This is a genomic window from Amycolatopsis sp. NPDC045836 (assembly GCF_056431745.1).
Genome location: NZ_JBWKKF010000007.1, coordinates 57,173 through 111,889, shown reverse-complemented (window position 1 = coordinate 111,889; position 54,717 = coordinate 57,173). Strand labels below are relative to the sequence as shown.

Genomic DNA, 54,717 nt, shown 5'->3' with positions numbered 1-54,717 from the left:
GCTGGAGCCCGGCGATTGGGCCGCGTCGTGGATCACCGGCCCCGAGTCCGCACCCGGCTCGGCGGACCGGCCGATGCCGATCTTCGCCAAGGGATTCACCGTGGCGGAATCCCACGACGTCCTGCGCGCCCGGCTGTACGTTTCCGGTCTCGGGCTCTACGAAGCGCGGCTGAACGGCGAGAAGGTGGGCGAGGACTTCCTGACTCCGACCGCGACGGCGTACGGCTCCCGTGCCCTCTACCGGACCTACGACGTCGCTCACCAGCTCCGGTACGGGGCCAACCGCATCGGCGTGATGCTCGGCAACGGCCTGTTCAACGTTCCCGAGAAGGACGGCCGGTACTGGGCTTCGGTGGCGTGGGAGTCCGCGATCGTCAACGGCGATCCCGTTCGCCTGACCGGCCGGCCGCAGCTGATCGCGCAGCTGGAGATCGAGTACTCCGACGGGAGCCGTCAGACGATCGCCAGCGATTCGTCCTGGTCGGTCCACGACGGGCCGATCTCCTTCTCCGGCTGGTACGGCGGTGAGGACTTCGATGCGCGGAACTGGCCGTCCGATTGGGACCGGCCCGAGGGGGACCTCACGGCCTGGCGGCCCGCGACCGCCGTTCCGTCGCCGGCGGCGGTGCTCAGCGCGCAGTTCGAACCGCCCATCAGGGCAGTCGAGCGGCTGAGCCCGCAGGAGATCCGTGAGCCGGCGCCCGGTGTCCACGTGTTCGACTTCGGCACGAACTTCGTCGGGTGGCCGGAAATCGCGGTGCGGGGTGCGGCGGGCACCACGATCTCCCTGCGTCCCGGCTGGTACCTGGCCGAGGACGGCAGCGTGAGCCAGGCCGGTATGGCGGGCTGGCAGGCCGGGGCGGACATCGTCGACAACTGCACGCTCGCCGGGCACGGCGGCACCGAGGTCTGGCACCCGCGGTTCAGCTACCACGGGTTCCGCTACCTCGAGGTGCGCGGCCTGCCCGCACCGCCGACGGCGGAGACGGTGACGGGCGTCGTGTTGCACGCGGTGAACCCGGTCGCCGGCCGGTTCCGGAGTTCCCACCGGCTGCTCGACGAGATCCACCGCATCTGCCGCCGCAGCGCCCGCGGCGCCATGCTCGGCCCGCTCCTGCCCGCCGACCCGAACCGGGAGAAAGCGGGGTGGGGCAATTCGAGCGCGTGCCAGTTCGAGTGGTACGCCCGCAGCTTCGACTTCGCCGCCTACACCAGGGCGCTGGCCAGGGACTGCGTCGACGGCCAGCGTGCGGACGGCGAGATACCCGGGGTGGTGCCCGACCCGACGGGGCGCTGGTACGTCGGCGACCCCAACTGGAGCGGCGCCCTGCTGGTGCAGGCGCACCAGAGCTACCTGGTCTACGGCGACGGCGCCACGCTCCGCCGCCACTACGACGCGATGCGGCGCTACTTCGCCCGCCTCGAGTCACGGGAGGCGGACGGCATCCTGCCGGGTGGTCCGATGTCGGCGGGGTTCTTCGGCGACTGGTTCTACCCGGGGCAGCACTGGGCGGATCCGTTCAACCCCGCGAACGCGCACTTCACCCCGCCGGAGGTAACGGCCACCTGGGGCTACTGGAGGTGTGCCCGCGCCATGGCGGCGGCCGCGGCCGTCAGCGGCCGCGAAGCGGAAGCCGCCGCGTATGAGCGCAAGGCGTCGGCGATCGTCGCGGCGTTCCGCCGTGCCTTCTTCAACTCCCGCGAGGGCACCTTCGCCACGGGTACCCAGACGGCGGCTGCCTTGGCGCTCGACCTGGGGGCACCCGGCCCGGCCGACCGGGAACGCGTCCTCGAGCGCTTGATCGAGGACATCAGGGCGGCGGGGAACCACTTCAACGTCGGCATCATCGGGCTGCCGGTGCTCATCCGCGTCCTGTCCGACGCCGGGCGCGACGACGTCGTCCACGATGCCGCGCTGCAGGAGTCGTACCCGAGCTACGGGTACTGGCTCAGCCGGGGAGCGACTTCCGTTCCGGAGCACTGGGACTGGACCTACGGCGACCTCGGCTCCGCGGACACCACCATCTTCGGCGGGCTCGACTCGTGGTTCACCCGGGGGGTGGCCGGTATCCGGGCCGAGGCTGACGCGGTCGCCTACGACCGGATCGTGATCGCTCCCGGTGTGTCGGACGCGTACAGCGAGGCGAGCGGCAGCCTGGAGACGGTGCGCGGGACCATCCGGAGCGCGTGGCGGCGCACCGGCGGCAAGCTGACCATCGACGTCGAAATCCCCGCCAACACCACGGCACGGGTCGTCGTGCCACGACCGGCGGAGGACGCCGAGGTGACCGCCCCCGCCGATGCCGGGCGGCTCACCTCCGGCGATACCCACGTGAGCTACAGGATCGGCAGCGGGGCGTGGACGTTCACGGTCGTTCCGGCGATCACAGAGTGATCCGGGCTTCGCTCATCAAGGTCGTGGTCCTTCAGGTGAATTCGGCGATCAAGCCGTCGATGACGCTGCGGGAGAAATCGCTGTCGTCGTCCGGGGTGACGATGGTGACCAGCGCCAGGCCCGCCCCCACGACGGTGATCGGGTGCGGGTCGAAGGCCATGCCCCTGGCGTAGGGGTCCTGCTGGACCAGCGCCTCGAACCGCGGGGCCGGGCAGGGCTGGTAGAACAGCGCGAACGGACCGGCGGCCGAGTCCGGTACCTCGTAGCCGTGCTCGTCCCAGTCCGTGAGCATCCGCTCGTCCCTGGCGACCAGCACCTCACCCCGCGCCTCGGGAATGCGGGTCTCGCGCCACGTCACGAACGGCGACCGCGCCGGATCACCGGCCGAGACCCGCAGGTCCGGCCACCGGGCTGCCCACTGCTCCAGGAACCGGCTGATGGCTGGCCCGGCGGGCCCCGCGGTGAGCACGACGGTGTCGAAACCAGTGATCACGGTGACTCCCTCCTCACGCGGCGAGGTTACGCCGCCGGAGCAGCCGACAGGCAAAGTTGCCTTGACAAAATCTTTTGTCAGTGAGACGGTGGCTCCATGGACGAAGTCGCCGTGATCGCGGACGTCGCAGCCGCCGAGGCCCTGCTCAGCCCGCTGCGCAGGCGGCTGCTCGCCGAGCTGGCCCGGCCGGGCTCGGCGGCTGGGCTCGCCCGGCTGGTCCCGCTGTCCCGGCAGAAGGTCAACCACCACCTGCACGTGCTCGAACGGCACGGGCTGCTCCACCTGGTGGCGGAGAACCGCCGGGGCAACGCCACCGAACGCCGGTTGCGGGCGACCGCCGCCGCGTACGTCATTTCGCCGAGCGTGCTCGGGTCGCTCGAACCGTGCCCCGAGCAACTGCACGGGGCCCCGCCGGCTCGGCGGCTGCTCGCCGTCGCGGCTCGGCTGGTGCGGGAGGTCGGGGAGCTGGCCGCCGATCCGCACGCCGGGGCGTTCGGGCGGGATCGGGTGCTTTCCTTCGCCACGCCGGCCGATGGCGCGGCGTTCACGGAGGAACTGACCGCGGCGGCGGACGCACTGGCCGTGAAGTACCACGGCGGGTCACGGGGCCGGGACCACCGGCTGGTCCTCGCCGTCCATCCGAAGGTCCGGGGAAACACCACTGCATTGGAGGAGAAATGAGCGGAATCGCCAACGAAGAAACCAGCTTGTTCCTGGTGGAACGAAGCCTGGTGGACCGCGAGATCCCGGCGGGCCCGGGGCGTGCCGCCGTGCTCGGGCGCCGATTCCAGGCGCCCGTGGAAAAGGTCTGGGCAGCATTCACCACCCCCGATCGGATCGACCGCTTCTTCCTGCCGCTCAGCGGTGATCTGCGCGAGGGCGGCGACTACGCCTTCGCGGGTCAGGCGAGCGGGAAGATCCTGGTCTGCGATGCACCGAACGTGCTGCGCGTGAGCTGGCACCCGCCGGACCGCGACACCGTCGACCAGGTGGAGGTGCGGCTCACCGCGGACGGGCCGGAGGCGACCTGGCTCGAATTGGAGCACGCTTCGGTCGCCGATGTCTTCCACACCGATCTCACGGCGGACAAGTACAGCCCGGCGCTCGGCTGGGAGGCCCCGCTGCACTACCTCGGGGAATACCTGCGCGGGGTGCTGCCGGACCGCCCGGCCATGGAATGGTTCGCCTTCGACGAGGCGGAGGAAATCCGGATGGCCAAGCTCCGGGCCCCGGAGTGGGTCAAGGCCGAAAACCGGTACCGCGATTCCGGACCGGCGAATGAATGAGTTGCCGGCCCCCGGGAAAACGGCGGACGGTGCCGCCCCGCCGAACGGTTTCCGCCTTTTCCTGCACGTACTGGTCAACACCGCCGTTGCCAACGTCACCACGAGCTTCCTGTGGTTCGGCCTGACCTTCTGGATCTACGCCGAAACGCGCAACGTGATCACCACCGGCGTGATCGGCGCCGCGTACATGCTCTTCGTGGCTTTGTTCAGCATGTTCTTCGGCACCCTGGTCGACCGCTTCCGCAAGAAGCCGGTGATGGTGTGGTCCACCGTCATCGCGCTGTCGGTGTTCGTCCTCGACGGGCTGTTCTTCCTCGTCGTCGGTGACCGGGCGATCGCCGATCTCGGGCGGCCCTGGTTCTGGGTGTTCGCCGTGGTCATGCTCGCCGGCGCGGTGGTGGCGCAACTGCGCAACATCGCGCTGTCGACCACGGTGACCCTGCTCGTGCCGGACGAGCGCCACGCCAACGCGAACGGGCTCGTCGGCGCCGTGCAGGGCCTGGCGATGCTGGTCACCAGTGTGTTCAGCGGCCTGGCGGTCGGCTTCCTCGGCATGGGGTGGACGCTGGTCATCGGCATCTCGGCGCTCGGGCTCACCCTGCTGCACCTGCTCGGCGTGCGCGTCCCCGAACGCGGAGTCGCCCGCAGCGGCCAGCCTGCCAAGTGGGTCGACGTCCGCGGCGGGTGGGCGGCCGTCACCGCCGCCCCCGGGTTGTTCGCGCTGGTGCTGTTCACCACGCTGAACAACATCGTCGGCGGGGTGTCCATGGCCCTGATGGACCCCTACGGCATCGAGTTGTTCGGGGTGCAGAACTGGGGCATCTGGTTCGCGGTCGCGTCGACGGGCCTGTTCGCCGGTGGGGCGCTGATCGGCGCGAAGGGACTCGGCACGCGGCCGATCCGCACCATGCTGCTCGTCGCCGCGCTCATCGGCGTGCTCGGTGCGGTCTTCGGCATCCGCGAGTGGGGCTGGCTGTTCGTCACCGGGCTGTGGCTGATCATGGCGCTGGTCCCGGCCATCGAAGCCGCGGAGCAGACCGTCATCCAGCGCGTCGTGCCCTACGAGAAGCAGGGCCGGGTGTTCGGTTTCGCCTCCACCTTCGAAGCCGCGGCGGCGCCGGTGACCTCGCTGCTGATCGCCCCCATCGCCGAACTGTGGGTGATCCCGCACCTGCGCACCGACGCCGGGCGGCAGCAGTGGGAATGGCTGCTGGGCACCGGGGACTCACGCGGGATCGCCCTGCTCTTCGTGGCCGCCGGTCTCGCCTGCACCGCTCTGGCCCTGGTGGCGTTGTGCACGCCGCAGTACCGCCTGCTCGCCGACCGCTACCGGACGACGGCTCCGGAGGACGTCCGGGACGACTCGGTGAGCGGGCACCAGCCGGCCCCGTGACCTTGCTGACCGGGGCTCAGCCGGTGGGTGCCGCCTGCCGCGGGGACGCCGGGGCTGCGGCCGGTTCGGTGCGGAAGCGGTCCCGGCGCAGTGCCGGGCTGGGGGTTTCGGCGTTCCTGGCCATTCCGGCGAGTTGCTCCCCGGCCGCGTCCTCGCTGTTGATCTTCGGTGACCAGCCGAGGGCGCGCCGGGCTCGGCTGGTGTCGACGAGTGGTGATTCGGTGCCGACGTCGTACCAGCCGGGTGACATGCGCAGCAGGCGCAGCCGCCACAGCGCCGCGACCGCCGCCCGGATGAGGCGGCTGGGGATGGGCAGGGCCTTGCTGCCGGCGACGCGGGCGAGGTCGTCGATGGTGATGGTGTCGGCGGCGATGTTGAACGGCCCACCGGCTTTGCGGCGCAGGATGCGGACGATCGCGTCGCCCACGTCGTCGGCGTGGACGAGCTGGACCGCGAAGTGCGCGGGCAGCGGCAGCAGGGGCACGCGGCCGGAGTGGAGCAGGCGGACGAGCCAGCTGGGGACGAGCGGGTCGAAGAAGAGCGCGAGCAGGCTGGCCGAGGCCGCGGTCTGCGCCACCAGGGTCGGCCGCACGCTGGTCACGGTGATCTCCGGGTGGTCGGCGGCGAAGCGTTCGAGCACGCGCTCGACCTCGGCCTTGCCGGTGCCGTAGCGCGAGCCGGTGATGCCGGTGCTCGGCCAGGTCTCGTCCACCGGTTCGGTGGCGCCGGGTGCGTAGACGGCGATGGAGGAGCCGTGGACCACGTGGCCGACCCCGGCGCCGGCGGCCGCGTCCAGCACGGCGCGGGTGCCCTTGAAGTTGGCGCGGTGCAGGCGTTCACCGTCGCGGACGGGCTGGAAGGCCCAAGCCAGGTGCACCACGGCGTCGACGTCGGCGAAGGCGGTGCGCAGCTGGTCGGGTGCGGCGTCCGCGCCGAGGTCGATGGCGTGCCAGCCGACCTGGTCGTAGGGCGGCAGGGACGGCGGGGGGCGACGGCAGATCCCCACGATCTCGTGGGATTCGTCGTCGTCGGCCAAGGCCCGGAGCAGGCCGGTGCCGATGTTGCCGGAGGCTCCGGTGATGGCGATGCGCACGCTGGTCACCCCTTTTCGCTCGCCGCCCGGCTACCCAGCCGTTCGCGGCTCAACCCGATGCGCCGTCGATCACGGTGGGGTTCCACCGATGGGGCAGGGCGAGGTGCCCCGGCACCTGCCTGATCCCGGGCGGTTGCCGCAGCAGGTGCCGCAGGCGCTCGCCGACCCGGCGGTAGAACCGCAGCTGGGTGCGCCTGCCGAAGACGGCCCAGCCCAGGCGCAGTACCGGGTGGACGGCCGGGTTGAGCTGCGAGTAGCTGGTGGCGAAGAACTCGACGACACCGCTGGTGTGGTCCTTGACCACCGCGTAGTCCACCCGGCCCCGTTCCAGGTGCCCGGTGAGCGTTTCGTAGCTCCAGCCCCAGCGGGTGCGGCCGGAATCGCTTTCGTCGAGCAGGTCGGTGATGCGCACGCCCATCAGGAACCGCAGGCCGAGGTAGTGCCCTTCGAGCAGCAGGTCGCGGCCGAGCAGGCCGGTGTCGGCGCGGTAGTAGGCGCTGATCAGTTCGGGCGGGGTGAACTCGTAGTCGCGGACCAGGGCGCGGGCGCGGGTCCACACCCCGCCGGGCACGGGCGGGCCGGGGGCTTCCACGCCCAGGTGGTGGCGGTGTTCGTCGAACACCCAGGCCGGGGCCGCCACCTCGGCCGGGTCGTAGTTGAGCGGCCGATCCGCCAGCCCGGCCAGCACCGCGAGCGGATCGGCCCGGCCACCGAGCACCAGGCGCATACTGCCTCCCTCGATGAACCTGGTACCCCCGGCGGCCCCGTTCATGCACCGCTCAGTCCTGGACCGCCTTCGGCTGTGCCGCGGGGGTGGCCAGGTCCTGGATGGTGAGCCGTTCCAGGACGGTCAGCGCGTCGGTGACCGAACCGCGCGCGGAGAAGGCGTCGCGCTGCTGGGTGGCGCCGTTGCCGTGGGCGAGCACCCGGTTGAGCAAGGTGGTGACCAGGCGCAGGTCGCCGAACCGCTCCAGTTCCGGGCGCACGTGCCGGACCAGTTCGGCGAGCAGGCTCGCCTGGGACGCGGGGCGTCCGGAGGGCAGGTGGATGCCCGAGCCGGTGAGCCCGTCCCTCGCCGCGCGCCAGGTGGCCGCGCGCAGCAGTTGCTCGGGCACCAGGGGAGCCGCCTTGCCCTCGGCGAGCAGCCGCTGCGCGGCGGCGACCAGCGCCCGGACGAGGGTCGCCAGCACCACGGTTTCGTCCGCGGTGGCGGGCACGTCCGCGACGCGGATCTCGACGGTGGGCAGGTGCGCGGACAGGCGGGCGTCCCAGTACACCGCGCTTTCGTCCAGCACCGCGCCGCTGCCGACCATCGTCGCGACGAGTTCGTCGTAGTGCGCGGCCGAGGTGAAGTAGGGCGGTGACCCGGCGCAGGCCCACCGGGACTGCAGCACCGCGCGCCAGCTGGCGTAGCCGGTGTCGCGGCCGTGGTGCACCGCGGAGTTGGCGGTGAGCGCGAGCAGGACCGGCAGCCACGGGCGGAGGTGGTTGAGCACCTGCACGCCGGTCTCGCGGTCGGGGATGCCGATGTGGACGTGGCAGCCGCAGACCAGCTGCTCGGTCAGCAGCGGCCCGGCGTGCGCGGCCAGGTCGTGGTACCGCTCGTGCTCGGTCAGCGCGGGGAACCGGGAGCCGCCGGGCTGCACCCCCGCGGCGATCAGGCGGGCATCGGCGGACAGGGCCACGGCCGCCGCGGTGGCCCGCGCGGTCAGCACGTGCCGCCGCAGCTCGCGGGCGTCGTCGCAGACCGGCGAGTTCAGTTCGAGCTGGGCCTGCCCCACCTCCCGCTGGGCCAGGAGGCCGACCTGGCCGGCGGTGCCCAGCACCGCGTCCCCGCACGAGAGGGTGTCCCCGGCGGGGTCGACCAGGAGGAATTCTTCCTCCACACCCATCGAAGGCGCGTCCAGGCTCGACATGGCATACCTCGGCAATCCACGGAGAACACCGTGAGGAAAGGGAATGGGAATTCGGCGCGGGGCTCGACCGACTGGCACCGGCTACCACTGGCCACCCCGGGTCAAACACCGTGTGAGACAAGAACTTCGGCGGTTCGCGGCCGGTATTCCGCGACAGTTCCACCGTGGAACAAAAGCAATGCGAGAAAATTCTGCCGACTGCGGGGTTGGGGGGCCGTGGCGCGGGTATCCGGGCGGTTCGTCAAGCAGGCGGCGACTCCCGGTTCTGGTGAGAGGCGGTCCTGCCGTGAACATCGAATCCGAATCCGCCGCGGCTCGCGGCCTGGCCCGGTACGTGCACGAGGTGGCGGCCGAACTCGGCTTGGACAGCGGTGGTTCCTTCGTCCAGCTGGATTCGCCCGCCCACGCCTACCTGGCCATCGACGAGCGGCTGCCCCGCTTCCCCGACCGCGATCTGGCGCTGCTCTGGGACGAGGAGCACGGCTGGGCGCTGGCCGTGGAGACCGCTTCGGCGGAGGACCTGATCGTGCTCGCCCACCTGGGTGGTGACGTGCTGCCACCGCCCGCGCTGGTCGCGCGGTTCGCCTGCCTGCCGCTGCACACGCTGCGGTTGCACTCCCCGGAACTGCCCCTGCTGCGCCGGGCCGGGGACGACGATGATCTGGTCCAGCGGCTGGGGCGGTTCACCGGCACCGGAATGCTGGCGTCGTGAGCCGGGCCGCGCCCGCCACCGCCGTGAAGGCGCGGCCGGGCCGGGGTGGCGGCCGCATCGCGGGCCTGGCCACCCTGGTCCACCGGCGGCGGGCACCGGTGCTGATCACCGGCGCCGCGCCGTCCCCGGCGGAGCAGTTCTCCCGGCGGCGGCGGAACTACGTGGTGCTGTCGGCCTGCCGTCTCCCGTGTCTGCTCCTGGCCGGGATCCTGCACGGAATTCCCTGGCTGGCGCTGCTGCTGCTGGCCATCTCGCTGCCGCTGCCGTGGATCGCCGTGCTGACCGCCAACGACCGCCCCCCGCGCCGGGGGAAGCGAGCACGACGGCCCATCCCCTTGATCGCGAGGTGCCATGAACTCCCGTCCCGCGCCGGAACCCACCCGGGGTACGCCCCGCGCCCAGCGGATCGCCGCACGCGCCGCCGGAGCCGCTGACGACCGGCTGCACCTGGCGGGTGGGCTGCGGCGCCAGCTCAACAAGGTCTTCCCCACCCACTGGTCCTTCCTGCTCGGCGAGATCGCGCTCTACAGCTTCCTCATCCTGATCCTGTCCGGGGTCTACCTCACCCTGTTCTTCGACCCGTCGATGCAGGAGGTCGTCTACGACGGGTCGTACGAGAACCTGCGCGGCACCGAGATGTCCCGGGCTTTCGCGACCACCCTCGACATCTCCTTCGAAGTCCGCGGTGGGCTGCTGGTGCGCCAGCTGCACCACTGGGCGGCGCTGATCTTCGTGGCGTCGATGATGGTGCACATGTTCCGGGTGTTCTTCACCGGAGCGTTCCGCCGGCCCCGCGAGGCGAACTGGGTGATCGGCGCGCTGCTGCTGGTGCTGGGCATGTTCGAGGGTTTCTTCGGCTATTCGCTGCCGGACGACCTGCTCTCCGGGACCGGTATCCGGGCCACCCTGTCCGGCATCGTGCTGTCGGTGCCGGTGATCGGCACCTGGATCCACTGGGCCCTGTTCGGCGGGGAGTTCCCCGGCTCGATCATCATCTCGCGGCTCTACACCCTGCACATCCTGATCGTGCCGGGCATCATGCTGGCGCTGGTCGCGGCGCACCTCGCCCTGGTCTGGTACCAGAAGCACACCCAGTTCCCCGGGGTGCGGCGCAAGGAGAGCAACGTCGTCGGGGTGCGGATCATGCCGGTGTTCGCCCTCAAGAGCGCCGCCTTCTTCGGCCTGGTCACCGCCATCCTCGTCGCCATTTCGGGAATGTTCCAGATCAACCCGATCTGGCACATCGGCCCCTACGACCCGCCCAAGGTCTCGGCGGGTTCCCAGCCGGACTGGTACATGGGCTGGGCCGACGGCCTGCTGCGGATCTTCCCGCCGTGGGAGCTCTACCCCGGCGACCACACCGTGCCGCCGGTGTTCTTCGCCGGTGCCATCGGCATCACGCTGATGATCGCCGTGCTGGTCGCCTATCCGTGGATCGAACGCAAGCTGTCCGGGGACACCGCCCACCACAACCTGGTCCAGCGGGCCAGGGACGTCCCGGTGCGCACCGCGCTCGGCATGATGGCGCTGACCTTCTACGGGGTGCTGACCGTGTCCTCGGTCAACGACATCCTGGCGCTGGAGTTCGACGTGTCGCTGAACGCGACGATCTGGGCGGGCCGCATCGGGCTGCTGCTGGCGCCGCCGCTGGTCTACCTCGTCACCTACCGGGTCTGCCTCGGCCTGCAGCGAGCGGACCGCGAAGTGCTCGAACACGGCATCGAGACCGGCATCATCACCCGCGGCCAGGAGGGCGGCTACACGGAGGTCCACCAGCCGCTCGTGCCCGCCTCGAACGGCGGACCGGCCGTCCCGCTGACCTACCAGGGTGCGGCGGTGCCCAAGAAGCCCAACAAGCTCGGCGCCGCCGGGCGCGCGGTGCCCGGCGGCCTGCTGCAGCCCTTCCCCGCCGAGGAGACCGCCGCGCTGCGCGCGGCCGTCGAATCCGGTGCCGCCCGGCTGGGACCGGCCGGGAACGGCGGCACCGCGCCGGGCGAACCCGGCGGCAACCCGGCCGGGGACGGCCCGGCTTCCGGCACCTGACGCAGAAACCACCCCGAGAAGGGATCCGCCATGTCACACCCGCTGCCGGTGCGCTGGCAACTCGATCTGCTCGCCTACGACGAGAGCGCGCCCTATCCGGTGCTGTCCCTGCAGTCCGGCGATGCCCGGGTGCACCGGCACCTGAGCGAACTGCTCGCCCGCACCGGCATGGCGCACTGCCTGCCGTGGGAGTGGGAGCGCGGGCTGTGGCCGCTCACCGTGGGCTGCGCGGTGGAGTTCCGCGACGACCCGCTCTCCGCCACCGTGCACGCCGCGGGTTGCGCCATCGCCATGGACACGCGCATACCGGTCTCACTGGCCCACTGGTCCACCGTCGCCCGTTCGCGGGGCAACGTGCTGTTCATGCTCGTGCCACCGGAGACCTCGCACAACAATTTGAGCGTGGTCATCGACGACCTCAGCCACCGCGGAACCTCCGGCCGGACCCGCGGCCTGCTGGTCGGGCTCACCGCGGTGTGCGGTGACCGCGGGCCCGGCAGGCAAGCCCGGGCAAGCAACTGAGGCGGTCCGGTCAGCTCACCACGCGGCCGCGGCCCGGCGCGCCCGGTGCGTCCAGCAGGCGAGCGGCCTGCTGGACGTGGGCGGCGTCGACCAGGACGTCGTAGCTGTCCGCGCGCATCCCCGGGATCGACGAGAAGTCCCGCTGCCCACCGGTCATGGCGTGCCCCAGCAAGCCGAACAACCCGCCGAGCACGGCGCCGAAGAGCAGGCCGAACAGGGCGAGCAGCACCCCGGAGATGAGCGGGTTGATCCAGTCGAAGAGGCCGAACAGCCAGCCGAACAAGGCACCGAGCACCGCGCCGGAGGCCGCCGACTGCGCGGCCGCGCGCCACGGCGTCAACCGCCCGGTGACCTGTTCGAAACTGCTCAGGCCCCGGCCGACGATGGCCGTGTGCTCCACCGGGAACCGCTGGTCCGACAGGTGGTCCACCGCCCGTTCGGCTTCGGCGTAGGTGCCGTAGGAACCGAGCACGACCTGCCCGGCGGCCGGTGGGCGGACGTCACCGTGGTGCACATCGGGTGAACCGGTCACGACGCACTTCCTCACTTCGTCGATGAGTTCCTCCCACCCGGCTTCCCGTCGGCGTGCCGTTCAACCCCGTTCTCCCCGAACACCGCGATCCGCATACCCGGGCGGTCAACGGGTACCACGAAAGTGGAGTGACGGACGTGGTCGCGGGCACCGGGTGAGGAGGGAACACCGTGGACGGCTGGCCGGACGTGGAAGGGGCACACCTGCCGTGGGGGAGGCGGTTCGGCCACCTGACGGCTTCGCTGCTGGCCGCCCGTACCGCGGGCGAGGTGCTGGAGCTCGCCGTCTTCGCCGGCCCGGCCTTCATCCCGGCGGCCGACTTCGCCAGCAGCACGGTGCGCGGTGCGGACGGCACCCCGCACACCCCGGTCGCGACCGATCCGCTGGCCGCGGTCCTCGACCAGCTGCAGTACCGGCTGGGGGAGGGCCCGTGCCTCGACGCCGCCGCCTCCGCGGGTGCGCACGGGTACGTCCTGGACTCCGCGGTGCCCTGGCCCGGTGGGCCTCGGCCGCCGCGGAACTGGGCGTGCGCGCGGTGTTGTCCGCGGCGTTGCCCACCGGCGGGGCCACCCACCCGGTGGGGACGCTGAACCTGTACTCCCGCGCCGAGTCCGGTTTCGACCCGTCCGAACTGGACCAGGCCCTGTTGCTGGCCACGCACACCTCGCTGGCACTCGCCCGCACCGATGCGGTCGCGCAACTGCGGGAGCGGGAGACGCACCTGCGGCGCGCCCTCGACAGCCGGGACGTCATCGGCCAGGCCAAGGGCATCATCATGTACCGCCGCGATTGCTCCGCCGAAGACGCCTTCGCCATCCTGCGCCGCACTTCCCAGCAGCTCAACACCAAGCTCGCCGAACTCGCGTGGACGGTGGTCACCCACCGCGCCGAACCGGGGCGGCCGGCCGCGGTCCCGGGTGACCACCGCGGACGGAGCGCGCGCCGGAGCCACCGGTCCGGGCACCGGAGTTGAGCTGCCCGATCCGGTGCCCCCTCGTAGACTGTGGCGATCAGCTGAAGGGACACGGGCACGGGTGGACGGGCGGCGGCGTGAGCGGCACTGGCGTGTGGTCGCGGCCTGGGCCGAGGCACCCGGGCAGGAGAACGGCTGGGCGCAGGAGGTCTGCCTGAGCGTGGTGGCCGAGTTCGGCGGGGTGGACGCGGCCACGCTCTCCCCGTGGGCACGCGGCGAGCGGGCTCAGGAACTCCTCGGCGCCAGCGACGCCTGGGCCGCCGGAGTCGCCGAGACCCAGTACACCGTGGGGGAGGGACCCGGCGTGGAGGCCCTCCAGCGCAACGAACCGGTACTGGTGCCCGACCTGCGGGTCCGCCAGCAGCGGTGGCCGGGTTATGCCGAGGAGGCCCTCGCCGCCGGGGTCGGCGCGGTGTTCGCCTTCCCGCTGCAGGCGGGCGCCCTGCGGCTGGGCACCTTCGAGGTGTTCCGCCGCCAGGCAGGTGCGCTCGGCGATGAAGAGCTGACCGACGCCCGGCTGACGGCCGATCTGGTCGCGGCGGGCCTGCTGCGGCAGGCCGATCGCGCCGAGCGGTCCGGCCAGGACTACCAACCCCGGCTGGTGACCTCGTTCCACGACGTCAACGTGGCCACCGGGATGCTGGCCGCCCGGCTGGACATCGGCTTGGACGAGGCGTTCGCCCGGCTGCGCGGTCACGCGTTCGGGCACGGGCGCTCGGTGCTGGAGGTGGCGCGTGAGGTGATCGAGCGCCGGACCGAACTGAACGATTTGGCCGAGTGAGCGGAGGACGCATGACCGACCGCACACCGGACCGGACCGGGGCGCGGTGACCTCGGTCCTCGGCGGGATCACCACGCGCCTGGCCGGGGGAACAGGCAGCGAGGCGGTGCTGGACCCGGTCGTGGCCGCCGGTGCCGAGCTGATGGGGGCGGCGGCCGGCGGCATCGTGGTCACCGGCCCGCGTGGCGGCCTCGGCGTCGTCGCCGCGTCGGACACCCCGGCCCGGCTGGTCGAACTGCTGGCCCAGGTCGAGCGCGGCCCCTGCGTCGAGTGCGTGGCCACCGGTGACCTGGTCGCCGCCGCCGCACTGGCGAGCGAGCGCGCCCGCTGGCCCGAATTCGTGCCGGTCGCCACGGAACTCGGCTACCACGCGGCGATCGCCATCCCGATGCGGCTGGACGGTGCGGTGGTGGGCGGGTTCATCCTGCTCTACCAGGACGAGGGGCGCATCGATCCGGACCTGGTCCGGCTCGGCCGCGTGCTGGCCGGCCTCGCGGTGCTGGGCCTGGTGCAGGAACGCGGGCGGCGCCGGGCCGACCGGCTCACCGGACGCACGCTGTCCACCTCGGACGACCGGGTGTACCTCGGCCAGGCCATCGGCATCGTCGCCGGAACCCCCGGCACCACCCCGGCGGCCGCCGGGGCTCTGCTCTCCGGTTACGCCGTGCGGCACCGGCAAACCCCGCGTGAGGTCTCGCGCGCCGTCGCCGACGGCGAACTGGGCCCCGGTTCGCTCGCCTGAGCGCGGTCAGGGATCGGTGAACCCGAGGTCCGGGTCGGTTCCCGGCCTCGCCCTGGCGTCGGCCAGTGCCAGGATGTGGTCCGCCTCGGCGTCCTGCCCGCCGCGCCCGTCCGCCAGGTGCTGCCGGGCGCGTGCCGAATCGCAGCCCCGCCAGCCACGCAGGACGCCGACCGCCTCGTGGACCCCGGCGCGCCGGGCCACCCCCCGCCGCACCAGGCGGGCGAGGTCGTCCTGCTCGGCTGCCACGCCCCCACCGTCCTCCGGAACCGGCGATCACGCCACCCCGCGCTCGACGACCCGGCGCGGTTCAGGCTGCCGGCCTGCTCGGCGGAACCGGCCCTTGCGGAGCGGCATGCCACGTTGCAAGCTGAGTGCGCACCGGACCAGTCAGCCAATCCCTTCCCCATCGGAGGTCACGTGAGCGAGCACGGAATCGACCGGCGCAACGTCCTGCGCGGTTTGTCGCTGCTGGGCCTGACCGGTGCGGCGGTGCACCTGCTCGGCACCGGCGGAGCCACCGCCGCCACCGAGGCAACCCCGTTCGACCTGCACTTCTCCGTGACCGAGCAGTTCCGGCCCTTCGACCTCATCGCGCCGCGGTTCGTGCAGTACGACTCGGCGGTGACCCCGCGGCAGGAGGCCCGCGGCACCCTGGTCACCACCGGTGCGCGGCCGAGGGCGCCGTTCGGCGCGGTCACCGTCGAGGTCCGGCAGCTCGACGGCGAGGCCGGGGTGGTCGCCGGGTTCGCCGGGGACGGCACGTCCGTGCTGGGCACCTACGACGCCGGCACCGGCACGGTCGGCATCGAGATCACCAGGGGCGGGACGACCAGCGTGGTCAAGACCGCGCCCGCCGCGCTCCGGGCGCCGTTCGGCTTCGCCGTGGTGGTCAACGAGAACGCGGTGACCGTGCTGGCGGACACCACCGGGACCGGGACCGGGTGGCAGCCGCTGCTCACCGAACGGGACCAGGTCCGCGCCCGCATCGACCTGCGCGACCCGCAGGTGCTGGGCAACCTGAGCTACGCCTACGGCGGGCGCGGTGGCGGTTCCGCCCTGCTCGGCCGGGTGCGGGCCGGTTACTACGGCCAGGCCGGGGTGCGGGATCCGCACGTCGTCCAGCACGCCGACGGCAGGCCCTACATCAAGAACGGCAAGCTCTACCTGACCATGACCAACGCCGGGCTGGGTTTCTTCCAGCAGGCGCACTGGGCGGTGTGGACCCTCGACCTGGCCGACCCGGCGAAGCTCGAAGAGGTCGCGACGCTGTTCTTCGCCCGCGACGGGGTCGTGCTCGGCGACCACGCCGGCCAGATCGTCTACGACGACGAGCGGCGCCGGTTCATCCTCCTGATGAGCTCGTGGGGCGACTTCGCCTTCAACGGCGTGCACATCCGCCACACCACCACCCGTGCCGACGTGCTCTCCGGTGTCCACGTCCTGCCCACCGAACGCCTGCCCCTGCCCACCGGCGTCAGTTCCTGGGACCCCGCGCTGACCAAGATCAACGGCCGCTGGCACCTCGCCTTCGTGGAAAGCCCCGCCCAGCAGCCCGCGTTCGTGTTCCACCCCGCGCTCGCGGCGGGACCCCGCGGTGCCGACTACACCCGTGGCCTGGAGCTGGTCGGCGCCGATCTGTCGGTCGACCAGACCGAGGGCACCATCATCCAGCGGATCGGCGGCCAGTGGTACGTGCTCGCCAGCGACGGCGACGCCCGCCAGTACCCGGTCTACGACCTCGAGATGCGCAAGCTGGGCACCCTCGACGCGCCGTACGGCACCAACATCCCGCACCCGATGCTGGTCCGGGTGAACGGTTCCTGGTGGCTGCCGACGTTCAACGGCACCCAGTACGCCGAACCGGTCCTCGGTTACGGCGGCCACGGCGACTTCATCCTGATGCGCGCACCTCGGTGACTGTTCGTGGCGGTGGGTGACGCTGGAGGGCCGGTGCGCGGTCGCCGCCGTGCTCGAGGTCCCCTGGCGAACCGATCCGCGGTCCGTTGTGACACCGGCTGGGCCCGCACCGACCTCCACTCGTGGACGTTTTCACCGAACCGGGCACCGGCGTGCAGTTCGTCCTCAATGGCCGGGAGTTCACCCTGACCGCGGCGGTGGTGGCGCAACGGCTGCGCGGCCGGACACCGGAGGACATCCGCACCCACTGGGTCGAGGTGGAGGGGGTGCGGTTCCCCGTCAAGCAGGCCCTGTCGGCGGTTTTGGGCATCGACCGCTCGACCTTCATCTCCCATGCCGCGCTGCTGCACTTCCGCCGCCTGGGCCTGCCGACGAGCCAGCAGCCCCGTCCGGCGGGCGGCCCGGCTCGCCGGGCGCCGGACGTCAGCGTCGAAGAGGCGGGCATCGCGTTCGCCACCCTGGTTTCGTTCCTGCGCCGGGCGCCGCTGACCTACGGCGTCGGAACCCTCGAACACGCCCTGATCGGCGCCGACGCCCACCACGCCGCCGTGACCGGCGCCGCTTCCGGCCTCACCGAAGACCTCCTGCGGGCCGCGCTGATCGTGCGGAGCAACGTGGGGCGGGTCAGCGACGTCATCCACGCCACCGTCATCACGCTGGCCCTGCCCACCATCCTGGCGGACGGGGAGAGGGTGACGCAGCGCCCTTCACTCGGCCCGGGCAACGACCCGAGCCGGACGTTCGACCTGGAAACCAACTGCCGCGTCGCGGAGTTCGAGGTGGCGGTGTGGCCGGGCGGGGACATGATGCGCAAACGCGGCCTGGTGGCCGATCTCGTGCACCTGGCCATGGACACCAGCGGGCGGCGCCCGGAGCTGTGGGCGGTCGGCGGTGAACCGGCGCGGTTCCTGCGCACGAGCACCAGTGAGGTGGGGGAGCTGCTCGCCCGTTCCTCCCCGCACCTGCGGCGCCGGTTCGCGCACCGCTACGGCACCACGGCCATTCCGCTGCGTGAGTTCACCGCCGTGCACGCCGCCCACGTCCAACTGCTCGACATCACCGAGGCGGTACCGGCAGTCGCGGACTTCTTGCACTGAGCGGAGACCGCGGCGGGTGGCGGGTCTGCTCAGCGAAACTCCAGCGGCTGAAACCGCAGTGGGACACCGTGTCTGGGTCAGCGTTGGAGCAAGGTCCGCAGCATGGCTTCGAACCGGGCCGCGGTGGGCGGGGTGTCGGTGAGCAGGGCCTGCATCAGCAAGCCGTCCACCGCGCCCACGACCACGTCGACCAGGATCGGGTCGCCGGTGTAGCGGCGGGCGAACTCGGCCACCGCGGTCATCCACCGGTGCGTGGGACCGCGCAACTCGGCGTCGCGGGCGGCCAGCAGGTACAGCTCGTACTCGGCCAGCAGGCGGCCCGGGTCCGCGACCACCTCCGCCATCAACGCGGCCAGGGTGTGCAGGCTGTCGGCGCCGCCGTCCGCCGCTTCGGCGAGGCGGCGCATGCGTTCGGCGTCCTCGTCCATGCAGGCGGTGAGCGCACCGGTGAGCAGGTCGTCGATCCCGGCGAAGTAGTAGGCGGCGGCGGTGGCGGGCTGCCCGGCCTCCTTGGCCACGGTCCGGTGGCTGACCCCGGCCACCCCGTCCCTGGCCACCACCCGCAGCGTGGCTTCGACCAGCTCCCGCTTGCGGCGCTCGCCCTTGAGCCTTCGCCCGTCGGTCAACGGCTCGTTCAGTTGCCGTTCCTTCCCGTTCGTGCTCTTCCTGCTCCGTCGGACGATACCGCTCAGCCCTGCGCCGGCTCGGCGGGGCGCTCTTCGACGCTCGCCTTCATCAGCGGCCGGTAGCCCGCCAGCGCGATCAGCAGCGCCGCGGCACCGGCGACGATCGCCACCACGAACCCGCCGTGCGGGCCGTGGGCGTCGACCGCGCTGCCGGACACCGCCGCCCCGAGCGCGACGCCGGTGCTCAGGCCGGTGATCGCCCAGGTCATGCCCTCGGTCAGCTGGGACACCGGCACGATCTTCTCCACCAGCCCCATCACCACGATCATCGTCGGCGCGAAGAACAACCCGGCGAACAACACGGTCACCGACAGGCCGAAGATGTTCCCGACGAGCAGGAGCGGCAGCGTGGTCAGCGCGGTGCCGAGCACGCCGAGCAGCAGCAGGCGCGGCAACGGCGTGGCCGGCTCGAGCGTGCCGAACAGCAACCCGGCCACGGCCGAACCGATGGCGTAGACCGAGAGCACCGCACCGGCGCCGGCGACCTGGCCGCGTTCCTCCGCGAAGGCCACGCTGACCACGTCCACCGTGCCGACGATGGTGCCGCCCGCGACGAGTACCAGCACCAGCACCACCAGTGCGGGGCTGCGGATGGCGGTCACCCCCGAACTGCCCGACGGCGGGTGCACCGGCGGTTCGGTGCCCCGCTGGGCGGTGAACAGCAGCACGCCCAGCGCGAGCAGGGCCAGCGCCACCAGCGGGCCCGCCTCCGGGAACACGATCGTCGACAACGCCACCGACAACGCCGGGCCGACCACGAAGGTCAGCTCGTCGACCACCGACTCGAACGAGAAAGCCGTGTGCAGCCGGGGTGAATCGCGGTAGAGCTCCGACCACCGGGCGCGGACCATCGCGGCCATGTTGGGCATGCACCCGGCAGGCACCGCGCAGGCGAACAACGTCCAGGCCGGTGCGTCGTACCGGGCGCAGAGCAGCAGCGAGCCGAGCGCGATCACGCTGATCCCCGCGGCGGGCAGCAGGATCCGGCGCTGGCCGCGCCGGTCCACCAGCCGGGACACCTGCGGCCCGAGCAGGGCCATCGACAGCGTGAAGCAGGCGGAGACCGCACCGGCCAGCCGGTACTCGCCGTGCAGCTGGGAAATCATCGTGATGAGGCCGATACCGGTCATCGACAGCGGTGTCCTGGCGAGGAAACCGGCGGCGGTGAACGCCACCGAGCCCCGCGCGGCGAACAGCTCGCGGTACGGGTTGGTCATCGTCCGCCCCTCGGAGATCTGGTCATCGTGCCCTCCCGGCAAGAAATTTGAACACTCGTTAGAGTTTCTAGCACGGCGGCCGCCGCCTGGACAGGGGCGGGGTCGGTCGGGTGATGCCAACCGGAGGGCGTGGGGGCTGGCATGGTTGGCGAAGTGGGTGTCGAGGTGGATGTCGGTCCTCGCGACGACGGTGTGCGGTCGGAACCGGCGGATGCGCCTTCGTGGAGTGCCTGCATCGATGGTTTGAAATCGGTGCTGGAAACGGTGATCGAAAATGTCGAGTGGGTTCACTGTGGTCTTTCATCGCCGGTGCTGCGAATCGATCCGGGGTGGGACGGGGCCGTGCACATCTGCCGGGGTGGTAACTCAGCCGGAATTGCAACCCCGAGTCGCCGAGGTCGTCGATGCCGGGTTCTCCCTGATGGTTTGGTGCCCGACTCGGACGGGGTGAACAGGGGGCGATGGGAATTGTGAATCGAGCCCGCAGGCGAGCGGTGGTGCGGTGTTTCTCCCGTCCGGGAGTCGATCGCGCCGTGCTGGGCTCATCGGGTGATGGTGGCCGGGCGCGGCAACATCCGGTGGTTCGAGCGCGTTCCCCGGTTGGCGGAGCAGGCACGGAAACCAGGTGCGCTATGTCAATTCTCAGTGGCCGCGAACCACTCCCGATCGTCGAGGCCGAACCGCCGGCGGCGGAGTTCACGCCGGCCGGGGGCTTCGATCCGCACCAGCGGTGGAGCCGGCTGGTCGGCGGCGGTGACGGGATCATCTACGCCGTGCAGGCCGACGGGCTGCTCCACTGGTACCGGCACCGCGGCTGGGCCACCGCGACCGCCGACTGGGCCAGCCAGGGCACCGGCGTGCAGATCGGCTCCGGGTGGCAGGACTTCGTCACCGTGCTCGGCGACGTCGACGGAGTCCTCTACGGCATTCGCGGCGACGGGACCGTGCTCGCCCGCCGGCGCGTCGTCACCGACCTGGAAACCGGCGCGGGTTACTGGACAGACGACGCCGTCGTCGGAACCGGATTCAACGCCTTCCCGCGGATTTTCGGCGGTCCCGGCGGCGTCATCTGGTGTGTCGACGCGGACGGCGTGCTCCACCGCTCACGGCGACCGAGCGGCGGAATTTTCGAAACGCCGGTACCACTCGCGGAGGGGTTCAACGTTCCCCGTTATCTGCTGTCGGACGCCGGGAACGTCATCTACGCCGTCAGCGGCACCGGCGGGCTCACCTGGTTCCGCTACCGCGACGGCGTCGGCTGGGCCAACGGCGGGCAGCCCATCCAGATCGGGGACAACGACTGGTTCGAGCTGTTCCGCCGGGACCTGTTCGCCGGCTGCGGCAACGGCGCCATCTACTTCGTCCGGATCGACCTCGCGACGGTGCCCGGCTACGACGAAACCCTCGTCGAGCTGCGGCTCACCAACCACCAGACCGTCGACACCGACGGCGGGCCGCAGTGGATCAACAACGCGACCGGCGTCGTCGTCGGGCACGGGTTCACCGTCGAGCGCAGCGCCGGGCTGCAGGGCTACCCGCAGCGGCAGAGCGTTCCCGCCGGTGGACGGGTCTCCATCGCGTTGTCCACGGCGTTCAGCGAGGTCAGCGCGCATCTCGTGCGCGTCGTGCCCGGCGGGGACGACCCCGGACCGGTCACCGCGAAGACCACCGTCACCGGCGGGCTCCAGGTGCTCCCCGCGAACTACCGGTCGGCCGGGTGCGGCTGGGACGAGCGCTACGGCGCCGAAATCCCCGCGGACTGGCCGTCCGGCGTCTACGCCGCCCGCTTCACCGGGAACTTCGGCCGGACCCAGGACATCGCGTTCGTGGTCCGCCCGGCCGCGCCCGCGCAGGGGATCGCCGTGGTGCTGCCGGCCAACACCTACCACTCCTACAACGGCTGGGGCGGTCACGACCAGTATTCCGTGGGCCAGAACGGCGTGCGCCGCACCATCACCTTCCAGCGGCCCAGCTACAACTGGCTGATCGCGTCGAAGGGGCAGTACGACGTGGACCTGTTCAGCGACCTGGAGCTGTTGCGCTGGCTCAGCGGCGAGGGAATCGGGTTCGACTGCTACACCGACCACGACCTGCACACCGGCGGCTGGCTGTCCGCCTACCGCGCGATCGTGCTGGGCACGCACCCGGAATACTGGTCGATGGCCATGCGCACCAACCTCGCCGGCTACCTCGCGGACGGCGGCAGCGTGATCGGCACCGGCGGCAACCAGCTCTACGAACGCGCGGAGTTCGACGCCGACGGCACGACGCTGACCTTCCGCGCCGCGGACGGGAGCCGCGACCTCCTGCTCAACCACTACGACCTGCCGGCGTCGCAACTGCTCGGGGTCAACTACGAGCACCAGGGCTGGATGACGTTCGCGCCGTACCGGGTGCTGCGCGACCACCCGTTCCTCGCGGGAACGGGCCTCGGTGTCGGTGAGACGTTCGGGGCGAGCGGCCGCAACGGCGCGGCGAGTGCGTGGGAATTCGACACCTTGCAGGGCTTCGACGGTGAGGCGTCGCCGGAGGAGGTCTTCGCGCAGGGCGAAAACCCGACCGGCAGCGGCGGTGCGGCGATGGTGTGCAAGGAACTGCCGGGCGGCGGATTCGTGTTCAGCGCGTCGTCGCTGACGTTCAACGGCGCGCTCCGGGTCGATGCGGTCATCCAGCGGTTGCTTCGCAACGTCTTCGACCGGGCGCTGGAGCGTCCCGCCCCGGCGAGTTCAACTGGTCACCGTTAGGACCGCCTTGCCGGCGATGCGTCGGCCCAGCAGTGCTTGAGCGGCTTCGGTGACGCGTTCCCAGGAGCCGCGCCAGTCGATCTCGGCGGACAGCCGTCCGGCTGCCAGGAAGCGCAGCAGGGTGGCCAGATCGGGACCGACCTCGTGGATGTCGCCGAACGTGCTCATCGTCTTGGGCGGGCCGACGAAGAACAGCGAGTACGGCTCGAAGACCGCCGGTTCCCCGGAGGCCCAGCCGATGTTCTGCACGCCCCCACCCGGCGCGAGCAGTTCCCAGGCGGCGGCCAGTTGGGGCCCGCCCACGTTGTCGATGACGAGGTCGACCGGGTCGTCGACACCGTCCAGCCCGACCACCACCTCGTGCGCGCCGAGTTCGGTCAAGCCTTCGGCGCGGGCCGCTGACCCGACCGAGGCGATGACGTGCGCGCCGCCCAAGGCCGCCAACTGGACCGCGTAACGGCCCACACCGCCGGCCGCGCCGGTGACCAGGACCCGTCGGCCCAGGATGGATCGGGAGCGCAACGAACGCAGCGCGGTGATCCCGGCCATCGGCAGGGCGGCGGCGTCGGCGAGGCCCACCCGTTCGGGGACCTCGGCCACCGCGGTGGTGTCCACGGCCATCCGCTGGGCCCACGCTCCGGCGCCGAAGGCCGCCACGCGGGTGCCCACCGCCGGACCGGTGCCGTCGGCGGCAGCGCGGACCACGACACCGGCGGCGTCGTAGCCGTGGACGGTTCCGGCTGGTAGCCGGCCGGCGAAGGCGATCTCGCCCCGGTTCAGCGAGATGTGCCGCACCTCGAGGACCACCTGGCCGGGTGCGGGCTGGGGCTCTGGAACCGTGCCGAGACGCAGGGAACCGGGAGCGCCGGGATCGGCGACGAGCGCACGCATGTCCATCAAACTCCTCCGCGAACTATGCGGACCAACGGTCCGCTTGGTCCGCGATAGTCTATGCGGACCAGCAGTCCGATTTGAAGGGGGTGTTCGATGGCCCCGGAACGCGCCGACGCGGCCCGCAACCGCCGTGCGGTCCTCCACGCGACCGAGCAACTGCTGGCCGAAGGCGGCGGGGAGCACGTGTCCCTGGACCGCGTCGCAGCTCTTGCCGGGGTCGGGAAGGGCACGGTGTTCCGGCGCTTCGGCAGCCGTGCCGGGCTCCTGCAGGCGCTGCTGGAGGAACGTTCCCGCGAACTGCGCGACGCGATCCAGGCAGGCTCCCCGCCGCTGGGACCCGGTGCGCCGGCCCGGGAGCGACTGCTGGCCTTCCTCGACGAGCTGGGCGCGATCGCCGAGGGCAACGCCGTCCTGCTGTCGGCGCACGAGCAAGCCTGCGCCGAGGACAAGTACGGCGACCCCAGTTACCAGTTCTGGCACCACCACCTCCGGACCCTGTTCGCCGAAGAACGCCCCGACCTCGACACCGGCTTCCTCGCCCACGCCGTCCTGGCCGCCTTCAACGGCGACCTGATCCGCCACACCACCCCACCCGACGACCCCCGGCGCTTCACCCGGTCCATCAAGCAAATGGCCGCCGCGCTACTCGACATGGCTGACGGCAACATCGCTCCAGAAGGCGACTGACAACAGAGATGTGCTCGAGATTGCCTGGCCGGGTGTTGAGGAACCGAGCCGATGACTCGCTTTTCTGCGCATTCGACGCGGTCCTCGCCCCAGACTTCTGGCCCACGCTCTGCGCGATGGCGAATTGGCACGGCGATGAGCGTGTCGAACCGTTCCGGACGAGTACGCCTCGGCCCTGAGCGCCGACTACGGCCCCTGAAACGGAATTCGCCGTCGACCGCAGCCGCTCGAAGCGCCTTGTCCGGGTTCAGGCGGCGGCCCAGGCCGCCTCGATCATCCGGAAGATTTCGTCCAGTGCGGCGTCCGGATCGGTGGCCTCGCGGGCCAGTGAGTAGGCGTCGACGACGAACCTGGCGAGCGTGCGGCAGGCCGTTGCGCTCTGCGTCAGGCTGGAATCGCCCGTCAGGGCCCTCGCCAGTGATTCCGCGTGCCGCAGCCGCATCGATTCCTCGTACTCCCGCAGCGTCTTCGACTCGTTGATCATGCGCCAGACCGAGGCGGTGCCCACCGCCGTGCAGTGCCGCACCAGTGCCTCGACCTCGCGGCGCAACGCCGGGATGAGCGGCTCGTCCGGCGCTCGGCCGGTGACGGCCTGGGTGAGCCGTTGCTCGAAGTCCTCGTCCTGCTCGAAGACCAGGGCCTCCTTGGCGGCGAAGTGCGAGAAGAGGGTGGTGACGGCCACGTCGGCCTCGGCGGCCACATCCCGGATGCCCACCGCGTCGTACCCGCGCTCGAGGAACAGGCGCAGGGCGGTGTCGGCGATCTTCTGGCGGGTCGCGGCCTTCTTGCGCTCACGGCGGCCGAGCGGCACGGTCATGCCTGCATGCTAACAGGTCCAAAACCGTAACTGATACAAAACGCTAACCGTTAGTGCTACAGTCGGCGCCATGAAAAAAGTGAGCTTCGCCGAGTTCGGCGGTCCGGACGTCCTGCAGCTGGTGGACGCCGAGGAACCCCACCCGGGCCCTGGTCAGGTGCGCATCGCCGTGCGTGCGGCCGGGGTCAACCCCGTCGACTGGCGCATCCGGGAGGGCCAGGTCCTGAAGGCCCACCCGATCGAGCTGCCCGCCGGGGTCGGGATCGACGCCGCTGGCGTGGTGGACGAGATCGGCGAGGGGGTCGACGGGGTCGAGCTCGGAGATCCGGTGTTCGGCGAAGGGGTGCACACCTACGCCGAGTTCGCGGTGCTGTCGGCCTGGGCCCGGATGCCCGGGGGCCTGTCGTTCGACGAGGCCGCCGGATATCCCTCGGTGGTGGAGACCGCGTTGCGCATCCTTCGTGAGGTCGGGGTGGAACCCGGGCAGACGCTGCTGGTCAGCGGCGCGTCCGGCGGGGTCGGATCGGCGGTGCTGCAGATCGCCCGCGACCGGGGCATCACGGTGATCGGCACCGCCGGGCCCGCCAACCAGGACTACCTGCGTGGCCTGGGCGCCCTCGCCACGACCTACGGCGAGGGCTGGACCGAGCGGGTGCGGCAACTCGGCCGGGTCGACGCCGCCCTGGACCTGGCGGGTGCGGGTGTGCTCGGCGAACTCGTCGAGCTGACCGGGGACCCGCGCAAGGTGGTCACCATCGCCGACCTCGGCTCGCCGGAATCAGGCGTCCGGTTCTCCGGTGTGGCCGGGAGTGTGCCGGACGCCCTCGCCGAGGCCGTCGACCTGATTTCCCGGGGCGCGCTGCACATCCCGGTCGAGAAGTCCTACTCCCTCGCCGAAGCCGCCGCGGCCCATGCCGACAGCCAGACCGGCCACACCCGCGGCCGGCGGGTCATCGTCATCTGAATCGCGGGAATTCAGTGCAGCAGCACGACTTTGCCCCGTGCGTGCCGTCCTTCGACCAGGGCGTGCGCCGCCGCGACCTCGGCCAGCGGGAAAGCCTGAGCCACCGGGATGCGCAACCGGCCCTGTCCGGCCAGCTCGACCGCGATGGCCAAGCCGTGCATCGCGGGTGGGTCGGCGGGGACGGCGATCGCGCCGGGTGCGGTGTGCGACAGGTGCACGCCGTGGGCGGCGGCGCCGAAGTCGGCGATGGTCACCACGCGGGCGGGGTCGCCGGTGATGCCGACCAGGTCGGGCAGGGCACCGCCCGCGCAGTCGACCACCGCGTCCACTCCGGACGGTGCCAGTGCCAGGACCCGCTCCGCCAAGCCCGGCCCGTACGTGGTCGGGACCGCACCGAGGGAACGCAGGAACTCGTGGTTGTGCTCGCTCGCGGTGCCGATCACCGTGGCCCCGCGGGCGACCGCGAGCTGCACGGCGACGCTACCGGTCGCGCCCGCCGCGCCCTGGACCAGCACGGTGTGGCCGTCGGTCACCCCGAGCCGGTCCAGGACGCGGACCGAGGTCTCGACACCGCCCGTCGCGCCCGCCGCCTCGGCCCACGTCCACGCGGCCGGTTTCGGCGCCCACGCGGTGAGGACCGCGTGGTCGGAGTTGGCGCTGCGGTCGGTCATCGCCGTCGCGCCGAACACCTCGTCCCCGACCTCGACGCCGGACACCCCCGCACCCACCTCGTCCACCACGCCCGCGGCGTCGTAGCCGGTGCGGGCCGGGAGAGCCACCGGCAACACCTCGCGCATGGCACCGGCGCGCAGGCGCGTCTCTCCCGCCGCCACCCCCGAGGCGCGGACGGCGATGCGGATTTCCCCGGCACCGGCGTGCGGTTCCGGTACCTCGGCGATCTGCAGGACACTGGGCGGGCCGTACTCGGCGAACTGAACTGCTCTCATGGCTCCGAAGGTAAGCGGGGCACCGCTCCCGCCTGGCTAAAGTGAGAGTGGTGGCGACCGAAGTGACTCAGTTGCGTTCAGACGCCGGGGACAACCGCGACCGCATCCTCGCGGCGGCCCGGCTGGCCTTCACCGCCGAGGGCCCGTCCGTGCCGGTGCGGGAGATCGCCCGGCGCGCCGGGGTCGGCGCGGCCACCGTCTACCGGCGGTTCCCGACCAAGCAGGCGTTGTTCACCGCGGCCTTCGCCGAGGAAATGGCCCTGTGCTCGACGGTGGTCGAAGAGGGACTCGCGGCGGCGACCCCGTGGCAGGGGCTGTCACTGGTGATCGAAAAGCTCGTCACCGCCTACGGCGGCGATCCGCGGGTGCGGGCCGTTCTCGCGCAGCTCTCCCGCCGCGCCGAGTTCACCGGCGAACGTGACCGGACGTTGCGCGGACTGCTCGAACTGATCCGGCGCGCGAAGGAAAGCGGTGAGCTCCGGGCGGACATCGTGCTGGAGGACATCGTGCTCACGATGCAGGCCGGCCACGGCATCCGCGCGGACTCACCCGCCGCGCAACTGGGGGCGTCGCGCCGGCTCGCGGCGCTGATCACCCAGTCCTTCCGGGCCCACTCCGACGCGGTTCCGCTGCCTCCGCCGGTCCGGCTGCCGCTGCGGGTGTGACCCGTTGGCGTCGAACAGGTCGCCGATCGTGGCCGGACCTGACGCGCCGCACAGTTCGGGGTGGTGCCGGCGGAGACCGAGGCGCGACGCACCTTCAGCCCCGGAGGTACGAGATGAGGACGCCTGCTGGCGAGGGTTCGGGAACGGGCGGCGCAGCCAGCGGTGCACCAGAAGCGCCGGCCACGACGGAAGCCGCTGCGCCATCGGGCTCCGCCTGCCGGCACCCCAGGTGCGGTCAGGGACCGGCGGCCGCCCAGGAGCTTGGCCCGAAGGTGCGGAGCAGTCTGGCCGGGACGCACCGGCCGGACGCCGTACTGGCCGAGGCAGCAAACTCGGGTCAAGCCTCCGGAAGCACGCCGGTTGCGTGGGTCCCGGTGTGCGCGGCCGGGATTCCTCCAGGAAGTGAGCCACCCACACGAGCCCGCACCCGGCGCGCGAAGAGGTCATAGCGCGCGGCCATCCGGGCGGAGGCGTGCCGGATCGGCTGCTGCACGGAAGCCGAACCGAAGTATTCGCCATTTCGGAACTGATCACGCGTGAGGTCGAGTTCCAGGCCGCTCGGCAAGCGGTTCCAGTAGTGCAACCCGTGTGGCTGGCCGTCGCGCTGGAAGACGTCGGCCCAGAGCAACACGCCGCCGAAGAGTTCCGCCACCGCCATCGAGGTGACACCACAATGCCCGGCAGCGGGGTTGGCGGAACTCCACGCGACTGCCGGGTCGCAGGTGCGCTCGTCCCAGCACTGCCGGAAGACCGCTTCCAGCTCGGTCAGTGACCAGACCGTGATCACCCGCCCCCCGGATATCCGAATCCCTCAGTACGAGGGACTTTACCAATACGAGCAACAGCTTCGGAGACAACGCGAAAAGATCGCTCTCGGCTTCCCATGCCGGGGTAGTATGCCAAGCCGTGTCCAGCGAGCCCGAATTGTTCCACGAGCAGGCAGTCACCATGTCGCCGGAGTTCAACCAATTTGTCCTTTCCGATACGGGACTGCCGCCCGCAACGACGCCGGGGCGGACCGGTGGAGAAATCGCCATAGCAGTCCCTGGTGGCGCCCTGTTCTTCACCAACGCGGAACCGGCTGAACTCGCGATCACGGTGGAGGTGTGGTCCTCGGCGCCGTCGGAGCCGAAGAGGTCCTGGGGTAGTGAAGCCGGGTTCGAGGTCACCTTCGGCGCACGTGAACCGATGCTTGCCAGCGTCACCCCCTCCCCTGGGGACAGGCGAATCGAGCTGCCGCACCCCGGGACGTACGAATTGCGGGCGCACCGAGACGAATCCCGCACCCACGACGCCGACTTCGGCATCGACGTCAGTTCACAAACCTGGTTGATTCGATTGTGGCCGGAAGCCGTTCCAAGCTGAACTCCCGATCGTCCTCAGCTGGTCGTTGCCCACTGTTGGGCGCTGCCCCGGTGGACCGCGGCGTAGATGCGGTCGCGCAGCAGGTTGGCGTCGTGGTCGGTGAGGGTGCGGTCCAGGTGCCGCAGGACCACCTTGAGCAGGACGTTCTTCTGGTCCGGGCGGGCTCCGAGCCGTTCCAGGGCCTGAGGCGGGAGTTCCGAGCACGGCGTCCGGGCGAGGATTTCGACCGCTTCCACGCAGTCGGCGTCGGTGCCGAGGGCGTCGCGGACCCGGTCTCCGAGATCTTCGGCGAGGTCGTCGCGGTCGACCGCGACGGACAGGTCCCGGCGGATCGCGGGCATGGCGGACACGGGCCGGTAGGGCGCCAGGTCGGTCATCTGGGCGGCCACGGACGGTTCGGCCGAGCGCAGGATGCGGATGTCCGGGATGCCCTTGATCAGCATCAGCATCCGGTCCAGTCCCATGCCGAGGGCGAGGCCGCGCCACGAGGCGTCCAGGCCGCCCCGTTCGAGCACCCGCGGGTGCGCCAGGCCGCATTCCGCCACCTCGATCCATTCGCCGTCGTGGTCGACGTCGACTTGGCGGCCGGACAGGGTGTAGGGGTGGACACGGTCCTCGTGGCGGTGCTTCGCCCCGGGCAGCAGGGCTCCGACGAGGGTCGTGACCATCTCGTCCAGGTCGGTCGTGCACATCGGACGGCGGGTGATGCGCCACAGGTCGAGCTGGTGTGGGGTGCCGGTGTGCAGCCGGTCGATGCTGTCGCGGCGGTAGACCAGCCCGGGGCAGACCAGGAGCACGTCGTCGGCCGGGGCCGCGGCCAGGGCCCGGAGCGCGCCCGGGATCAGCGCGCTGGAGTGGCTGCGCAGCACGTGCTGGTCGTCGACGTAGCGGGTGTAACGGGTGTCACGGGTGATGTCGTCGGTTCCGTAGCCCAAGTTGTCGTAGTTGTCTTCGACGGTGACGGTGCGCTCGCCGCGCCACCAGCGGACCTGGCAGCCCCAGCGGTTCGCCAGCGCATCGACGGCGTGGTTCAGGACCGATTGGAGGGCGTGGGGTCCGGCGGCGGGATCGCTGAGGTCCCGGATGGACAGGTCACGGGCGAGTTGTTCGGCGGAAAGGTGAGCGGGCATGGCGGCCTCCTGGCCAAGAGCGGTGGCGGGGATTGCTGCACCCCCCAGCCCCTGGGCCCGACCGCTCGAGGGCTCAGCTCCGCGGACGTGGCGGAGTCCGGTCCCCGCGGCGCCCTTCGGGGGCCGGGGGGCCGGTAAATCGGCGAATGATCGCTACGACGGCCACACCGTGATCATAGCGGCCGCCGATGCGCAGTCCTCCTGGTTTACGCGGCAGGCGAGTGGGAGGTCACGCGACCCGGCCGCGGACGCCCTGGCTGGCCCGATCCCGGTCACGGTGGTGGATGTCCTGAGCAACTACGGCGTCGCGGACAGCCGCCATCCCACCGCGTACGTCCGGATGGAGGCAGCGACTCCAACTGGACCGTGGTGCGCGTACCAACGGTCCCCGCACCGGCGACTACCGCACCGGCACCGAACTCCCGGATTTCCTTCACCGGCAAGGTCTCCCGCGACGGCACCCACCTGCGCCGGGCCGTGGCCATCGACGCCGTCCGAACCTGACGCTCAGGCGGGTGCCTCGATCCGCCGAACAGGGCCCGGCCGGACTGGTGGACGGCCGCCGCCGTGTCCCGGACGCACGGCGGGGCGCGCAACGCGTGCTCGACCTCTCCGAGTTCCACCCGGGTGAACGCGGAGGCCGGACTGCCCCCGGACGGGGCGGCCGCGTTCCGGTCAACCTCAAGAGGTGCGCGTCATCAGGGAGACGAGCGGCGCCGAACGACTCAAGGGCTTAGCGGCCTTCGGGTTCTTCGGTGGTCTGCCACCGTCCGGCGCCGTAGCTCCAGCGGATGTCGTCGTCGCTGTTGAGGGGGCCTTCCAGCTTGGCCGACAGGGTGACGCGGGCGGACGGCTTTTCGTCGAGGGTGAACAGCTTGACCTCGGTGATCTGCGTGGTCTCGTACTGTTCGCGCAGCGCCTCGCTCATGCGGTTGTGCAGGCTGGTCACGGCGCTCTCGCAGGCGCCGTCGCCGAAGCGCAGGCCGGTGTCGCGGGCATCGCCCGGGGTGAGCAGTCCGCAGGCGATGGGAGCGTTGCCGGAGGCCCAGGCGTCGAGGTAGGCGCGGGCCGCCTCGCGGACGCCGTTCTCGTCGTTGCTGGTGCCCAGTTCACCCAGTTCGCTCCCGCCGTCGAGGCCCGGGCGGTCGCTGCTGCCGCAGCCGCTGAGCAGGGTGACGGCGAGGAGCCCGGCGATCGGGGCGGGAGCGGTGGGGCGCATCGCGGTGATCCCTTGCTGGTGGAGTGCACGGTGGTCGCGGTGCCCGATCATGGGGCACCGCCGGGCGGCAGCCGAGTTCGTTGCACGGTCAGGCACGAACACTGCACCTCACGGTTCGCCGCGCCAATCGGCGCAGGACACGACCCGGAAGCCCCGGCTGGGGAAGACGGCGTCCATGAAGAAGTCGTGCACCGCCGGATCGCCGTCCGCGCAACCGTCGCGCAGCACGGTCACCCGGTAGTCGCGGTCCGCCGCGTCGTAGCAGGTCGCGGCCACCATGGCGCTGGTCGCGACCCCGGCGACCGCGACGGTGCCGATCCCGCGTGCTCGCAGGACGAGGTCGAGATCCGTCCCGGCGAACGCGCTGGCGCGGCGTTTGAGCACGACCACGTCCTCGTCGGCGACCGGCAGCGCGATCCCGGTTCCGGCCGATCCCTCGTGGAAGGCGTCCCCGGCGTCGAAGAACGACTTGATCAGCGAGCTGCCGGACGGCAGATCGGCCCCGTTGCCCCGGAAGGCGATGCGCACGAACACCACCAGCGCACCGGCTGCACGGGCGCGGGGAAGCAATTCGGTCAACGGCGGCACAACCCGCTCGGCGAACGGGTAGTTCCCCGTGATGCCCCGCTGGACGTCACCGATGATCAACGCAGTGGTCAAGTCAGGTTCCCCTCCCGTCCCGCCAGCACCCTACTGCTCGAAGACGAGATCCAGGCACTGGTAGAGGAAAACGCGCTTGGTGAGCTCGACGGCCATGGATCCGGCCGTGCTGTCATTCGCCTGGGGGACCGGAAATGGGGCGGACGAAGAAGTGCGCCTTGGGTGGTGACCGTCAGAACCGCGGTGTGCGTTACCGCGTGTTCTTGCTCGTCTTGCGGAGTTTGACGCGCAGGGCGCGGAGCGCGACCGGCCCGAGGTCGTCGACCACCTCGATGAGCACGGCCAGCCGGTCGATCGCGTCCAGGGCTGCCTGGGCCCCGGCCGGTCGACGCCTTCGTAGTGTTCCAGGCCGACGAAGCTGGCGCTCACCGCGCGGGCCAGGCCCGCCGTGTCGATCAGTTCGGGCAGGGGGGAACCGCCAGCAGCCTGGTCAGGGTGCGTTCGATCGGGGTGATCCACAGTTGCAGGGCCGCCGCGGTGGCTTCGGCGAGCTTGGGGTCGGTCTGGGCGCCGGCGAGCATCTGGGCGAGCACCATGACGTTGCCTCGGGCGTGTTCCTCGGTGTGCGGCCGAGTGCCAGGAGCTGCCGCAGGTCGGTGAGCTGGTCGAGGCGTTCGGCGAAGGGCTCGACCCTGGCGCGGGTCGCGGCGAGGCACGCGGCCTGGAGCAGGTCGTGGACGGTGCCGAAGTGGTAGAAGACCAAAGCCTGGTTGACCCCGGCGGTGGCCGCGACGCTCCGCGCCGTGGTGCCGTTCAGGCCGTGCGTGCGGATCGTCTCGATCGTGCCGTCGATCAGGCGTTGTCGGGTGTCGGCCACGGCGTCACCGTAGCGGCTCCACGAGTCGGCGACCGATGGCGCCCGGGTTGGGCAGGCGCTCCGGCGGGCCGCGGCCGGCCCGCTCCGGCGGGCTTCCTCGGCGAACAGGCGTTCCTGTGCCCCGGCGTCCCGGTAGCCGGAGGTGAGTCCGATCAGCTCTGCGTCTCGCCACAACGCCTGCGTGCGCGCCGCGGTGAACGCCGCACGGGTTTCCGGTGTGAGGCCGGTGAGGTCCTCGGCGGGGAAACGCACCGCCAGGGCCCACTGGCAGGCCGTGTGCCGGGCCCGGCGCGGGGTGAGCACGAACGCCACCGGGAGGAACGCCACGGCCAGCACCAGGGTGATCGCCTTGTAGCAGCGGTCACGGCGGCGTGTGCGGCCGTGCACTTCGTCCGAGCATAGCCAGGATTTGAGCAACTGCTCAAAAGGGTTGCTGACCGGCCGCGAACGGAGCCGGCCGAGATGGGCGTCAGTCGGCGGCGAGGCGGGCGCCGAATCCCAAGAGGACGGTGCCGGTCACGCCGTCGACGGCCCGTCGCACGCGGGGACGGCGAAGCACGTGCCCGATGGTGGCGAAGCCGGTCGCATACCCGGCCATGCAGCCGAAGCTGACCACCGCGGTGGTCACGACCAAGGCGATCGGCAGCCACGGCGGCGAGGCGGCGGAGACGAACTGGGGCAGCAGCGAGGACATGAACAACGCCGTTTTCGGGTTGAGCGCGTTCGTCAGCAGACCTTCCCGGTAGCTGGATTTCGAGGAGGACCGCGGCTCGGGGGCGGTCGCTTCGTCACCCCGGATCGCCGAGATCAGCGCTCGAGCACCGAGGAAGCAAAGGTAGGCCACCCCGACCCATTTGACGACGCTGAACGCCACCACGGACGAGGCGAGCACCGCGGAGATCCCGGCGAGGGAGGCGGCGCCCCACAGCACCTGCCCGGTGCTGCACCCCAGCGCGGTGAGCAAGCCGCTCCGGCGGCCGCCGCCGATGGAGTTCTTCAGCACCACGGCCGTGTCCGGGCCGGGGACCAGCGACGCCAGCAGGGCGACCCCGCCGAAAGCGAGAATCGAAGTCCACACCGGGACAGGCTAACCGCCACCGTCCACCGCCGGCACTTCTAACATGGGCGCATGCCTGGGGTGAAACACAAGGAAATCGAAGTCGACGGGACAACCACGTTCTACCGGGAATGCGGGGCGCCGGACGCGCCGGTGGTGTTGCTGCCACACGGTTATCCGTCCTCCTCCTTCCAGTACCGCGGCCTGCTGCCCGCACTGGGTGATCGGTGGCGGGCGATCGCGCCGGACCAGCCGGGTTTCGGCTACAGCGCGACACCGGACGAGTTCGCCTACACCTTCGACGCGCACGCCCGGCACCTTCGGCGGTTCACCGAAGTGCTGGGGTTGCGACGCTACGTCATCTACCTGCAGGACTACGGTTCGCAGTTCGGCCTGCGGCTGGCGATGTCGGCGCCGGAGCGGGTGGCGGGGCTGGTCATCCAGAACGGCGACATCTACCCCGATGAGCACGGCCCGAAATACGCGCCGCTCAAGCGGTACTGGCACGATCCCACGCCGGAGGGCCGCGAGCGGATCGCCGCCGCCGTGAGCGAAGCCGGTTTCCGCAGCGAGTTCCGGGGTGAGCTGCCGGAACACCTGGCGGACCAGGTCAGCCCGGACCTGTGGACGCATTCGTGGTCGCTGGTGGAGCGGAATCCCGCGCGGCGGGACCACCTGCTGACGTTGCTCACCGACCAGGGTTCGACCGAAGCCTGGTTCGACCGGCAGCAGGCGTACCTGCGGGAGCACCGGCCGCCCACCTTGATCGTCTGGGGGCCGCACGACGGTTACATGCCCGCCCCCGCGGCCGAGGCGTACCTGCGGGATCTGCCGGACGCCGAACTGCACCTGCTCGACGGCGGGCACTGGCTGCTGGAGACCCACCTGGACGAGGTGACCGGACTGGTGCGGGACTTCCTGAACCGTGTCCACACCGGACCGGAGTGATCCCCACGTACATTTACTTGCGTACATATATGCCGTCACGTATGTTCACGGCATGACCGCCACCGTGCAGCAGCAACTGGCGGCGATCTCGGAGCGGAACCGGTTCCGGATCGTCGAGTTGCTGAAGGACGGCCCGCAGCCGGTCGGCGGCATCGTCGACGCACTGGGCCTCGGCCAGCCGCAGGTGTCCCGGCACCTGCGGCTGCTCGCGGAGGCGGGTGTGGTCGAGGTGACCAAGCGGGCCCAGCAGCGGATCTACCGGCTGCACCCCGACGCGATGCAGGAGATCAGCGACTGGGTGCAGGGCTTCGCGGTGCTGTGGGCGGAACGGATGGATCGTCTCGGCTCCCTCCTCGACGACCGTGCACCCGAGCCGAACCCGTGAGGAGGTCGACCGTGCCAGACGGCATCGTGATCGACAGGACGAACAACACCGTCCACATCAGCCGCACCTACGCCGCCGGTGTCGACCGGGCCTGGTGGGCGTGGACCGACCCGGAGGCGATCAGCCGCTGGTGGGGACCGCGGGGCTGGGCGGCCACCGTGTACGAAATGGACGTGCGGCCCGGCGGCCGCTGGCGGTTCCAGATCGAGCCGGTGGACGGCTCGGCAGCTGCGGTCCGCGGGGTCGCCACCTACCGCGTCGTCGTTCCGCGGGCCGAACTGACCTACGACGACACCTTCGCCGACGAGACCTGGCAGCCCGAGAGCGCGGACACCTTCCCCACCACGGTCATCTTCGCCGCCGCCGCGACCGGCTGCACCGTTGACGTCGCGGCGAGCTTCCCCGACCACGCAGCGCTGCAACGGGCCGTCGAGCGGCAGATGACCGACGGCTACGCCGAGGCGCTCGACCGGCTCGGCGGCGTGCTGGACACCCGGAAAGAGGAAACGACCATGTCCACCCCCACCTCGGCCGACGGCACCACGATCGCCTACGAGCGGACCGGTTCGGGCCCCGCGATCATCGTGGTCAGCAACGTCGCGGAGGACCGCACCAGCTCCGCGGGCCTGGTCGAGGCGCTGGCCAAGGAATTCACCGTGCTCAGCTTCGACCGCCGCGGGCGCGGTGCCAGCGGTGACCCGCAGCCCTACGACCCGGCACGCGAGATCGACGACCTCTCGGCCCTGATCGACGTCCTCGGCGGTTCCGCGGCCCTGACCAGCGGGTCCGGTGGGTGCGGGCTCGCGCTGGACGCGGCCAGCGCGCTGGGCGGCAAGGTCGGCGGCCTCTACCTCTACGAGCCCCCGTTCATCGTCGACGACTCCCGGCCGCCGGTCCCCGCCGACTCCGTCGAGCACCTGGAAGCGCTGGTCGCGGCCGGCAAGCGCAGCGAGGCCGGCGAGTACTTCATGACCGAAGTGGTCGGTGTGCCCGCCGAGTACCTCCCGATGATGAAGGAGGACCCGTCCTGGGCGGAAATGGCGGCCTACGCCCACACCTACGCCTACGACGGCCGGATCTGGCGCGGCCTGCAGGACGGCAAACCGCTGCCCGCCGACCGCTGGACCATCGACGCGCCGATCGCCGTCGCCGTCGGCGGCAACAGCGAGGCGTTCATGCGCACCGGCGCCCAGGCACTGGCCGAGATCCTGCCGAACGTCACCGTGCTGACCCTGGCCGGCCACGACCACGGGGCCTTCTGGGCGGCCCCTGAAGCCGTCGCCGAACAGGCCCGCACGTTCCTGCTCGGCTGACCGGTCCCGTTTCGGTGCGGATCTCGCCGGCGGGCCGGTCAGGTCGCCTTCGCACCGACGTCCCCGGCGGCCAGGACGAGATCAGCCGTCGTCCAGCAGCCGGTGGACGGCACGCCGGAGCACGGAGATGTCGTCGTCGGTGGGAGTCCCGTTGTCACGCATGGCCCGGCGGGCGACGGCGTAAGGCAGGTCGACGACGGCGAGCACCACGTCGCGCAGGCGGTGGCCGGTGGCCTCGGCGACGGCGGCCAGGGCGGCGTGCAGAGCGTGTTCGTTCGCGCGAGCGCGTTCGGCCAGTGCGGGCGAGGTGTCGGCGCGAAGCAGGTCGCGCAGGGCGTGCCGCAGGAGCAAGGCGGCGTCTTCGGGGTGGGTGCGGCACCAGGTCAGCACGACGAGCGCGGCGCGGGTGCCGGATTCGGCGCCCGGCGGGGTGAGCGCGGCGAGGTAGGCGTGCAGGAATCGGTCCTGGGCGCGCAACCAGGCGGCGGCGACCAGGTCGTCACGGCGGGGGAAGCGGTGGTAGACCGAGCCGCTGGAGGCGCCGGTGGCCAGGCAGACCGCGCGGGCGGAGGCGGCCGCGGGGCCACCGGAGAGCACCAGAGCACGCGCGGCGTCGAGCATCGCGTCGGTGGAGTGCTTGACGGGCTGGGGCATGAACTAGAGACTACTCGCTAGCTGAAGTAGCGAATGCTCTCTAGGGGGAACGATGGTGCGCAACACCCACGGCCGGTACTTCCCGGTGCCCGCCGCGGTGGTGGGCGGATTGCTCGACTCGCTGGCCGGCCGGGAGGACCGCCTCTGGCCCCACCGCCGGTGGCCGGCGATGCGCTTGGACCGGCCGCTCGGCGTCGGGGCCACTGGCGGCCACGGCCCGATCCGCTACGCGGTGGTGGACTACCGGCCGGGGGCGAGCATCCGGTTCCGGTTCCGGGCTCCGGCCGGGTTCTGCGGCTACCACGAGTACGAGGTCCTGCCGGTCACCGAAAACAGTTGCCGGCTGCTCCATCGCCTCTGCATGACCACCCGGTGGCCGGCGTGGGTGACGTGGCCGCTGCTCTACCGCCCGCTGCACAACGCGCTCATCGAGGACAGCCTGGATACCGCCACCCGCAGCCTCGGGCTCAGCCTGCCGCACCCGAGCCGCTGGTCACCGCGGGTCCGAGCGCTGCGATCGCTGATCCGGGCGCTGGGGGCGCGGACCCGGCGCCCCGGCTGACCTCACGCCGGGGTGCGGTGGCTCCGGTCCCGATCAGGATGGCTGTGCCCGCCGGGCTGCGTGGTGCCCGGCCGGGGCAGCGGTGCTGCCCTTGCCGACCTGGCCCCGCGGTCGCCGGAGTCAGGTCCGGGTTGGCTGCAGGCGGACGCAGCAGTGGTCCGTGGCGGGTTCGAGGTGGGTGCTCAGCTGGGTGTGGCCGAGGCCGTGGAGCAGGCCGGTGAGCAGGCTGAGGTTCATCCCGCAGACGAGTCGGGTGTGCCGGCGGGCCAAGGCGTGGAAGGGGCAGTTGCCGAGGAGCACCTGGTCGCCGTGGGTGCGTGGTTCGAAGCCCTGTGCCTCGAGGGTGGCCAGGAGCGTCTGGGCGTCGGGTTCGGCGGCGCGGGCGGCTCGTCCGAGTTCCTCGCCGGCTTGGTGGGCGTGCCGGTCGAGGACCGTGCGCACCGGCTGTGCGGAGTGCTCGGCTTCTTCGATCGCCGCGGCGAGGAGGTGCCCGGCCAGGTCGTAGCGGCGCTCCGGCAGCGACACCACCACGTGGCGGCGGGACCGGCTGTAGAGCTTGGCCGGCCGCCCGGCGCCGGGGCCGCTGCGCCCGGTGCGGCGCTGATGGGTGACGTCGAGCAGGCCCTGGCCGACGAGCCGGTCGAGGTGGAACGCGACGGTGGCGCGGGGGATCCCGAGGGCGGCGGCGGCCTCGTCGCGGCTGACCGGTGCGGCTTGGCGTGCGACGTGCTCGTAGAGCTGGCGCCGGGTCGGCTCGTCCAGCGCAGCGATCGCGGCCACTTGGCCGGCCAGGGTCTCGTCCGCTTCCACCTTCTAAAACTAACATAGGTTGACTAAAAGCGACGGCCCTTCTAACGTGCGCAACAGTTAACGATAGAAAGGGCCGGCTGATGAGTGTCAGCGATCTGCGTCAACCCGAGCCGGCGGTTCCGGCAGCCGGCGGTGCGCGGCGCCTGGGTGTGGTGCACGACCGCGCCCAGCCGGATCTGCACGCCGCGGAACAAGCCGTGGCCGACCTGCTGCGCGCCCTGGGCAAGGACCCGGCAGGCGAGCACCTCGTGGACACGCCCCGCCGGGTGGCCCGCAGCTACGCCGAGTTGCTCGGCCCGCGGGAGTTCGAGCTGACCACCTTCCCCAATGACGAGGGCTACGACCAACTGGTGCTCACCAAGGGCATTCCGCTCCAGTCGCTGTGCGAACACCACCTGCTGCCCTTCCACGGGGTCGCCCACGTCGGCTACCTGCCAGGGGAACGGGTGCTCGGGCTGTCGAAACTGGCCCGGGTCGTGGAGTTGTTCGCCCGCGACCTGCAGGTGCAGGAACGGCTGACCCAGCAGGTGGCCGACTGGCTGCACCACCACCTGGCACCCAAGGGGGTCGGCGTGGTGATCGAAGCCGAGCACCTGTGCATGTCGCTGCGCGGCGTGCGCGCCGCCGGGGCGCGCACCGTCACCTCGGCCCTGCACGGGTTGCTGCGCGAGGACCCCGGCACCCGCCAGGAATTCTTCGCCCTCACCGGGATCGGTACCTGACCGCGCCGCACGGAGGAACAACTGCCGTATGAGCGCGGCACCCGGCGGGCTTTCCACGCCTTCTGGCCGGCCGGCCCCGGGTGGTGGCCGGTGTGCACGTCAGCCGCTGGAACGAGGGCATCGGCCCGGACCATCTCGGCGACACCGAGATCTCCTGGCCGACCACACCGCCGACTTGCCTCGACCCGGCCGAACCGCGAGCGGGACCACCCGGCGAGCACGCCCCACGCGGAGCGCCTGCGCGTCATTTCTTCTTCGCCGGTCTGCCGTCCGGGCGTGCCACACGATTCACGTCCCGGTCAGGCCGAGGTCCTCGGTGCGAGTGCTGCGCAGGGCCGTGGCCGGCATGTCGAAGACGAACGGGAGATCCGCCGATGAGGTCAGCCGGCGGGTGCTGACCGCGGTCACGCCGTCCTCGGACTCACCGACGACGACATCGACGGTGACGGTGATCGGGAACGTCGTTCCCGGGGTCAGCGCGTCGTGGTTGCCGAAGTAGGGAACCTTGCCGACCAGCTGGTGCGGGCGACCGTACGCGTCGTTGAACTCGACGAGTACGTACCCGGGGTAGTCGTCGTCCAGCAAGGCGATCGCCTCGGCGTCGAACTCGCACAGCTCGCCCTCGGGGAAGAAGGCGACGGGCCGTGCACCGGACCGGTCGACCTCGAAGGTCAGCAGGTCGTCCCCGGGGTCCGGGCCGGGGATGTGCTGGGCCCGCACGGTGAGCACGTCACCGTCGACGGCGACCACGGTGCCCCGGACCGCGACGCCGATCGGGTACTCGGCGTCCGGTAGCAGCCGGTCCTCGTTCTCGAAGAAGCAGGTCTGGTGGACCAGCCGGTGCACCGTGCCGTGGCGGTCGGTCAACTCCACCTCGACCAGGCCGGGCTGCGGCTCGTCGTCGTACCAGCGCACGGCGACCGCCGGCATGTCACATTCGTCACCTTCCCCCACAGCGGTCAGGCTAACGAAGCCGGGGCCCTGGTGGTACCGCATTCGTTCCTGGGCGGCCACACGCGGGTCTGGCGGCGGGTGGTGGTCACGGCGCCGGCTGTCCCGCTGCTTCTCTTCGCCCACCGTGGCGGGTCGATAGGCTCCCGTCCATGTCGATACCGTGGAGTCTCCGGGGGCTCCGGAGCCGCTGGGCGGGTGTCGGTGCCGAGGTGCGGGACCGGTGGCTCGCCGTGCTGCTCACCGCCGCCGCGTTCGTGCCGGGACTCGCCGTTGTCGGGGCGCAGTTCGGTGATCTGCCGCGTCGTGGGGGCGACGTCTTCGCGGTCCTGCTCGTCGCCGGGCAAACCCTGCCGCTGGCGGTGCGCAGCCGGTGGCCCGCTGCGACGTTCGCGGTCATCGGCGTCAGCTTCGCCGCGCACGAGGTGCTCGCGTATCCCGCGACCGCCGGTAGCCTCGCGCTGTACTTCGCGCTGTATTCGCTGGGGGCGCACGAGGAGCGGTTCCGCCGGGTGCTGGCGGCGGTGGCATCGGCCGGGTATGTGGTGTTCGCGGTTTTGCTGGTCCTGCGCGGGTCGCCCGCGAGCCCGCTGGACTACGCCGTCTACTTCGCGGTCCTGGCCGGGGTCTGGCTGCTGGGGGCGATGGTGCGGCAGCGACGGCGCCAGGAGGCCGAGCGGCGCCGCCTGGTCACCGAAGCCGCGGTGGCCGGCGAACGCGCGCGGATCGCCCGTGAACTGCACGACGTGGTGACCCACCACGTGACGGCCATGGTGGTGCAGGCCGACGCCGCCCGGTACCTGGCACCCGAGCGCGTCCGGGAAGCGCTCACCGCGATCACCGGCTCGGGGCGGAACGCGCTCACCGAACTCCGGTTCCTGCTGGGCGTGCTCGAAGCGACCGGCGCGCGCACGCCGGGCCTGGCCGCGCTGCGCGACCTCGTCGACCAGCCCGGCCGGGTCGTGGAGCTGGTCGAGGAGGGGGAGCGCCCGGAACTGCCCGCGGAAACCGAGCTGACCGCCTACCGGATCGTGCAGGAAGCGCTGACCAACGCGGCCAAGCACGCCGCCGGTGCCCCGGCGGCGGTGCGGGTCAGCTACGGTGCGGAGTTCCTCGAAATCGAGGTGACCACCGAAGGCCCGGCGACCGGGTCCGGCGCGCTCGGTTCCGGTGGGCGCGGGCTGGGCGGCCTGCGTGACCGGGTGCAGGCGCTCGGCGGCCGGTTCGCGGCGGGTCCGCTGGCGGACGGGTTCCGGGTCAGCGCCGTGCTCCCCGCGGGGAGCGCCGCATGACCAACCCGATCCGGGTCCTGATCTGCGAGGACCAGGAGCTCATCCGCGCGGGTTACGCGACCGTGCTCGGTGCCCAGCCCGATTTCGAGGTGGCCGGTCAGGCGGGCAACGGCCACGAGGCGCTGGCGCTGTTCGAGCGGCTGCACCCCGACGTTGTCGTGATGGACATCGAAATGCCGCTGCTGAACGGGATCGAAGCGACTCGCCGCATCGCCGGTCCCGAAGCGGCGAATCCGGCGAAGGTCCTGATCGTCACGACCTTCAACGTCGGCCAGTACGTCTACGACGCGCTGCGGGCCGGTGCGAGCGGGTTCCTGCTCAAGGACGCGCCGCTGACCGAGCTGGTCGAGGGCGTGCGCACGGTCGCCCGCGGCGACTCGCTCCTCGCGCCCGCGGTGACCAGGACGCTGATCGGCCGCTACGCCGACCGGATCCGCCCGGCCAGGACTCCCGCCGCGAGCCCGCTGGACGGGCTCGCGCCACGGGAGCTGGAGGTGCTGCGGCTGATCGCCGACGGCCGGTCGAACGCCGAGATCGCGGCCGAACTGGTGCTCAGCGTGGAGACGGTGAAGACCTACGTCTCGCGGATCCTGACCAAGCTGGACCTGCGTGACCGGGTGCAGGCCGTGGTGCTGGCCTACCGGAGCGGGCTGGTCACCGCGTGACCAGCTTCGCCCGGCGGAGCAGCCACACCGCCGGGACCAGGCAGCACAGCAGCGCGAAGAGGCTCGCTTCCGGGCCGAACACCCCGCCGGTGAGCACGTCCGGTCCGGAGAGGACGGTGCGCAGCAGGCCGGATTCGCTGTCCGCGCCGGACACCGCGGTGCCGAACACGCCGGATTCGGTGAAGTTCCAGGCGAAGTGCAGGCCGATCGGCAGCCAGAGCGACCGCGTGGCCGTGTAGGCGATGGCCAGCAGCGCGCCGCCTTCGACCGCGATGGCCAGGGTGCCCCAGAGCGTGGCGTTGCCGTTGAGCAGGTGCGTGAGGCCGAAGAGCAGTGACGAGATCGCGATCGCGATGATGCTGCCGGTCCGTGCCTCCAGCACGCGGTGCACCACACCGCGGAACAGCAGTTCCTCGGTGACCGCCACCGAAGCCATCGAGCCCGCCACGCCCAGGCAGGCCCAGACCGAGCCACTGGTGAAGCCGGCGTCGGTGAAGAGGGAAACGAGCAGCATCGTGGCGAGGAAAGCGCCCGCGCCGATGAGCGCACCGCGCCCGAGCCCGCTCCACCGCCCGGTGGCGGCCAGTTCGGTGACCTCCCGGTCTTCGACGCGCCGGGAAAGCCACCGGTAGGCGGCGATCGCCCCGGCGGCCGCGCCGATCCCGACGGGCAGGCGCAGCACCGGCACGCCCGAAACCAGCGTGTCCAGCGCGCGGGCGGCGATCAGCAACGCGGCGGTGCCGAGGAGCAGAATCGGTACCCGGAACCGCTGCAGCGGTGTTTTCCGCTCGGTGGGGGTGGTCATCGGGAAGTCCTTTCGCCGGTTGCTCCGCAGTGCGGCGAGATTACGAACGAGCCGAGGTCCGCGACATCGCTCCGCGGCGGACATCCGCGGTAGCTCTGGAGAGGGACACGGCGTCGTCCTGCCCGGCGGGTTCGTGCCACGTACCGTGGAGTGGGTGAGCACCACATCGCCTCCGACCCCCGCCCTGGGCGCCGACTTCGCCCGCGCCTTCCCGGAACTGGCTGTGGCCTGGCAGGCGGAGCAGGTTCCTACGCCGCGGTTGCTCGTGCTCAACGAGCCGCTCGCCGCGGAACTGGGTTTGCCCGCGGCCTGGCTGCGCAGCTCGGAGGGGGTGCGGCTGCTGGTGGGCAACCACGTTCCCGATGGCGCCAGCCCGGTCGCGCAGGCTTACGCGGGGCATCAGTTCGGGGCTTACTCACCGCGGCTGGGTGACGGCCGCGCGCTGCTGCTCGGTGAGGTCGTGCACGCCGACGGGCTGCCGCGTGATCTGCACCTCAAGGGCTCCGGGCGCACGCCGTTCGCCCGCGGTGGGGACGGCTTGGCCGCGGTGGGGCCGATGCTGCGTGAGTACGTCGTCAGCGAGGCGATGCACGCACTGGGCATCCCCACGACCCGTGCCCTGGCGGTGGTGGCGACCGGGCGATCGGTGCGCCGGGAGACGTTGCTGCCGGGTGCGGTGCTGGCCCGGGTGGCGAGCAGTCACCTGCGGGTCGGGAGTTTCCAGTACGCCAGGGCCACCGGCGACCTGGAGCTGCTGCGCAGGCTCGCCGACCACGCGATCGCCCGGCACCACCCGGGTGCCGCCCGGGCTGAGCAGCGGTACCTGGCGCTGTTCGAGGCGGTGGTCGCCGGGCAGGCGTCCTTGGTGGCCCGCTGGATGCTCGCGGGCTTCGTGCACGGGGTGATGAACACCGACAACATGACGATCTCCGGCGAGACCATCGACTACGGCCCCTGCGCGTTCATGGACGAGTTCGACCCCGCCACCGTCTACAGCTCGATCGACCACGGCGGGCGTTACGCCTACGGCAACCAGCCCCTCGTGGCCGAGTGGAACCTCGCCCGGTTCGCCGAAGCCCTGCTGCCCCTGTTCGCCGACGACCAGGAGCGGGCGATCGCACTCGCGGTCGAGGCGCTCGGAGGCTTCCGCGAGCAGTATGAGAACGCCTGGTCAGCGGGCATGAACGCCAAACTCGGCCTGCGCGCCGGAGTCCCCTTGGAGCTGATCGAGGAACTGCTCACCCTCCTGCGGGACAACCACGTCGACCACACCTCGTTCTACCGCCGCCTCGGGGCAGCGGCCCGCGGCGACGCCGAACCGGCGCGGGAGTTGTTCCTCGACCTCGCCGCGATCGACGGCTGGATGACGCGCTGGCGGGCACTGGGGCCCGACGCCGACGCGATGGACCGGGTGAACCCGGTCTACATCCCCCGCAACCACCTCGTCGAGGAAGCCCTCACCGCCGCCACCGAGGGCGACCAGGGGCCGTTCGACCGACTCCTGGACGTGGTGAGCGCCCCCTTCGACGAGCGGCCCGGCCACGAGCGGTACGCGGCCCCCGCCCCGAAGGACTTCGCCACCACCTACCAAACCTTCTGCGGCACCTGACCGGGGCCGTCTTCCTGCCGTGGAGGGTGCCCACCCGTCACGAAGACCACCGCGGCGAGCGCTGAGCGCTACCGGCGAAGCCTCTGTTGAAAACGATAATCATTATGCACTAGGCTGCCGGTTGTGCGGTGGTGGCGCTGCCGGGACAACCAGGGAGAGGAAAGCTGATGAAGGTGCGGAAGTCGTTGCGCTCGCTGAAGAACAAGCCGGGCTCGCAGGTGGTGCGCCGGCACGGCAAGACGTTCGTGATCAACAAGAAGAACCCGAAGTTCAAGGCCCGCCAGGGCTGAGGGGAGGGTGGCCCCGATGAGCAGCGGCCCTGCCCCGGGGAACTCGCCGTGACCGGGCACGCGGCCTGGGAAGACGAACTGGCCACAGTGGAGCGTGACGCGGTGGTCAGCGAGCCGGTGGTGCGCCAAGCCGCCCGCTGGCTGTCCCGCCTCCAGCCACTGGGAAGCGGTTCCCGCGTGCTGGACGTGGGGGCCGGCCCCGGCTGTGCCACGGTGGCCCTGGCCGAGCAATTCCCGGTCAGTGAGGTGATCGCGGTCGATCCTGCGGCTGGGTTCACCGAGCGGGCGGCCGCGCGCTTCGCCGAACACGGCCTGGGACAGCGGGTCCGGGCCGAACCGGGGGCGATCGGCGATCCGTCGCTGGCCGCGCTGGCTCCGGCCGACCTCGTGTGGTGCGCGAACGTCGTGCACCACCTGCCCGACCCGGTCGCGGCGCTGCGCGAGCTGTCCTCGCTCCTCGTGCCGGGCTCGGGTTTGCTGGCGATCGCGGAAGGCGGCTTGTCCGCCCGGTTCCTGCCCGGTGGTTACGGCGTCGGGAACCCCAGTTTCGTGAGCAGGCTGGAAGCGACGCTGAGCGACCACTTCGTCGAATCGTGGTCGCTGACCGGCGCCGCCGTCGGCGGTGGCCGGGACTGGCCCCTGCTGCTGGCCGACGCCGGTCTGCGGCACCGCGTGAGCCGGACCTTCCTCCTCGACCTCCCCGCCCCGGCCGGTGACGAAGTCCGCGGGCACGTGGTCGACCGCTTCACCCGGATCGAGCGGCTGATCGGTGCCCGGCTGCGCCGGGAGGACGCCGCCGCGCTGGCCCGGTTGCTCGACCCCGCCGACCCGGTCGCGCTGGTCAACCGGCCGGACCTGTTCGTGCTCCAGGCCACCACCTGGCACCTGGCCGGACCGGGCTGACCACGCCGTCCGGGGCGGACCGGATGGGCGGTGCCCGACCGGACTGCGAGGTGAACTGATACTCATGGTTATCATTTCCAATAGTGGGGCTGCCTCCGGTGCCTCGCCCGGGTGAGTGATGACGCTGCGTGGTGGGAAGGGCGGACGTGGGGGACTCGACGTGAGATTGGCCGGATACCTGCTGACCAACCGCGACTTCATCGCACCGGCGGCCGAGGCTGCGGTGGCTTCGCCGGGGTTGGCGCCGGGGGCGAGGGCGCTCGACGCCGGCACCGGAGCGGGCGGGGCGCTTCCGGCGCCGGCGCGCGCCGGGGCGGTCGTGGACGGCATCGACCTCAATCCCGCGGTCATCCCGGTCGCCACCGACCACGCTCGGCGGTCCGGGGTGGCCGATCGTGTCACGGTCCGGGCCGCCGACGTGGCCGAGGTGAAGCCGGGGAGCTACGACATGAGCTGGGCCGGTGACGTGGTCTGGCCCGAGGACTTCGCCGATCCCGCCCGAGCCGTCGCCCGTCTCGCCGGCGCGCTCGCGCCCGGCGGCGTGCCGGCCCTGTTCTACGGCAACTACCACCGGGCGACCTCCCGGCCCGGCCACGGCAGGCTCGAGCGGCTGGTCTTCGCCGCGTCGGAACTGGCGTGGAACCTGCCCGCCGGCGGCCCGCACCGGCACGACCGCCACCCGGCCTGGCTGCTCGGGGCCGGCCCGGCGGACGTGCGGCTGCCGGTGTTCCCCCGCGCCGGTTTCCCCGCCGACGACGTGGTTCGCGCCTACCTGGAATCGGCGGTCTGGCCCGGACACCTGGAATCGGTGCGCCGCTGCGGGGACGCGGCCGGCCTCACCGCCGCCGAGCAGGACCAGATCCGCGCCCTGCTCACCCCGGGCAGCGAGCGCTGCGCCCTCGACGAGCCGGGTCACCACGTCGGGCACCCCACGGTGTTCGTGTCCGGGCGGCGGCCGTGAACCACAACGAATACGCGCCGTCGGCGGAGTACCTGCACCTGCTCAGCCGTCCGATGTGGACTTCGCTGCCGGGTCGCCTGGCCGCGGCGCTGGCGGGCGTCGATCCGGCCGGGGGAGTGTTGGTCGAGTTCGGGGCTGGTACCGGCTTGGGCACCGACGTGCTGCTCGACGCCGTGCCGCACGCGCCGGTGCTGGCCGCCGAGCCGTCCCCGCAGCTGCGCGCGGTCCTGCTCGCCCGCCTCACCTCCCGGCCGGACGCGGACCGCGTCACCGTGTACCCGGCGGGCGCGGGCGAACTCCCCCTGCCTGACCGGATCGCGGCGGTCGCGGGCATGCACATGATCGGCCACCTGGCGCCGGAAGAACGCCGTGCGTTGTTCACCGCGCTCGTGCCCCGGCTCGCGCCGGGCGCGCCGATGGTGTTCAACGTACAGCCGCCCGAAACCGCGGTCGAGGTGCCCGAAAGCGAGCCGTTCGCCGTGCGGGCCGGACGCCTGCGCTACGAGGGCCGCGGCCGGGCGGAACCGGTGGGCCGGGACCGCCTGCGCTGGACGATGACCTACCGCACCCTCGACGGCGACAGCGAAATCGCCGCCGCGGTCGCGCACTACGACTGGTGGACGGCCTCCGCGGCGACCTTGGCAGGCGAACTGCGCACCGCCGGTGCTTCCACAGTGGACATCGACGGCGATCTCGTGGTCGCCAGAGCCGCGGGCTGACGCGCGTGGAGCTCGAGAAAGCGTTCCGGCGTTACCTCGCCGCGCGGGTGGTGTCGGTGGCGGGCAGCGTCGTGTCGGTGGTGGCGTTGCCCGTGCTGGTGTACCAGCTCACCGGCTCGGCTGGCTGGACCTCGGCCGTGGCGGTCGCGGAAGCGCTGCCGTACCTGCTGTTCGGCCTGATCGCCGGTGCGGTGGCCGACCGCGCGCCGCGGCGGGTGCTGATGGTGGGGCTGGAGCTGGCGACCGCGGTGCTGCTTGCCAGCGTGCCGCTGGCGTGGTGGCTGGGCGTGCTCACGGCGCCACACGTGCTCCTGGTCGCCTTCGCCGTCCAGACCCTGTTCGTCTTCTTCGACGCCGCCAACTTCGGCGCGCTGCCCACCCTGGTCGGCCGCGCCGGGCTCACGGCCGCGTACTCGACGCTCTACGGCGCGACCACGATCGTCGAAGTGGCCGTGCCACCACTCGCCGGACTGGCCGTGGTGCTCGCCGCGCCCGCGCCACTGATGGCGCTCAACGCGGTCACCGCGGTCGCCTCGGCCCTGCTGATCCGAGCGATCACCCGGCCGCTGTCAGCCGGTCCGGCAGGCGGCCGCCCGGCGCGGTTGTGGTCGGACATCGGCGCCGGACTGCGTTTCCTGCGCGGGGAGCCCGTGGTGCGGCTGCTCACGCTGGTCGGCATGACCCACGCGGCCGCCGGTGGGGCGTGGGTCGCCATGCTCGTGCCGTTCGCGGACCAGGCACTCGGCGTGCGTGCTTCCGGCGACGCCCGCCTCGCCGTGCTGTTCGCCTGCTGGGGCATCGGCGGGGTGCTCGCCGCCCGGCTGGTGCCGCGGCTGGGCGCCCGGTTCGGCCCCGCCCGCTTCGCGCTCACCGCGCTGCCGTGCTCCCTGCTCGCGGCCGTGGCGACCACGGTGACCACGCACTGGCTGTTCGCCGTGGTGACGGTGAGCTGCTGGGGGACCGCGCATTCGGCGGTGGTGCTCAACGCGGTCACCTACCGGCAGCAGCTGAGCCCCGACGAGTTGCAGGCACGGGTGAACACCACCGGCCGGATGCTGGCCTGGGGCGTCGGCCAGCCCGCCGGGGCCGCACTGGCGGGCGCGGTCGCGGTGACCGGCGCGGGCGCGCGCGGCGGGCTCGTGGCCGGTACCGCGGTCCTCGCCATCGGCGTGGCGTTCGCCTGGCTGTCGCCCACCCTGCGGGCCCGCACCGCCGAACCACTCGCTTGACCACTGTCCACATGGAATGGAGAACACCACCGTGCGCCGAACACCCGGCGCGGCCGTCGCCGCGCTCGCCCTGCTCCTGTCCGCCTGCGCCACCGGCCCGGCCGAACCGGCAGGCAGCACCACCGTCCCGGCCGCGCCGGTGGACCGCGCGGTCGCTCCGCTGGAACCGTCGCTGCGGATCACCGACCCGCACGGCCAGGAGCTGACGCTGACCGCGCCACCGCAGCGCATCGTCTGCCTGAGCGGCCTGTGTGACGACCTCACCACCGAACTGGGCATCGTGCCCGCCGGCACCAGCAACCCGAAGTTGCTCACCCACCCGGTGCTGCTCGGCGACGCCGGCGCGGCGGTACCGGTGGTGCGCGGCAGCTTCGGCAGCGAGGACGTGGAGAGCATCGCCGCACTGAAGCCGGATCTGGTGATCGGCCTCTCCGGTGTCCACGATGGACTGTCCAGCACCGTCGGCCAGTTCGCGCCGCTGTGGCTGACCGAACCCAAGACCTGGCAGGAATCGGTCGGCTACCTGCGCAACCTCGGCGCGCTCACCGCACGGGTCGAGGAAGCGAAGCGAGCCGAAGAACGGTTCCGCGCGATGCTGGCCGACACCGTGGAAAAGCGCGGGCAGCAGGGCACGGCGGTGCTGGTGTACGGCAGCGTCGACGCGATCGGCGTGGACAACGCCAACTCGCTCAAGGGCGACCTGCTAGCCCACCTCTTCCGCTACCCGTTCCCCGCCAAGAACTCCGATGTGGACACCGCGAGCAACTACAGCGTGGAGGAACTGCTCGCCCAGCAACCCGACGTGGTCTTCGTGTACTCGCTGCTGTTCGCCGCCGACGCGGTCCCGCTGTCGCGGCAACTGGCGGACAACCCGGTGTGGCGCGAGATCCCCGCGGTGAAAACCGGTGCGGTGCACGAGATGAACCCGGACCTCTGGGGCAAGGGCCGCGGGACGCGCAGCCTCACCGCGATCGTGCGCGAAGCCGTGGAAAAGGCTCCCGCGGCGTGAACCGCGTGGCGGTGGCCGGGGTTGCGCTCGGCGCGGTCGTGCTGGCCGTGCTCGCGCTCAGCCTCGGCCAGCCGGTGGTGACGCCCGACCGCTTTCCGGCGGTAGTCGCCGGTGACGCACCGGTGCTGGACCGCCTGGTGGTGCTCGAACTGCGCGCGCCACGGCTGGTGCTCGCCCTGTTCGCCGGCGCGGTGCTGGGCGCGGCCGGGTTGCTGCTGCAGGAATCGCTGCGGAATCCGCTGGCGGTCCCCGAACTGCTCGGGGTGTCGTCCGGTGCCGCGGCCGCCGTGGCACTGGTGGTGGTCACGGGCGTGAGTGTGCCGGGCGCGCCACTGGTCCCGGCCCTGCTCGGCGCGGTGGCCGGTGGCGGGCTGACCCTGCTCGCCGTCCGGCGCGCGGTCGGCCCGGCCGCCGTGCTGCTGATCGGCGCGGCGATCGGTTCGGCACTGCAGGCCGTGCTGCTGGCCGGGATGTCGCTGACCGAATCCCGTGAGCAGGGCGTGCTCGTGCGCTACCTGCTCGGCTCGCTGACCGGCACCACCTGGAGCACCGTGCTCACCTCGGTGCCCGGCATGCTGCTCGCGCTGCCGTTGACCGTGCTGGCGCTGCCCGCGCTGGGCGTGCTGCGGCTCGGCGACGACACCGCGACCGCGCTCGGCCTGCCCGCGGGCGCGGCCAGGGTGGCGGTGCTGGCGATCGGATGCCTGCTGGTGGCGACCGTGGTCGGGGCGTGCGGTCCGGTCGCCTGGGTCGGTTTCCTCGCCCCGCAGCTCGCCCGCGCGCTGCGGCCGTCGGGGTCCGCCCTGGTCTGGCTCGGCTGGTCGGTGACCACCGGCGCGCTGCTGGTGACCGCGGCCGACCTGCTCGCCCGCACCGTGCTGTACCCGGTCGAACTACCCGTCGGCGGGCTGACCGCGCTGCTCGCGGTGGTCTGCGGGGCGGTGCTGGTGCTGCACCGGCGGCGGGCGGAGCGGACGTGAAGCGCTGGCTGTGGCCGGGTCTGGTGCTGGGCACCGTGCTCGCGGCACTGGCGCAGCTGATGACCGGCGCCTCCGGAATGCAGCTGTGGACCATGCTCGACGACGAAACCACCCGCCGGATCGTCCTGGACCTGCGCCTGCCCCGGGTGCTGGTCGCCCTCGGCGCCGGTGCCTGCCTCGGCGTCGCCGGGTGCGTGCTGCAGAGCTTGCTGCGCAATCCGCTGGCCGCCCCGGAAATCACCGGCGTCGGCTCCGGCGCCGTGCTCGGCGCGGTGACCGCCTCCCTGCTCGGCGGCGCGATCGCCACCCCGCACGGCATGATCGGCACCGCCGTGGCCGGTGGGGTGCTCGGCGGCGGGGTGCTCTGGGTGGTGGCCGCGCGCACCGGGAGCGACCCGCTGCGCCTTTCCGTGCTCGGGGTGCTGATCTCCGCGGTGCTCACCGGGATCACGCTGATCCTGCTGACCGCGCGGCCCCAGGGCGCCGCGGCCATGGTGCAGTGGCTGGTCGGCTCCCTCAACGGCCGCGGCTGGACGCACTGGCAGGCCCTGCTGCCCTGGCTGGTCCCGGTGCTGGTGGCCGCCGTGCTGGCCGCACCGGTGTTCGGCGTGCTCGCGGTCGACGACGACCACGCCCGCGGTGTCGGACTCGACCCGGCCCGGTGGCGCAGCGCGACCCTGCTGCTGGCGGTGGTGGCCGCCGCCGCGGCGATCGCCACCGTGGGCGCGCTGGCCTTCGTCGGCCTGCTCGCCCCGCACGCCGCCCGGCTCGCCTTCGGGGCCGACCACCGCCTGCTCGTGCCCGGCAGCGCGCTCGTCGGCGCGGCCACCGTCTGCGCCGCCGACGCCGCGGCCCAGCAGGTCACCGAACTCGCCGCGGCGGGCGGGCAGCCGCTGGGCGTGCCCACCGGCGCGATCACCGCGATCGCCGGTGCCGTCGTGCTCGTCCGGGCGGCCCGCCGCCTGTCCGCCCTCACCTCCGGAGAAGGGTCATGACCACTCTGCTCGCCACCGGCATCACCGTCACCTTCGGCAGCCGGACCGTGCTCGACGGGGTCGGCCTCGCCGTACCCGGCGGGCAGTGGCTCGCGCTGGTCGGCCGCAACGGCTGCGGCAAGTCCACCCTGCTGCGCGTGCTGGCCGGACTGCACAGCCCGGACACCGGTTCGGTTTCACTGGACAACCGGCCGCTGCGCTCGCTTTCCCGCCGGGCCATCGCGCGGCGCATCGCGGTGCTGCCGCAGGCGATGCCGCCGGTGCCCGCGCTCACCGCGCGCCAGCTCGTCCGCCAGGGCCGCTACGCCACCCGCGGCCCGCTGGGCATGCTCGCCGGTGGTGACGACGAGCAGGTCGACCGGGCACTGGCCGACGCCGGGGTCGAGAACTACGCCGACGCCGTGCTCGACCGGCTCTCCGGCGGGGAACGGCAACGCGTCCGCCTCGCGCTCGCACTGGCCCAGGACGCACCGCTGCTCCTGCTCGACGAACCCACCACCTACCTCGACGTGCACCACCAGCTGCAGATGCTCGACCTGATCGACCGGCTGCGCGCCGAACGCGGCCTGACCGTGGTCACCGTGCTGCACGACCTCGTCCAGGCCGCCCGCTACGCCGACCGGATCGTGGCACTGCACGGCGGCCGCGTGCACGCCGACGGCCCTGCCGCCGAGGTGGTCACCGCCGACCTGCTCAAGGCCGTCTTCGGGGTCCACGGCCGGGTTTGGCACGACGAAGTGACCGGCCGCCCCCTCTGCGCCTACGACCGCGTCGGCTGACCGGCAGCCGGAACCGGATCGGCCCCGGACGCCTCCACGAGCACCGCCCCGGCCGCCGTCCGGACGTAGAGCACCGACCTCCCGGCCCGCCTGCGTGCCACCAGCCCCGCGTCCAGCAGCACCCGTAGGTGCCGCCCCACCGACCCCAGGCCCTGCCCGGTTACGGCGACCAGGTGGGTGGTGCTCATGGGAGTTCCGAGCAGCGCCAGCAATCCGGCCCGCGCGGTCCCGATGAGCGCCCCGAGGCCGGCCGGGGCGAGCCGCCGGTCGTGGTCGTCGGCGAGCACCCCGAGACACGGGTAGACGACGGCGTACCGCTCCCGTCCCTCCCAGGACACCCAGCTGGTCCTCGGCGTGACCGGCACGAACAGCAACTCGGCTCCGGCGGCGACCTCCCGCGGCGGATACGCCCGCGGGTTGACCTGTAACCGGCTCTGCCCGAGCCAGCGCGTTCCCGGCTTCAGCGAGTCCAGCACGGCTGCCCAGCCGCCCTGGCTCACGTGCGCGGCCCGTGCGACCGTGTCGGCCTCCAGGACGCGCCGACGGCGCTCCCAGTACGGCCGCACGGTCTCCTGCCAGACGCGGGTCAACAGTGCGGCCGCCCGCTCGGGCAGGTCGTCCCGCGCCAAGGCGGCGGGGAGCGGGCCCCGGAGGGACACGCGGAGATCGGCCCGTGCCTGCCCGGGGGCGGCCGCCCGCACCCGGGCCGCGGTTTCGTCGAAGCTCTCCCCTTCGCCCGAGGTGGGACAGAAGAAGTCGGCGATCCAGGACGAGCCGAGCGCGGCCCGCACGAGCGGCGCGGTCACCGGGTCGGCAGCCAGGTGCGCGCGGTAGCCGGGCAGGTGCGCGCGCAGCCATGCCTGCTCGCCCGGATGGGCCCCGATCCCCGAGTGGAGCAGTCTCAAGCTCGCGAAGGTCTCGGCGAACGGCGAGAGCACGAACCGGCTACGGGCGAGGGTGTCGGTATCGACCTGCCATGACCCCATGCGTACGACCTTTCGCGTGTCGGCGAAACAGTAAACAACGCCTGAGCCGCTGAAGAGAATCCGACGCGTGCGCAGCTACCGCTCCCTGTTCCGAGCCCCGGAGTTCACCCCGTTCCTGCTTTCCTTCGCCGCTTTCGCCGCGGCCCAGACGATCGGCGGCCTGGCCCTCGGCACGCTGGTCTTCCGGGCGACCGGCTCCCCGCTGCTGTCGGCGGTGAGCATGTTCGGCCCGCAACTGGCGCAGTTGCTGGGGGGCGCGTTCCTGCTGTCGGGTGCTGACCGCCTGCCCCCGCGAGCCATCCTGTGCGGCCTCGCCCTCGCCTTCGCGGCCGGCACGGCGGTGCCGGCGCTGCCCGGCCTGCCGATCTGGGCGATCTTCGCCGTCGTGCTCCTGCAGGGTCTGGTTGCGTCCCTGGGCGGCGGGGTGCGCGCTGGACTGCTGACCGAGATCCTGGCCAAGGACGGCTACGTCCTTGGCCGTTCGGTGTACAACATGCTCTGGGGCCTGATCCAGGTGACGGGTTTCGCGACGGGCGGCGCACTGCTGACACTGCTGTCCCCGCAGTCCTGCCTGCTCCTGGCAGCGGCGCTGTACGTGCTGTCCGCCCTCGTCACCCGCCTGGGACTCACGGGCCGCCCGCCCCGCTCTTCCGGCCGCCTGTCCGTTTCGGCGACCTGGCGGACCAACGCAACGCTGTGGTCCTCACGCCCCCGGCGCCTGACCTATCTGGGGCTGTGGGTCCCCAACGGCCTGGTGGTCGGCAGCGATTCGCTCTACGTCTCCTACGCCCCCGATGCCGCGGGCACGCTCTACGCTTGCGGGGCGCTGGGCATGTTCCTGGGCGACCTGGTGGTGGGCCGCCTGGTACCGCCCGCGGTGCGCCCCCGTCTCGCGACCCCGCTGCGCCTGCTGCTGGCGACTCCCTACCTGTTCTTCGTCCTGCAGCCGGGAACGGCGTTGTCGGCCGTGGCCGCCACCGTCGCTTCCGCCGGCTTCGCCGCGAGCCTGGTCCTGCAGGAACGCCTGATGTCACTCACCCCCGACGCCCTCACGGGCCAAGCTCTCGGCCTGCACGCCACCGGCATGACCGCCCTGCAGGGCATCGGCGCCGCCCTGGCGGGCACGCTGGCCCAGCTGACCTCTCCGGCCACCGCGATGACGCTGATGGCGGCCGGATCGATCACCGTGACCCTGGCCCTCGCGGTGCTGGGCAGAGCGGAGGAGCGGCAGCCGACCATCCCCGGTGCGCGTCCGGGCATCCTGTCGGAGCCCGATGCCTAGGCAGTGCGCGGAACCACGCGGACCTCTACCGGCTCGGGGTCGACGAGTCGGCACGAGCGGCTCTGCCCGGTGCCGTGCGCCCGGCACCGCCACGGAGTTGCTGC

General features: G+C 72.0%; 59 protein-coding genes (1 of these 59 running past the window's edge). 37 read left to right on the top strand and 22 right to left on the bottom strand.

The genetic code is table 11. The features are described 5' to 3' along the window. Nucleotides 1-2,395 carry the 3' portion of a family 78 glycoside hydrolase catalytic domain gene (locus AC07EG_RS14865; protein WP_478253631.1) on the top strand. The gene continues 359 nt to the left of window position 1, outside the view, so 2,395 of the gene's 2,754 nt are visible here — the last part of the coding sequence; its start codon lies beyond the left edge, outside the window; its stop codon occupies nt 2,393-2,395. 31 nt (nt 2,396-2,426) lie between these two features. Here AC07EG_RS14865 and AC07EG_RS14860 read toward each other — a convergent pair whose 3' ends face one another. Next, nucleotides 2,427-2,888 (bottom strand): hypothetical protein, encoded by a 462-nt coding sequence (locus tag AC07EG_RS14860; protein WP_478253630.1) that lies wholly within the window; start codon nt 2,886-2,888, stop codon nt 2,427-2,429. A 96-nt stretch (nt 2,889-2,984) separates the two neighbouring features. On the opposite strand from AC07EG_RS14860, the gene AC07EG_RS14855 reads away from it, so the two are divergent. The 3 genes from AC07EG_RS14855 to AC07EG_RS14845 are packed head-to-tail and all read left to right on the top strand — an operon-like array spanning nt 2,985 to nt 5,567. After that, complete coding sequence (locus AC07EG_RS14855; protein WP_478253629.1) at nt 2,985-3,569, top strand: helix-turn-helix domain-containing protein; 585 nt, start codon at nt 2,985-2,987, stop codon at nt 3,567-3,569. Then, nucleotides 3,566-4,174, top strand: a complete 609-nt coding sequence (locus AC07EG_RS14850; RefSeq protein ID WP_478253628.1) for an SRPBCC domain-containing protein — start codon at nt 3,566-3,568, stop codon at nt 4,172-4,174. Before AC07EG_RS14855 ends, AC07EG_RS14850 begins: the two co-directional genes overlap by 4 nt. Beyond that, nucleotides 4,167-5,567, top strand: a complete 1,401-nt coding sequence (locus tag AC07EG_RS14845; protein ID WP_478253627.1) for an MFS transporter — start codon at nt 4,167-4,169, stop codon at nt 5,565-5,567. The genes AC07EG_RS14850 and AC07EG_RS14845 overlap by 8 nt, the downstream gene beginning before the upstream one ends. Nucleotides 5,568-5,583: 16 nt before the next feature. On the opposite strand, the gene AC07EG_RS14840 is transcribed toward AC07EG_RS14845, so the two are convergent. The 3 genes from AC07EG_RS14840 to AC07EG_RS14830 are packed head-to-tail and all read right to left on the bottom strand — an operon-like array spanning nt 5,584 to nt 8,576. Next, nucleotides 5,584-6,660 (bottom strand): NAD-dependent epimerase/dehydratase family protein, encoded by a 1,077-nt coding sequence (locus AC07EG_RS14840; protein ID WP_478253626.1) that lies wholly within the window; start codon nt 6,658-6,660, stop codon nt 5,584-5,586. 49 nt (nt 6,661-6,709) lie between these two features. Next, nucleotides 6,710-7,387, bottom strand: coding sequence for a DUF1990 family protein (locus AC07EG_RS14835; protein ID WP_478253625.1), 678 nt, complete (start codon nt 7,385-7,387; stop codon nt 6,710-6,712). A 52-nt stretch (nt 7,388-7,439) separates the two neighbouring features. Continuing rightward, the gene (locus tag AC07EG_RS14830) at nt 7,440-8,576 is read right to left on the bottom strand and encodes a carboxylate-amine ligase (protein WP_478253624.1); all 1,137 of its coding nucleotides are present in this window, start codon (nt 8,574-8,576) and stop codon (nt 7,440-7,442) included. A 286-nt stretch (nt 8,577-8,862) separates the two neighbouring features. Here AC07EG_RS14830 and AC07EG_RS14825 point away from each other — a divergent pair, with 286 nt between their 5' ends. From AC07EG_RS14825 to AC07EG_RS14810, 4 genes are read left to right on the top strand one after another with little or no spacing between them, the layout of a single operon-like run. Next, nucleotides 8,863-9,288 carry a DUF6292 family protein gene (locus tag AC07EG_RS14825; RefSeq protein WP_478253623.1) on the top strand — a complete coding sequence of 142 codons (426 nt, stop codon included), beginning with the start codon at nt 8,863-8,865 and terminating at the stop codon, nt 9,286-9,288. Beyond that, nucleotides 9,285-9,722, top strand: a complete 438-nt coding sequence (locus tag AC07EG_RS14820; protein ID WP_478253622.1) for a DUF3099 domain-containing protein — start codon at nt 9,285-9,287, stop codon at nt 9,720-9,722. Before AC07EG_RS14825 ends, AC07EG_RS14820 begins: the two co-directional genes overlap by 4 nt. Beyond that, nucleotides 9,640-11,331, top strand: coding sequence for a cytochrome bc1 complex cytochrome b subunit (qcrB, locus tag AC07EG_RS14815; RefSeq protein WP_478253621.1), 1,692 nt, complete (start codon nt 9,640-9,642; stop codon nt 11,329-11,331). The genes AC07EG_RS14820 and qcrB overlap by 83 nt, the downstream gene beginning before the upstream one ends. A 30-nt stretch (nt 11,332-11,361) precedes the next feature. Then, nucleotides 11,362-11,853, top strand: coding sequence for a hypothetical protein (locus AC07EG_RS14810; protein ID WP_478253620.1), 492 nt, complete (start codon nt 11,362-11,364; stop codon nt 11,851-11,853). 10 nt (nt 11,854-11,863) lie between these two features. On the opposite strand, the gene AC07EG_RS14805 is transcribed toward AC07EG_RS14810, so the two are convergent. Continuing rightward, nucleotides 11,864-12,385 (bottom strand): YflT domain-containing protein, encoded by a 522-nt coding sequence (locus tag AC07EG_RS14805; RefSeq protein ID WP_478253619.1) that lies wholly within the window; start codon nt 12,383-12,385, stop codon nt 11,864-11,866. A 170-nt stretch (nt 12,386-12,555) separates the two neighbouring features. On the opposite strand from AC07EG_RS14805, the gene AC07EG_RS14800 reads away from it, so the two are divergent. The 4 genes from AC07EG_RS14800 to AC07EG_RS14785 all read left to right on the top strand — a co-directional run bounded on the left by AC07EG_RS14800 (nt 12,556) and on the right by AC07EG_RS14785 (nt 14,881). Further along, a complete protein-coding gene (locus AC07EG_RS14800) occupies nt 12,556-12,975 on the top strand; it encodes a hypothetical protein (protein ID WP_478253618.1) in 420 nt (139 codons plus the stop codon). After that, entirely contained in the window at nt 12,912-13,358 is a 447-nt protein-coding gene (locus tag AC07EG_RS14795) for an ANTAR domain-containing response regulator (protein WP_478253617.1), read from the top strand. The genes AC07EG_RS14800 and AC07EG_RS14795 overlap by 64 nt, the downstream gene beginning before the upstream one ends. 61 nt (nt 13,359-13,419) lie before the next feature. Continuing rightward, entirely contained in the window at nt 13,420-14,139 is a 720-nt protein-coding gene (locus AC07EG_RS14790) for a GAF and ANTAR domain-containing protein (RefSeq protein WP_478253616.1), read from the top strand. Nucleotides 14,140-14,185: 46 nt separating this feature from the next. Then, nucleotides 14,186-14,881 carry a GAF domain-containing protein gene (locus AC07EG_RS14785; RefSeq protein WP_478253615.1) on the top strand — a complete coding sequence of 232 codons (696 nt, stop codon included), beginning with the start codon at nt 14,186-14,188 and terminating at the stop codon, nt 14,879-14,881. A 6-nt stretch (nt 14,882-14,887) separates the two neighbouring features. On the opposite strand, the gene AC07EG_RS14780 is transcribed toward AC07EG_RS14785, so the two are convergent. Continuing rightward, nucleotides 14,888-15,127 (bottom strand): hypothetical protein, encoded by a 240-nt coding sequence (locus AC07EG_RS14780; protein ID WP_478253614.1) that lies wholly within the window; start codon nt 15,125-15,127, stop codon nt 14,888-14,890. 171 nt (nt 15,128-15,298) lie between these two features. Between AC07EG_RS14780 and AC07EG_RS14775 the strand changes: the two genes are divergently transcribed. Next, nucleotides 15,299-16,798 carry a hypothetical protein gene (locus AC07EG_RS14775; protein WP_478253613.1) on the top strand — a complete coding sequence of 500 codons (1,500 nt, stop codon included), beginning with the start codon at nt 15,299-15,301 and terminating at the stop codon, nt 16,796-16,798. Between the two features lie 122 nt (nt 16,799-16,920). Beyond that, on the top strand, nt 16,921-17,895 hold the full coding sequence (locus tag AC07EG_RS14770) for a hypothetical protein (protein ID WP_478253612.1): 975 nt from the start codon (nt 16,921-16,923) through the stop codon (nt 17,893-17,895). A gap of 77 nt (nt 17,896-17,972) precedes the next feature. Here AC07EG_RS14770 and AC07EG_RS14765 read toward each other — a convergent pair whose 3' ends face one another. Together AC07EG_RS14765 and AC07EG_RS14760 are read right to left on the bottom strand one after the other, a co-directional pair. Further along, the gene (locus AC07EG_RS14765; protein WP_478253611.1) at nt 17,973-18,521 is read right to left on the bottom strand and encodes a TetR/AcrR family transcriptional regulator; all 549 of its coding nucleotides are present in this window, start codon (nt 18,519-18,521) and stop codon (nt 17,973-17,975) included. Nucleotides 18,522-18,583: 62 nt separating this feature from the next. Then, nucleotides 18,584-19,798 (bottom strand): MFS transporter, encoded by a 1,215-nt coding sequence (locus tag AC07EG_RS14760; protein WP_478253610.1) that lies wholly within the window; start codon nt 19,796-19,798, stop codon nt 18,584-18,586. 632 nt (nt 19,799-20,430) lie between these two features. Here AC07EG_RS14760 and AC07EG_RS14755 point away from each other — a divergent pair. Next, nucleotides 20,431-22,542, top strand: coding sequence for a N,N-dimethylformamidase beta subunit family domain-containing protein (locus tag AC07EG_RS14755; RefSeq protein ID WP_478253609.1), 2,112 nt, complete (start codon nt 20,431-20,433; stop codon nt 22,540-22,542). On the opposite strand, the gene AC07EG_RS14750 is transcribed toward AC07EG_RS14755, so the two are convergent. Then, nucleotides 22,525-23,439 carry a zinc-binding dehydrogenase gene (locus AC07EG_RS14750; RefSeq protein ID WP_478253608.1) on the bottom strand — a complete coding sequence of 305 codons (915 nt, stop codon included), beginning with the start codon at nt 23,437-23,439 and terminating at the stop codon, nt 22,525-22,527. The genes AC07EG_RS14755 and AC07EG_RS14750 overlap by 18 nt on opposite strands. Nucleotides 23,440-23,529: 90 nt before the next feature. Between AC07EG_RS14750 and AC07EG_RS14745 the strand changes: the two genes are divergently transcribed. Then, the gene (locus tag AC07EG_RS14745; RefSeq protein WP_478253607.1) at nt 23,530-24,123 is read left to right on the top strand and encodes a TetR/AcrR family transcriptional regulator; all 594 of its coding nucleotides are present in this window, start codon (nt 23,530-23,532) and stop codon (nt 24,121-24,123) included. Between the two features lie 247 nt (nt 24,124-24,370). Here the strand turns inward: AC07EG_RS14745 and AC07EG_RS14740 are convergent, their stop codons facing one another. Further along, nucleotides 24,371-24,940, bottom strand: a complete 570-nt coding sequence (locus AC07EG_RS14740) for a TetR/AcrR family transcriptional regulator (RefSeq protein ID WP_478253606.1) — start codon at nt 24,938-24,940, stop codon at nt 24,371-24,373. Nucleotides 24,941-25,010: 70 nt separating this feature from the next. Between AC07EG_RS14740 and AC07EG_RS14735 the strand changes: the two genes are divergently transcribed. Beyond that, nucleotides 25,011-25,904 carry an NADP-dependent oxidoreductase gene (locus tag AC07EG_RS14735; RefSeq protein WP_478253605.1) on the top strand — a complete coding sequence of 298 codons (894 nt, stop codon included), beginning with the start codon at nt 25,011-25,013 and terminating at the stop codon, nt 25,902-25,904. 11 nt (nt 25,905-25,915) lie between these two features. Here AC07EG_RS14735 and AC07EG_RS14730 read toward each other — a convergent pair whose 3' ends face one another. Then, a complete protein-coding gene (locus tag AC07EG_RS14730; RefSeq protein ID WP_478253604.1) occupies nt 25,916-26,851 on the bottom strand; it encodes an NADP-dependent oxidoreductase in 936 nt (311 codons plus the stop codon). Between the two features lie 50 nt (nt 26,852-26,901). Here AC07EG_RS14730 and AC07EG_RS14725 point away from each other — a divergent pair, with 50 nt between their 5' ends. Further along, nucleotides 26,902-27,516 (top strand): TetR/AcrR family transcriptional regulator, encoded by a 615-nt coding sequence (locus tag AC07EG_RS14725; protein ID WP_478253603.1) that lies wholly within the window; start codon nt 26,902-26,904, stop codon nt 27,514-27,516. 337 nt (nt 27,517-27,853) lie between these two features. On the opposite strand, the gene AC07EG_RS14720 is transcribed toward AC07EG_RS14725, so the two are convergent. Beyond that, nucleotides 27,854-28,303 carry a YunG family protein gene (locus tag AC07EG_RS14720; RefSeq protein ID WP_478253602.1) on the bottom strand — a complete coding sequence of 150 codons (450 nt, stop codon included), beginning with the start codon at nt 28,301-28,303 and terminating at the stop codon, nt 27,854-27,856. 119 nt (nt 28,304-28,422) lie between these two features. Here AC07EG_RS14720 and AC07EG_RS14715 point away from each other — a divergent pair, with 119 nt between their 5' ends. Beyond that, the gene (locus tag AC07EG_RS14715) at nt 28,423-28,881 is read left to right on the top strand and encodes a hypothetical protein (RefSeq protein ID WP_478253601.1); all 459 of its coding nucleotides are present in this window, start codon (nt 28,423-28,425) and stop codon (nt 28,879-28,881) included. Nucleotides 28,882-28,895: 14 nt separating this feature from the next. Here AC07EG_RS14715 and srmL read toward each other — a convergent pair whose 3' ends face one another. The 5 genes from srmL to AC07EG_RS14690 form a co-directional block, all read right to left on the bottom strand. Beyond that, nucleotides 28,896-30,011: a PheS-related mystery ligase SrmL gene (srmL, locus tag AC07EG_RS14710; RefSeq protein ID WP_478253600.1), complete on the bottom strand. Its 1,116-nt coding sequence runs from the start codon at nt 30,009-30,011 to the stop codon at nt 28,896-28,898. 733 nt (nt 30,012-30,744) lie between these two features. Next, nucleotides 30,745-31,230 (bottom strand): hypothetical protein, encoded by a 486-nt coding sequence (locus tag AC07EG_RS14705; RefSeq protein WP_478253599.1) that lies wholly within the window; start codon nt 31,228-31,230, stop codon nt 30,745-30,747. A 108-nt stretch (nt 31,231-31,338) separates the two neighbouring features. Continuing rightward, nucleotides 31,339-31,890 carry a cysteine hydrolase family protein gene (locus AC07EG_RS14700; RefSeq protein WP_478253598.1) on the bottom strand — a complete coding sequence of 184 codons (552 nt, stop codon included), beginning with the start codon at nt 31,888-31,890 and terminating at the stop codon, nt 31,339-31,341. A gap of 430 nt (nt 31,891-32,320) precedes the next feature. Beyond that, entirely contained in the window at nt 32,321-33,094 is a 774-nt protein-coding gene (locus tag AC07EG_RS14695) for a TetR family transcriptional regulator (RefSeq protein WP_478253597.1), read from the bottom strand. 82 nt (nt 33,095-33,176) lie between these two features. Next, nucleotides 33,177-33,785, bottom strand: a complete 609-nt coding sequence (locus AC07EG_RS14690; RefSeq protein WP_478253596.1) for a LysE family translocator — start codon at nt 33,783-33,785, stop codon at nt 33,177-33,179. A gap of 51 nt (nt 33,786-33,836) precedes the next feature. Between AC07EG_RS14690 and AC07EG_RS14685 the strand changes: the two genes are divergently transcribed. The 3 genes from AC07EG_RS14685 to AC07EG_RS14675 are packed head-to-tail and all read left to right on the top strand — an operon-like array spanning nt 33,837 to nt 36,410. Further along, nucleotides 33,837-34,712 (top strand): alpha/beta fold hydrolase, encoded by an 876-nt coding sequence (locus AC07EG_RS14685; protein ID WP_478253595.1) that lies wholly within the window; start codon nt 33,837-33,839, stop codon nt 34,710-34,712. A 52-nt stretch (nt 34,713-34,764) separates the two neighbouring features. Continuing rightward, complete coding sequence (locus AC07EG_RS14680) at nt 34,765-35,097, top strand: ArsR/SmtB family transcription factor (protein WP_478253594.1); 333 nt, start codon at nt 34,765-34,767, stop codon at nt 35,095-35,097. An 11-nt stretch (nt 35,098-35,108) separates the two neighbouring features. After that, entirely contained in the window at nt 35,109-36,410 is a 1,302-nt protein-coding gene (locus tag AC07EG_RS14675) for an alpha/beta fold hydrolase (protein ID WP_478253593.1), read from the top strand. Nucleotides 36,411-36,491: 81 nt separating this feature from the next. Here AC07EG_RS14675 and AC07EG_RS14670 read toward each other — a convergent pair whose 3' ends face one another. Then, nucleotides 36,492-37,064, bottom strand: coding sequence for a TetR/AcrR family transcriptional regulator (locus tag AC07EG_RS14670; RefSeq protein WP_478253592.1), 573 nt, complete (start codon nt 37,062-37,064; stop codon nt 36,492-36,494). A gap of 52 nt (nt 37,065-37,116) precedes the next feature. On the opposite strand from AC07EG_RS14670, the gene AC07EG_RS14665 reads away from it, so the two are divergent. After that, entirely contained in the window at nt 37,117-37,626 is a 510-nt protein-coding gene (locus AC07EG_RS14665) for an SRPBCC family protein (protein ID WP_478253591.1), read from the top strand. 120 nt (nt 37,627-37,746) lie between these two features. Here AC07EG_RS14665 and AC07EG_RS14660 read toward each other — a convergent pair whose 3' ends face one another. Beyond that, a complete protein-coding gene (locus tag AC07EG_RS14660) occupies nt 37,747-38,436 on the bottom strand; it encodes a helix-turn-helix transcriptional regulator (RefSeq protein WP_478253590.1) in 690 nt (229 codons plus the stop codon). An 80-nt stretch (nt 38,437-38,516) separates the two neighbouring features. On the opposite strand from AC07EG_RS14660, the gene folE reads away from it, so the two are divergent. Continuing rightward, nucleotides 38,517-39,158 carry a GTP cyclohydrolase I FolE gene (gene folE, locus AC07EG_RS14655; RefSeq protein ID WP_478253589.1) on the top strand — a complete coding sequence of 214 codons (642 nt, stop codon included), beginning with the start codon at nt 38,517-38,519 and terminating at the stop codon, nt 39,156-39,158. A 288-nt stretch (nt 39,159-39,446) separates the two neighbouring features. Here the strand turns inward: folE and AC07EG_RS14650 are convergent, their stop codons facing one another. Further along, the gene (locus AC07EG_RS14650; protein ID WP_478253588.1) at nt 39,447-40,088 is read right to left on the bottom strand and encodes a hypothetical protein; all 642 of its coding nucleotides are present in this window, start codon (nt 40,086-40,088) and stop codon (nt 39,447-39,449) included. A 173-nt stretch (nt 40,089-40,261) separates the two neighbouring features. On the opposite strand from AC07EG_RS14650, the gene AC07EG_RS14645 reads away from it, so the two are divergent. Continuing rightward, complete coding sequence (locus tag AC07EG_RS14645; protein WP_478253587.1) at nt 40,262-41,401, top strand: sensor histidine kinase; 1,140 nt, start codon at nt 40,262-40,264, stop codon at nt 41,399-41,401. Then, entirely contained in the window at nt 41,398-42,066 is a 669-nt protein-coding gene (locus AC07EG_RS14640) for a response regulator (RefSeq protein ID WP_478253586.1), read from the top strand. The genes AC07EG_RS14645 and AC07EG_RS14640 overlap by 4 nt, the downstream gene beginning before the upstream one ends. Here the strand turns inward: AC07EG_RS14640 and AC07EG_RS14635 are convergent. Beyond that, entirely contained in the window at nt 42,056-42,871 is an 816-nt protein-coding gene (locus AC07EG_RS14635) for a lysostaphin resistance A-like protein (protein ID WP_478253585.1), read from the bottom strand. The two genes, AC07EG_RS14640 and AC07EG_RS14635, sit on opposite strands and share 11 nt — an antisense overlap. A 154-nt stretch (nt 42,872-43,025) precedes the next feature. Between AC07EG_RS14635 and AC07EG_RS14630 the strand changes: the two genes are divergently transcribed. The 10 genes from AC07EG_RS14630 (at nt 43,026) to AC07EG_RS14585 (ending at nt 52,345) form a co-directional block, all read left to right on the top strand. After that, a complete protein-coding gene (locus AC07EG_RS14630) occupies nt 43,026-44,480 on the top strand; it encodes a protein adenylyltransferase SelO (protein ID WP_478253584.1) in 1,455 nt (484 codons plus the stop codon). Between the two features lie 167 nt (nt 44,481-44,647). Further along, on the top strand, nt 44,648-44,770 hold the full coding sequence (gene ykgO / locus AC07EG_RS14625) for a type B 50S ribosomal protein L36 (protein WP_037360975.1): 123 nt from the start codon (nt 44,648-44,650) through the stop codon (nt 44,768-44,770). Nucleotides 44,771-44,818: 48 nt separating this feature from the next. Next, on the top strand, nt 44,819-45,673 hold the full coding sequence (locus AC07EG_RS14620) for a class I SAM-dependent methyltransferase (RefSeq protein ID WP_478253583.1): 855 nt from the start codon (nt 44,819-44,821) through the stop codon (nt 45,671-45,673). Between the two features lie 160 nt (nt 45,674-45,833). Continuing rightward, nucleotides 45,834-46,634: a class I SAM-dependent methyltransferase gene (locus tag AC07EG_RS14615; protein ID WP_478253582.1), complete on the top strand. Its 801-nt coding sequence runs from the start codon at nt 45,834-45,836 to the stop codon at nt 46,632-46,634. Next, nucleotides 46,631-47,353: a methyltransferase domain-containing protein gene (locus AC07EG_RS14610; RefSeq protein WP_478253581.1), complete on the top strand. Its 723-nt coding sequence runs from the start codon at nt 46,631-46,633 to the stop codon at nt 47,351-47,353. The genes AC07EG_RS14615 and AC07EG_RS14610 overlap by 4 nt, the downstream gene beginning before the upstream one ends. A gap of 5 nt (nt 47,354-47,358) precedes the next feature. Next, nucleotides 47,359-48,582 (top strand): MFS transporter, encoded by a 1,224-nt coding sequence (locus tag AC07EG_RS14605; RefSeq protein ID WP_478253580.1) that lies wholly within the window; start codon nt 47,359-47,361, stop codon nt 48,580-48,582. 16 nt (nt 48,583-48,598) lie between these two features. Continuing rightward, nucleotides 48,599-49,591, top strand: coding sequence for an ABC transporter substrate-binding protein (locus AC07EG_RS14600; RefSeq protein ID WP_478253579.1), 993 nt, complete (start codon nt 48,599-48,601; stop codon nt 49,589-49,591). Then, a complete protein-coding gene (locus AC07EG_RS14595; protein ID WP_478253578.1) occupies nt 49,588-50,571 on the top strand; it encodes an iron chelate uptake ABC transporter family permease subunit in 984 nt (327 codons plus the stop codon). The genes AC07EG_RS14600 and AC07EG_RS14595 overlap by 4 nt, the downstream gene beginning before the upstream one ends. Continuing rightward, a complete protein-coding gene (locus AC07EG_RS14590) occupies nt 50,568-51,566 on the top strand; it encodes a FecCD family ABC transporter permease (protein WP_478253577.1) in 999 nt (332 codons plus the stop codon). The genes AC07EG_RS14595 and AC07EG_RS14590 overlap by 4 nt, the downstream gene beginning before the upstream one ends. Then, nucleotides 51,563-52,345 (top strand): ABC transporter ATP-binding protein, encoded by a 783-nt coding sequence (locus tag AC07EG_RS14585; protein WP_478253576.1) that lies wholly within the window; start codon nt 51,563-51,565, stop codon nt 52,343-52,345. Before AC07EG_RS14590 ends, AC07EG_RS14585 begins: the two co-directional genes overlap by 4 nt. Here AC07EG_RS14585 and AC07EG_RS14580 read toward each other — a convergent pair. Then, nucleotides 52,327-53,331 (bottom strand): transcriptional regulator, encoded by a 1,005-nt coding sequence (locus tag AC07EG_RS14580; RefSeq protein ID WP_478253575.1) that lies wholly within the window; start codon nt 53,329-53,331, stop codon nt 52,327-52,329. The two genes, AC07EG_RS14585 and AC07EG_RS14580, sit on opposite strands and share 19 nt — an antisense overlap. A gap of 67 nt (nt 53,332-53,398) precedes the next feature. On the opposite strand from AC07EG_RS14580, the gene AC07EG_RS14575 reads away from it, so the two are divergent. Beyond that, a complete protein-coding gene (locus AC07EG_RS14575; protein WP_478253574.1) occupies nt 53,399-54,613 on the top strand; it encodes an MFS transporter in 1,215 nt (404 codons plus the stop codon). Nucleotides 54,614-54,717: the final 104 nt, after the last annotated feature.

What these genes read in the sequence shown, in the direction of transcription:
- AC07EG_RS14750 (WP_478253608.1), bottom strand. Translation starts at nt 23,439, where the DNA reads ATGGACATGCGTGCGCTCGTCGCCGATCCCGGCGCTCCCGGTTCCCTG.
- AC07EG_RS14600 (WP_478253579.1), top strand. Translation starts at nt 48,599, where the DNA reads ATGGAGAACACCACCGTGCGCCGAACACCCGGCGCGGCCGTCGCCGCG.
- AC07EG_RS14810 (WP_478253620.1), top strand. Translation starts at nt 11,362, where the DNA reads ATGTCACACCCGCTGCCGGTGCGCTGGCAACTCGATCTGCTCGCCTAC.
- folE (WP_478253589.1), top strand. Translation starts at nt 38,517, where the DNA reads ATGAGTGTCAGCGATCTGCGTCAACCCGAGCCGGCGGTTCCGGCAGCC.
- AC07EG_RS14680 (WP_478253594.1), top strand. Translation starts at nt 34,765, where the DNA reads ATGACCGCCACCGTGCAGCAGCAACTGGCGGCGATCTCGGAGCGGAAC.
- AC07EG_RS14835 (WP_478253625.1), bottom strand. Translation starts at nt 7,387, where the DNA reads ATGCGCCTGGTGCTCGGTGGCCGGGCCGATCCGCTCGCGGTGCTGGCC.
- AC07EG_RS14830 (WP_478253624.1), bottom strand. Translation starts at nt 8,576, where the DNA reads ATGTCGAGCCTGGACGCGCCTTCGATGGGTGTGGAGGAAGAATTCCTC.
- AC07EG_RS14745 (WP_478253607.1), top strand. Translation starts at nt 23,530, where the DNA reads ATGGCCCCGGAACGCGCCGACGCGGCCCGCAACCGCCGTGCGGTCCTC.
- ykgO (WP_037360975.1), top strand. Translation starts at nt 44,648, where the DNA reads ATGAAGGTGCGGAAGTCGTTGCGCTCGCTGAAGAACAAGCCGGGCTCG.
- AC07EG_RS14740 (WP_478253606.1), bottom strand. Translation starts at nt 24,940, where the DNA reads ATGACCGTGCCGCTCGGCCGCCGTGAGCGCAAGAAGGCCGCGACCCGC.
- AC07EG_RS14850 (WP_478253628.1), top strand. Translation starts at nt 3,566, where the DNA reads ATGAGCGGAATCGCCAACGAAGAAACCAGCTTGTTCCTGGTGGAACGA.
- AC07EG_RS14665 (WP_478253591.1), top strand. Translation starts at nt 37,117, where the DNA reads ATGGTGCGCAACACCCACGGCCGGTACTTCCCGGTGCCCGCCGCGGTG.
- AC07EG_RS14640 (WP_478253586.1), top strand. Translation starts at nt 41,398, where the DNA reads ATGACCAACCCGATCCGGGTCCTGATCTGCGAGGACCAGGAGCTCATC.
- AC07EG_RS14705 (WP_478253599.1), bottom strand. Translation starts at nt 31,230, where the DNA reads ATGCGCCCCACCGCTCCCGCCCCGATCGCCGGGCTCCTCGCCGTCACC.
- AC07EG_RS14670 (WP_478253592.1), bottom strand. Translation starts at nt 37,064, where the DNA reads ATGCCCCAGCCCGTCAAGCACTCCACCGACGCGATGCTCGACGCCGCG.
- AC07EG_RS14735 (WP_478253605.1), top strand. Translation starts at nt 25,011, where the DNA reads ATGAAAAAAGTGAGCTTCGCCGAGTTCGGCGGTCCGGACGTCCTGCAG.
- srmL (WP_478253600.1), bottom strand. Translation starts at nt 30,011, where the DNA reads ATGCCCGCTCACCTTTCCGCCGAACAACTCGCCCGTGACCTGTCCATC.
- AC07EG_RS14685 (WP_478253595.1), top strand. Translation starts at nt 33,837, where the DNA reads ATGCCTGGGGTGAAACACAAGGAAATCGAAGTCGACGGGACAACCACG.
- AC07EG_RS14650 (WP_478253588.1), bottom strand. Translation starts at nt 40,088, where the DNA reads ATGCCGGCGGTCGCCGTGCGCTGGTACGACGACGAGCCGCAGCCCGGC.
- qcrB (WP_478253621.1), top strand. Translation starts at nt 9,640, where the DNA reads ATGAACTCCCGTCCCGCGCCGGAACCCACCCGGGGTACGCCCCGCGCC.
- AC07EG_RS14845 (WP_478253627.1), top strand. Translation starts at nt 4,167, where the DNA reads ATGAATGAGTTGCCGGCCCCCGGGAAAACGGCGGACGGTGCCGCCCCG.
- AC07EG_RS14585 (WP_478253576.1), top strand. Translation starts at nt 51,563, where the DNA reads ATGACCACTCTGCTCGCCACCGGCATCACCGTCACCTTCGGCAGCCGG.
- AC07EG_RS14635 (WP_478253585.1), bottom strand. Translation starts at nt 42,871, where the DNA reads ATGACCACCCCCACCGAGCGGAAAACACCGCTGCAGCGGTTCCGGGTA.
- AC07EG_RS14580 (WP_478253575.1), bottom strand. Translation starts at nt 53,331, where the DNA reads ATGGGGTCATGGCAGGTCGATACCGACACCCTCGCCCGTAGCCGGTTC.
- AC07EG_RS14855 (WP_478253629.1), top strand. Translation starts at nt 2,985, where the DNA reads ATGGACGAAGTCGCCGTGATCGCGGACGTCGCAGCCGCCGAGGCCCTG.
- AC07EG_RS14755 (WP_478253609.1), top strand. Translation starts at nt 20,431, where the DNA reads ATGTCAATTCTCAGTGGCCGCGAACCACTCCCGATCGTCGAGGCCGAA.
- AC07EG_RS14645 (WP_478253587.1), top strand. Translation starts at nt 40,262, where the DNA reads ATGTCGATACCGTGGAGTCTCCGGGGGCTCCGGAGCCGCTGGGCGGGT.
- AC07EG_RS14730 (WP_478253604.1), bottom strand. Translation starts at nt 26,851, where the DNA reads ATGAGAGCAGTTCAGTTCGCCGAGTACGGCCCGCCCAGTGTCCTGCAG.
- AC07EG_RS14760 (WP_478253610.1), bottom strand. Translation starts at nt 19,798, where the DNA reads ATGACCAACCCGTACCGCGAGCTGTTCGCCGCGCGGGGCTCGGTGGCG.